Annotated in this window: 53 protein-coding genes, 1 pseudogene and 1 riboswitch (1 of these 55 running past the window's edge); of the genes and pseudogenes, 41 read left to right on the forward strand and 13 right to left on the reverse strand. The window is 44.5% G+C overall.

The features are described 5' to 3' along the window. The first annotated feature begins 335 nt into the window (after window positions 1-335). Complete coding sequence (locus tag HFD99_RS19865) at window positions 336-1,535, forward strand: MFS transporter (protein ID WP_031462903.1); 1,200 nt, start codon at window positions 336-338, stop codon at window positions 1,533-1,535. Window positions 1,536-1,621: 86 nt separating this feature from the next. Here HFD99_RS19865 and HFD99_RS19870 read toward each other — a convergent pair whose 3' ends face one another. Continuing rightward, on the reverse strand, window positions 1,622-2,065 hold the full coding sequence (locus HFD99_RS19870) for an Lrp/AsnC family transcriptional regulator (protein ID WP_017426192.1): 444 nt from the start codon (window positions 2,063-2,065) through the stop codon (window positions 1,622-1,624). A gap of 170 nt (window positions 2,066-2,235) precedes the next feature. Here HFD99_RS19870 and HFD99_RS19875 point away from each other — a divergent pair, with 170 nt between their 5' ends. From HFD99_RS19875 to HFD99_RS19895, 5 genes are all read left to right on the forward strand, one after another. Next, on the forward strand, window positions 2,236-3,402 hold the full coding sequence (locus tag HFD99_RS19875; protein WP_123796800.1) for a serine hydrolase domain-containing protein: 1,167 nt from the start codon (window positions 2,236-2,238) through the stop codon (window positions 3,400-3,402). A 234-nt stretch (window positions 3,403-3,636) separates the two neighbouring features. Beyond that, a complete protein-coding gene (locus tag HFD99_RS19880) occupies window positions 3,637-4,611 on the forward strand; it encodes a glycoside hydrolase family 43 protein (RefSeq protein ID WP_123796801.1) in 975 nt (324 codons plus the stop codon). Between the two features lie 217 nt (window positions 4,612-4,828). After that, on the forward strand, window positions 4,829-5,896 hold the full coding sequence (locus HFD99_RS19885) for a FecCD family ABC transporter permease (RefSeq protein ID WP_375761837.1): 1,068 nt from the start codon (window positions 4,829-4,831) through the stop codon (window positions 5,894-5,896). Beyond that, entirely contained in the window at window positions 5,896-6,921 is a 1,026-nt protein-coding gene (locus HFD99_RS19890; protein WP_123796803.1) for a FecCD family ABC transporter permease, read from the forward strand. Before HFD99_RS19885 ends, HFD99_RS19890 begins: the two co-directional genes overlap by 1 nt. A 127-nt stretch (window positions 6,922-7,048) precedes the next feature. Continuing rightward, entirely contained in the window at window positions 7,049-7,996 is a 948-nt protein-coding gene (locus HFD99_RS19895) for an ABC transporter substrate-binding protein (RefSeq protein WP_017426197.1), read from the forward strand. A 162-nt stretch (window positions 7,997-8,158) separates the two neighbouring features. On the opposite strand, the gene HFD99_RS19900 is transcribed toward HFD99_RS19895, so the two are convergent. After that, window positions 8,159-8,590 carry a hypothetical protein gene (locus HFD99_RS19900; RefSeq protein ID WP_017426198.1) on the reverse strand — a complete coding sequence of 144 codons (432 nt, stop codon included), beginning with the start codon at window positions 8,588-8,590 and terminating at the stop codon, window positions 8,159-8,161. A 195-nt stretch (window positions 8,591-8,785) separates the two neighbouring features. On the opposite strand from HFD99_RS19900, the gene HFD99_RS19905 reads away from it, so the two are divergent. From HFD99_RS19905 to HFD99_RS19915, 3 genes are all read left to right on the forward strand, one after another. Continuing rightward, window positions 8,786-9,085: a hypothetical protein gene (locus tag HFD99_RS19905; protein WP_025364061.1), complete on the forward strand. Its 300-nt coding sequence runs from the start codon at window positions 8,786-8,788 to the stop codon at window positions 9,083-9,085. A gap of 274 nt (window positions 9,086-9,359) precedes the next feature. Then, window positions 9,360-10,184 (forward strand): alpha/beta hydrolase, encoded by an 825-nt coding sequence (locus tag HFD99_RS19910; RefSeq protein WP_016819801.1) that lies wholly within the window; start codon window positions 9,360-9,362, stop codon window positions 10,182-10,184. Window positions 10,185-10,276: 92 nt separating this feature from the next. Next, window positions 10,277-11,068: a dioxygenase family protein gene (locus HFD99_RS19915; RefSeq protein ID WP_123796804.1), complete on the forward strand. Its 792-nt coding sequence runs from the start codon at window positions 10,277-10,279 to the stop codon at window positions 11,066-11,068. Window positions 11,069-11,140: 72 nt separating this feature from the next. Here HFD99_RS19915 and HFD99_RS19920 read toward each other — a convergent pair whose 3' ends face one another. Both HFD99_RS19920 and HFD99_RS19925 read right to left on the reverse strand, forming a co-directional pair. Next, complete coding sequence (locus tag HFD99_RS19920; protein ID WP_123796805.1) at window positions 11,141-12,064, reverse strand: hypothetical protein; 924 nt, start codon at window positions 12,062-12,064, stop codon at window positions 11,141-11,143. Between the two features lie 385 nt (window positions 12,065-12,449). Next, a complete protein-coding gene (locus tag HFD99_RS19925) occupies window positions 12,450-12,968 on the reverse strand; it encodes a DoxX family membrane protein (RefSeq protein WP_013369513.1) in 519 nt (172 codons plus the stop codon). 251 nt (window positions 12,969-13,219) lie between these two features. Between HFD99_RS19925 and HFD99_RS19930 the strand changes: the two genes are divergently transcribed. The 6 genes from HFD99_RS19930 to corA all read left to right on the forward strand — a co-directional run bounded on the left by HFD99_RS19930 (window position 13,220) and on the right by corA (window position 20,031). Beyond that, complete coding sequence (locus HFD99_RS19930) at window positions 13,220-14,314, forward strand: DUF3048 domain-containing protein (protein WP_123796806.1); 1,095 nt, start codon at window positions 13,220-13,222, stop codon at window positions 14,312-14,314. 188 nt (window positions 14,315-14,502) lie between these two features. Continuing rightward, window positions 14,503-15,117 (forward strand): DUF47 domain-containing protein, encoded by a 615-nt coding sequence (locus tag HFD99_RS19935; protein WP_007428879.1) that lies wholly within the window; start codon window positions 14,503-14,505, stop codon window positions 15,115-15,117. 14 nt (window positions 15,118-15,131) lie between these two features. Beyond that, window positions 15,132-16,121 (forward strand): inorganic phosphate transporter, encoded by a 990-nt coding sequence (locus HFD99_RS19940; RefSeq protein ID WP_016819805.1) that lies wholly within the window; start codon window positions 15,132-15,134, stop codon window positions 16,119-16,121. Between the two features lie 241 nt (window positions 16,122-16,362). Then, the gene (locus HFD99_RS19945) at window positions 16,363-17,811 is read left to right on the forward strand and encodes an amino acid ABC transporter substrate-binding protein/permease (protein WP_016819806.1); all 1,449 of its coding nucleotides are present in this window, start codon (window positions 16,363-16,365) and stop codon (window positions 17,809-17,811) included. Further along, window positions 17,804-18,532 carry an amino acid ABC transporter ATP-binding protein gene (locus HFD99_RS19950; protein ID WP_013369518.1) on the forward strand — a complete coding sequence of 243 codons (729 nt, stop codon included), beginning with the start codon at window positions 17,804-17,806 and terminating at the stop codon, window positions 18,530-18,532. The genes HFD99_RS19945 and HFD99_RS19950 overlap by 8 nt, the downstream gene beginning before the upstream one ends. Window positions 18,533-19,071: 539 nt before the next feature. Next, window positions 19,072-20,031, forward strand: coding sequence for a magnesium/cobalt transporter CorA (gene corA / locus HFD99_RS19955; RefSeq protein ID WP_025364065.1), 960 nt, complete (start codon window positions 19,072-19,074; stop codon window positions 20,029-20,031). A 6-nt stretch (window positions 20,032-20,037) separates the two neighbouring features. Here the strand turns inward: corA and HFD99_RS19960 are convergent, their stop codons facing one another. Beyond that, a complete protein-coding gene (locus tag HFD99_RS19960) occupies window positions 20,038-20,553 on the reverse strand; it encodes a hypothetical protein (protein WP_017426205.1) in 516 nt (171 codons plus the stop codon). Window positions 20,554-20,782: 229 nt separating this feature from the next. Between HFD99_RS19960 and HFD99_RS19965 the strand changes: the two genes are divergently transcribed. From HFD99_RS19965 to HFD99_RS20005, 9 genes and pseudogenes are all read left to right on the forward strand, one after another. Further along, window positions 20,783-21,073, forward strand: coding sequence for a YerC/YecD family TrpR-related protein (locus HFD99_RS19965; protein WP_007428885.1), 291 nt, complete (start codon window positions 20,783-20,785; stop codon window positions 21,071-21,073). After that, complete coding sequence (locus HFD99_RS19970) at window positions 21,073-21,861, forward strand: sirohydrochlorin chelatase (RefSeq protein ID WP_025364066.1); 789 nt, start codon at window positions 21,073-21,075, stop codon at window positions 21,859-21,861. Before HFD99_RS19965 ends, HFD99_RS19970 begins: the two co-directional genes overlap by 1 nt. Before the next feature lie 177 nt (window positions 21,862-22,038). After that, window positions 22,039-22,920 (forward strand): diacylglycerol kinase, encoded by an 882-nt coding sequence (locus HFD99_RS19975; RefSeq protein ID WP_019686192.1) that lies wholly within the window; start codon window positions 22,039-22,041, stop codon window positions 22,918-22,920. A gap of 223 nt (window positions 22,921-23,143) precedes the next feature. Further along, the gene (gene rlmD, locus HFD99_RS19980; protein WP_025364067.1) at window positions 23,144-24,901 is read left to right on the forward strand and encodes a 23S rRNA (uracil(1939)-C(5))-methyltransferase RlmD; all 1,758 of its coding nucleotides are present in this window, start codon (window positions 23,144-23,146) and stop codon (window positions 24,899-24,901) included. A 19-nt stretch (window positions 24,902-24,920) separates the two neighbouring features. Beyond that, window positions 24,921-25,025, forward strand: a pseudogene (locus tag HFD99_RS19985) (N-6 DNA methylase); the annotation flags it as partial. Between the two features lie 391 nt (window positions 25,026-25,416). After that, window positions 25,417-26,406: a tRNA dihydrouridine synthase gene (locus HFD99_RS19990; RefSeq protein WP_025364069.1), complete on the forward strand. Its 990-nt coding sequence runs from the start codon at window positions 25,417-25,419 to the stop codon at window positions 26,404-26,406. A 54-nt stretch (window positions 26,407-26,460) separates the two neighbouring features. Further along, window positions 26,461-27,030, forward strand: a complete 570-nt coding sequence (locus HFD99_RS19995) for an SF0329 family protein (RefSeq protein WP_090888486.1) — start codon at window positions 26,461-26,463, stop codon at window positions 27,028-27,030. 357 nt (window positions 27,031-27,387) lie between these two features. Then, window positions 27,388-27,975, forward strand: coding sequence for a TetR/AcrR family transcriptional regulator (locus tag HFD99_RS20000; protein WP_225164844.1), 588 nt, complete (start codon window positions 27,388-27,390; stop codon window positions 27,973-27,975). Window positions 27,976-28,110: 135 nt separating this feature from the next. Then, window positions 28,111-29,433: a metal-dependent hydrolase family protein gene (locus HFD99_RS20005; protein ID WP_123796808.1), complete on the forward strand. Its 1,323-nt coding sequence runs from the start codon at window positions 28,111-28,113 to the stop codon at window positions 29,431-29,433. Between the two features lie 2 nt (window positions 29,434-29,435). Here the strand turns inward: HFD99_RS20005 and HFD99_RS20010 are convergent, their stop codons facing one another. Beyond that, window positions 29,436-30,377: a helix-turn-helix domain-containing protein gene (locus HFD99_RS20010; RefSeq protein ID WP_044787171.1), complete on the reverse strand. Its 942-nt coding sequence runs from the start codon at window positions 30,375-30,377 to the stop codon at window positions 29,436-29,438. 349 nt (window positions 30,378-30,726) lie between these two features. Here HFD99_RS20010 and HFD99_RS20015 point away from each other — a divergent pair, with 349 nt between their 5' ends. From HFD99_RS20015 to HFD99_RS20025, 3 genes are all read left to right on the forward strand, one after another. Continuing rightward, complete coding sequence (locus HFD99_RS20015; protein WP_123796809.1) at window positions 30,727-31,746, forward strand: glycoside hydrolase family 88/105 protein; 1,020 nt, start codon at window positions 30,727-30,729, stop codon at window positions 31,744-31,746. A 12-nt stretch (window positions 31,747-31,758) separates the two neighbouring features. Then, entirely contained in the window at window positions 31,759-33,933 is a 2,175-nt protein-coding gene (gene gnpA / locus HFD99_RS20020) for a 1,3-beta-galactosyl-N-acetylhexosamine phosphorylase (RefSeq protein WP_123796810.1), read from the forward strand. Window positions 33,934-34,084: 151 nt separating this feature from the next. Continuing rightward, window positions 34,085-34,456, forward strand: a complete 372-nt coding sequence (locus HFD99_RS20025) for a hypothetical protein (protein ID WP_225164894.1) — start codon at window positions 34,085-34,087, stop codon at window positions 34,454-34,456. A 90-nt stretch (window positions 34,457-34,546) separates the two neighbouring features. On the opposite strand, the gene HFD99_RS20030 is transcribed toward HFD99_RS20025, so the two are convergent. After that, a complete protein-coding gene (locus tag HFD99_RS20030) occupies window positions 34,547-35,485 on the reverse strand; it encodes a helix-turn-helix transcriptional regulator (protein ID WP_123796811.1) in 939 nt (312 codons plus the stop codon). Window positions 35,486-35,609: 124 nt separating this feature from the next. Here HFD99_RS20030 and HFD99_RS20035 point away from each other — a divergent pair, with 124 nt between their 5' ends. Together HFD99_RS20035 and HFD99_RS20040 are read left to right on the forward strand one after the other, a co-directional pair. Then, entirely contained in the window at window positions 35,610-36,056 is a 447-nt protein-coding gene (locus HFD99_RS20035; RefSeq protein ID WP_019686211.1) for a VOC family protein, read from the forward strand. A gap of 113 nt (window positions 36,057-36,169) precedes the next feature. Beyond that, on the forward strand, window positions 36,170-37,648 hold the full coding sequence (locus tag HFD99_RS20040) for a protein adenylyltransferase SelO (RefSeq protein ID WP_123796812.1): 1,479 nt from the start codon (window positions 36,170-36,172) through the stop codon (window positions 37,646-37,648). Window positions 37,649-37,757: 109 nt separating this feature from the next. Here the strand turns inward: HFD99_RS20040 and HFD99_RS20045 are convergent, their stop codons facing one another. Then, window positions 37,758-38,522, reverse strand: coding sequence for an SDR family oxidoreductase (locus HFD99_RS20045; RefSeq protein WP_123796813.1), 765 nt, complete (start codon window positions 38,520-38,522; stop codon window positions 37,758-37,760). A gap of 487 nt (window positions 38,523-39,009) precedes the next feature. Between HFD99_RS20045 and HFD99_RS20050 the strand changes: the two genes are divergently transcribed. Continuing rightward, on the forward strand, window positions 39,010-40,392 hold the full coding sequence (locus HFD99_RS20050) for an amino acid permease (protein WP_019686214.1): 1,383 nt from the start codon (window positions 39,010-39,012) through the stop codon (window positions 40,390-40,392). Between the two features lie 215 nt (window positions 40,393-40,607). Here the strand turns inward: HFD99_RS20050 and HFD99_RS20055 are convergent, their stop codons facing one another. Beyond that, a complete protein-coding gene (locus HFD99_RS20055) occupies window positions 40,608-41,648 on the reverse strand; it encodes an NAD(P)-dependent alcohol dehydrogenase (protein ID WP_123796814.1) in 1,041 nt (346 codons plus the stop codon). A gap of 260 nt (window positions 41,649-41,908) precedes the next feature. On the opposite strand from HFD99_RS20055, the gene HFD99_RS20060 reads away from it, so the two are divergent. The 3 genes from HFD99_RS20060 (at window position 41,909) to HFD99_RS20070 (ending at window position 46,437) form a co-directional block, all read left to right on the forward strand. Further along, window positions 41,909-42,325, forward strand: coding sequence for a MerR family transcriptional regulator (locus HFD99_RS20060; RefSeq protein WP_031462928.1), 417 nt, complete (start codon window positions 41,909-41,911; stop codon window positions 42,323-42,325). Between the two features lie 116 nt (window positions 42,326-42,441). Then, on the forward strand, window positions 42,442-43,149 hold the full coding sequence (locus tag HFD99_RS20065) for a hypothetical protein (protein WP_123796815.1): 708 nt from the start codon (window positions 42,442-42,444) through the stop codon (window positions 43,147-43,149). Between the two features lie 420 nt (window positions 43,150-43,569). Then, the gene (locus HFD99_RS20070) at window positions 43,570-46,437 is read left to right on the forward strand and encodes an S-layer homology domain-containing protein (RefSeq protein ID WP_123796816.1); all 2,868 of its coding nucleotides are present in this window, start codon (window positions 43,570-43,572) and stop codon (window positions 46,435-46,437) included. 113 nt (window positions 46,438-46,550) lie between these two features. Here HFD99_RS20070 and HFD99_RS20075 read toward each other — a convergent pair whose 3' ends face one another. Beyond that, on the reverse strand, window positions 46,551-47,225 hold the full coding sequence (locus HFD99_RS20075; protein WP_016819845.1) for an NAD(P)H-dependent oxidoreductase: 675 nt from the start codon (window positions 47,223-47,225) through the stop codon (window positions 46,551-46,553). Window positions 47,226-47,367: 142 nt separating this feature from the next. Between HFD99_RS20075 and HFD99_RS20080 the strand changes: the two genes are divergently transcribed. After that, window positions 47,368-47,748, forward strand: a complete 381-nt coding sequence (locus tag HFD99_RS20080; RefSeq protein ID WP_017426240.1) for a winged helix-turn-helix transcriptional regulator — start codon at window positions 47,368-47,370, stop codon at window positions 47,746-47,748. 204 nt (window positions 47,749-47,952) lie between these two features. Continuing rightward, window positions 47,953-48,945: an ABC transporter substrate-binding protein gene (locus HFD99_RS20085; protein ID WP_025364090.1), complete on the forward strand. Its 993-nt coding sequence runs from the start codon at window positions 47,953-47,955 to the stop codon at window positions 48,943-48,945. Between the two features lie 118 nt (window positions 48,946-49,063). Here HFD99_RS20085 and HFD99_RS20090 read toward each other — a convergent pair whose 3' ends face one another. From HFD99_RS20090 to HFD99_RS20100, 3 genes are all read right to left on the reverse strand, one after another. Next, window positions 49,064-50,566 carry a stalk domain-containing protein gene (locus HFD99_RS20090; RefSeq protein ID WP_045244179.1) on the reverse strand — a complete coding sequence of 501 codons (1,503 nt, stop codon included), beginning with the start codon at window positions 50,564-50,566 and terminating at the stop codon, window positions 49,064-49,066. Window positions 50,567-50,785: 219 nt separating this feature from the next. Then, window positions 50,786-51,424 (reverse strand): cyclodeaminase/cyclohydrolase family protein, encoded by a 639-nt coding sequence (locus HFD99_RS20095; protein ID WP_045244178.1) that lies wholly within the window; start codon window positions 51,422-51,424, stop codon window positions 50,786-50,788. Beyond that, window positions 51,421-52,287, reverse strand: a complete 867-nt coding sequence (locus HFD99_RS20100) for a bifunctional 5,10-methylenetetrahydrofolate dehydrogenase/5,10-methenyltetrahydrofolate cyclohydrolase (RefSeq protein WP_031462934.1) — start codon at window positions 52,285-52,287, stop codon at window positions 51,421-51,423. Before HFD99_RS20100 ends, HFD99_RS20095 begins: the two co-directional genes overlap by 4 nt. A gap of 113 nt (window positions 52,288-52,400) precedes the next feature. Beyond that, window positions 52,401-52,484: riboswitch (ZMP/ZTP riboswitch) on the reverse strand. Window positions 52,485-52,696: 212 nt separating this feature from the next. Between HFD99_RS20100 and HFD99_RS20105 the strand changes: the two genes are divergently transcribed. The 6 genes from HFD99_RS20105 to HFD99_RS20130 form a co-directional block, all read left to right on the forward strand. Further along, window positions 52,697-53,758, forward strand: coding sequence for a fatty acid desaturase (locus HFD99_RS20105; protein WP_123796817.1), 1,062 nt, complete (start codon window positions 52,697-52,699; stop codon window positions 53,756-53,758). A 60-nt stretch (window positions 53,759-53,818) separates the two neighbouring features. After that, a complete protein-coding gene (locus HFD99_RS20110) occupies window positions 53,819-54,952 on the forward strand; it encodes a sensor histidine kinase (RefSeq protein ID WP_123796818.1) in 1,134 nt (377 codons plus the stop codon). Further along, complete coding sequence (locus tag HFD99_RS20115; protein WP_123796819.1) at window positions 54,949-55,548, forward strand: response regulator transcription factor; 600 nt, start codon at window positions 54,949-54,951, stop codon at window positions 55,546-55,548. Before HFD99_RS20110 ends, HFD99_RS20115 begins: the two co-directional genes overlap by 4 nt. Before the next feature lie 169 nt (window positions 55,549-55,717). Then, window positions 55,718-56,338, forward strand: coding sequence for a deoxynucleoside kinase (locus HFD99_RS20120; RefSeq protein WP_016819853.1), 621 nt, complete (start codon window positions 55,718-55,720; stop codon window positions 56,336-56,338). Beyond that, window positions 56,338-56,979: a deoxynucleoside kinase gene (locus tag HFD99_RS20125; RefSeq protein ID WP_017426248.1), complete on the forward strand. Its 642-nt coding sequence runs from the start codon at window positions 56,338-56,340 to the stop codon at window positions 56,977-56,979. The genes HFD99_RS20120 and HFD99_RS20125 overlap by 1 nt, the downstream gene beginning before the upstream one ends. Before the next feature lie 191 nt (window positions 56,980-57,170). Further along, window positions 57,171-57,671: the 5' portion of a Gfo/Idh/MocA family protein gene (locus tag HFD99_RS20130; protein WP_123796971.1), read on the forward strand. The gene runs 501 nt beyond the window's last position; only the first 501 of its 1,002 coding nucleotides appear in the window; its start codon is at window positions 57,171-57,173; its stop codon lies off the right edge, out of view.

The raw sequence follows: 57,671 nt of genomic DNA on the forward strand, positions 1-57,671 counted from the left end.
CTTAATCCTCTATGCAAATGAAAAAAGGATCAACCAGAAAGAACTGGTTGATCTCATAATACGAACGGGCAGGATAGCTGGTTCGCGAAAAATAATAATGACTACTGTTAGGCGCAATAAGGTAGCGCCTATTTTTAATCTAGGGTAAGGAAAACTACTGTATTACATTTTTGCTTTTAAAATCATGGAATTTTCGTGAAAATAAAAGTATTTTCCTCTTAATTCACTTCATCCCCCTTTAATCATCCATGTAAAAAAGTGTTTTATTTATATAAGCTTATACGGAAGCGAAAGCTTTTTTAAGCGGCAAAAAATAAATAAAGGAGATTTTTTTCGTGAACTTAAACACTGCTCTTATAAGAAAAGGCGGTGCAAATGTGTCGTCTTCCAAACGTCTCCCGTGGGTCGGGTTGCTGGCTTTAGCCATGGCGGGATTCATCTGCATTCTTACGGAAAGCCTGCCTGCTGGATTACTGCCGCAAATTGCACAGGATCTAGGGGTCACAGAAGCTCTTGCCGGACAATTGGTTACTCTCTATGCGGTTGGATCTCTTCTAGCCGCCATTCCTTTGACAACGGCTACCCGTGGGTGGAGGCGCCGACCGCTTCTGCTGCTGTGCATCATCGGCTTTCTTGTATTTAACACCATCACCGCGTTATCTTCCGTTTATGTGCTGACGCTTGTCGCGCGTTTCTTCGCAGGTATCTCAGCAGGTGTTCTGTGGGGGATGACGGCCGGTTATGCGCGGCGCATGGTGCCTGATTCGCTGAAAGGAAGAGCGATGGCCGTAGCCATGGTCGGCACCCCGCTGGCATTGGCGCTGGGCGTTCCGCTTGGTACTTTTTTCGGAACATATACTGGGTGGCGTCTCATTTTCGGAGCTGTATCATTACTGACTGCAGCCCTTATTGGCTGGGTGCTCTGGAAGGTGCCGGATTATGCAGGTGAGCCTGCCGGTGATCAACTCCCTTTTCACAAGGTTTTCCTGATTCCCGGTGTACGGACGATTCTGTTTGTCGTTTTGGCATGGGTACTAGCTCATAATATTTTGTACACTTATATTGCACCGTATCTTGCGGAAACCGCGTTTGCTCAGCGAGTGGATTTGGTTCTTCTTATTTTCGGAATTACCTCGGTAGTCGGCATTTGGGTGATAGGCATGCTGATTGACCGTTTTCTAAGAATGCTGGTTTTAATCAGCATCACAGGATTTGCTGTGGCTTCTGCAGCCTTAGGAATAGGAATAAATCAACCTGAAATCATCATTCTTGGTGTTACGGCGTGGGGGCTTACGTTTGGAGGGGCAGCCACTTTACTACAAACAGCAATAGCACAAGCTGGGGGAAAAAGCGCAGATATAGCCCAATCGATGCTGGTTACTGCATGGAATGTGGCAATCGGCGGAGGAGGCATTATCGGCGGGCTTCTTCTCGAACTGCTTGGAGCCGGATTTCTTCCGGGCTCATTAATCATCCTGCTGCTTCCCTCTTTGCTTGCAGTTTGGCTAGCTAAAAAGCATGGCTTTCCTTCCTAAAGAAATCCATGAGTATGTGTAACATAAGCAAAAAAATGAATCCGCTGCATGGCGGATTCATTTTTTTGGGATTAGAGAATTACATCTTATGCAAGCAAATTCGTTTCTCCAATGAAATTTTTATAAGCGATCGGTGAAGACATTACGATCAGAGTCGTATAGGTTCCGTATTGATCGCACCGGTTTTCAAACTCTTCCAGCTCCTGGGTTGTTTCCGTAAGGACCTTCAATAAATAATTATGCTCTCCGCTTATCCGGTAACATTCCGTTACCTCCGGTGATGAACGACAAAAATCAAGGAAAGGATAGCAATTCCGGGTCCGAACAAGCATATAGGCTGTGCATTGCTTACCCACTTTTTGCGAAGAAATGACGGTTCGGTATTCCTCGATAACCCCCTTTTCTTCCATGCGTTTTACACGTTCCGTTACGGCTGGCTGAGACAGTCCCACCAGCTTTCCTAAATCTGTCATTGATAATCTCGCCTGGTTCTGCAAATGGAGCAGGATGTTTTTATCGATTTCGTCCAAAAAAATCGACTCCTTTGTTTTAAAAGTTATTTCTTTCAAATACCTTTAGAATCATCGAAAATTTCTTTATTTAACTTGTTTGTTTTATGCAAGACGGAAGAAATTATTTATATAATAAACACACTTGCTATAAATAATCAAGTAAATTACAGCAGGAGAGGATGAGAAGCATGAGAAAAATAGATCTGGAATTGCTGCATAAAAGCGTCAATGAGGTAATTGACCACACACTTGAGGAAAAAAGGATTGTGGGTACCGTTGTCCAAATTGCATTAGGCGGAAACCTTGTTTACAACAAACCTGCTGGTTGGGCCGACCGTGAGCAGAAACGACCGATGCAGGAGAATGCTTTGTTTAGATATGCTTCGGTAACCAAGCCGATCGTGTCAACGGCAGCCTTAGTATTAATTTCGCAAGGGAGATTGCAGTTAAACGATCTGGTTGAAAAATGGTTGCCCGCCTTTCGTCCCAAACTGCCAAACGGAAAATATGCCTCCATGACCGTTCACCATCTGATGACCCATACCGCCGGCTTAACCTACCGTTTCTTCCAAGAAGAAAAGGGAACTTATGAGCTTGCTGGGGTATCGGACGGCATGGATCTGGCGGGAATTACACTTGAAGAGAATCTGCAAAGACTCGCTTCTGTCCCACTTCTATATGAGCCGGGGAAAATGTGGAGGTATTCCATAGCAACAGACGTGCTCGGACAGGTCATCGAAAAGGTAACTAGAATGCCGCTAAGTGAAGCTGTACGGTTGCTTGTAACTCATCCGCTTTCCATGATGGACACGGATTTCAAGGCCGTGGACACGGACAGATTGACCACGGCTTACGCAGACAGCGCTGGAGAGCCCCGGCGCTTGCAGGATTTTGATACCGTTCCTTTCGTGGAGGGGACGGCAGGATTCCTCCTTTCACCTAACAGATTTACCGATAAGACAGCTTATCCTTCCGGAGGAGCCGGCATGATTGGCAGCGCAGGAGACTTTCTTAAACTGCTGGAAGCTTTGCGGCAGGGAGGAAATCCGATTCTGCCTCAGGCTCTTGTCGCAGAAATGACAACCAATCAAATTGGTAACCTTGTGATGCCCTATTGGCCGGGGAGAGGCTTTGGACTTGGTTTCACGCTGCTTAAAGACCCAGCGGATGCCAATACACCGGAATCGCCGGGAACGTGGCGGATGGGCGGTACCTATGGTCACTCCTGGTTTGTTGATCCGAGTGAGGAGCTTAGTGTTGTGGCGTTCACCAATACAGCACTTGAAGGAATGTCAGGCAGGTTTACAACGGAGCTGTGCGAATCTGTCTACAAGGGTATTCGAGGAGTTAAGTAAAGAGTAAAAACGTTATCTTGAACAAATATTCGGAATCAACAATTCCAGTCTAAAACTATATTTTCTTCATACAGTTATGCGTAGTTTATGAATTTCTTTTTATTTGAAATAAAGCGTTTACAAAATTGAAGTTGATAGGTTAATATATGTGTAACTTCATAAGTATAAACACTAACGTAATAGACGTATCACCAGATTTCTCATTATAAGATACTTATTCGGAGGTGCGAAAGAATGTTGAAAGCATGGAAAAAATCAGTACAGGGTAAATTCGCCCGAACAGCGTTTGCTGCCGTAACTTCGGCTGCTTTGTTGCTGTCCGTGGTGCCGTCCACATCGGCCGAGCATTGGGCGTTAACAGGCGATGTGGCAGTACATGATCCGTCCATCACGAAGGAAGGCAATGCATGGTATATTTTCTCCACAGGACAGGGAATACAGGTCCAAAGATCAGATGACGGCCGTAATTTTTACAGATTGCCGCAAATATTCTTGTCGCCGCCATCATGGTGGAAATCGTATGTACCTAAACAAACCCCAAATGATGTGTGGGCACCGGATGCTCAAAAGTACAATGGACGTGTGTGGGTGTACTATTCCATTTCTACTTTTGGGTCGCGTACTTCGGCCATTGGCTTGACTTCAGCAACGAGCATTGGCGCAGGAAGCTGGAGAGATGATGGACTGGTGCTGCGTACAACGGATTCTGACGATTATAATGCGATTGACCCGAATCTGGTCATTGACGCTTCCGGTAACCCGTGGCTTTCCTTCGGTTCATGGAATACGGGCTTGAAAGTGACTCGACTGGATAAAAATACGATGAAGCCTACGGGTCAGATTTATTCTATTGCTAGACGTACAGCTGGTGGTTTGGAAGCACCGCATGTTACATACCGCAACGGCTATTATTATCTGTTTGCTTCCATTGATAACTGCTGCAAAGGCGTAAATAGTAATTACAAAATCGTTTATGGTCGCTCCACCAGTATTACCGGGCCGTATGTGGACAAGAGCGGAAAAAACATGATGGACGGCGGTGGAACGATATTGGATGCGGGGAATGATCGCTGGAAGGGACCGGGCGGACAATCTGTCTATAACAACAGTGTGATTGCGCGTCATGCCTATGATGCCACCGATGGAGGAAATCCAAAGCTGCTGATTAGTGATTTGAAATGGGATTCAGCAGGCTGGCCTACGTATTAAATAGCGGATTACTTGAAATCATTCACAGCGATCTCACATAGGTATATCTAAAAACTGTTCCTCCTAATGGGGGAACAGTTTTTGGCTTGCAATGTCATAGAAACATGCTATTATGTATCAAGTTGATAATCATTATCATTGACGTTATCGTAATGAGAGCCATGGTGGCTTTCAGGTATGGAGGGAGTGACCTCACCGAATGCAGTCTAAAGACAGCATGGACAAACATACAGCTTCGACAGAGAGGACCGCACCTGAAGTAGCCTCTGTAGCCCGTCCGGTGCTCCGAGCGGGTAGGATTCGGCAGGCGTTGTTGTTTACAGCTTCTGCTGTATTGTTGGCCTTGGCCCTATTCGCTGCCATTTCTTTTGGAGCCAAAGACCTGACCGTAAGCACGGTGTGGTCGGCAGTATTTCACTATGATCGTTCGCTGATGACACACAGGATCATTCATGAGCTGCGATTGCCGCGTGTACTCGGTGCAGCTATCATTGGGGCTGCCCTGGCGGTTGCAGGCTCCCTGATACAAGGCATTACACGCAATCCGTTGGGGGATACAGGTGTGTTGGGCATTAACGCAGGAGCGATGTTTGTAGTTGCAGTGAGTTTTGCTTTTTTCCCCGATCTACCTTATGGGACGTTAATTATATTGTCGTTCCTGGGGGCACTGATGAGTACCTTACTGGTATTCGGGCTGGGAGCATCCGCGCCGGGAGGACTGACACCCATGAGACTAACGGTGTCTGGAGCTGTGACAGCAGCCTTGTTAGGTTCCATGACTTCGGGAATTGCGATTTATTTTGATCTAAGTCAGGATCTAGCCTTCTGGTATGCGGGTGGTGTTGCCGGAATCAAATGGTCGCAGCTTAAGATTCTTGCGCCGATTTTGCTTATTGTGATCGCTTGGTCTATGGGGCTCGCACGCTCCATTTCATTGATTTCAATGGGCGATGAGGTAGCATTGAACCTGGGACTAAATCTCAGGCGTATCCGGCTGTTGGGGTTGCTGACTGTGGTGGTCCTGGCTGGGCTATCCGTATCGGCTGCCGGGGCCATCGGCTTTGTAGGCTTGGTCGTTCCACATATTGCTCGCAAGCTGATCGGTGTGGATTATCGCCAGATCGTACCATTGTCTGCAATATTGGGAGCCGTGCTGCTAGTGCTGGCTGATTTGGGAGCGAGAATGGTGAATCCACCGGAGGAGCTAGCTATTGGAATTATGGTGTCTTTTATCGGAGTACCTTTTTTCCTCTTTCTCGCTCGTAAGGAAAGGAGGGAATTATAGTGAGTCGCTCTCTAGGGACAGGGGATACAAGAACGATCAAGGCTTGGCTCGTTTGCTTCGTATTGGTGGGAATCAGCTTTGCTGTTCTTGTGCTGGGTTTGAATACCGGAACGATTCGTATTCCACCGCTACGCGTGCTAGATACACTGTTTGGCGGCGGGAGCGGACGTGATCATATGGTCCTGTTTGAATACCGTCTGCCGCGGATTGTTGTAACAGTGCTGGCTGGAGCGGGACTAGGTGCAGCCGGGGCAGTCATGCAGGGCTTATCGCGAAACGCACTCGCAGATCCGGGAGTGCTGGGCCTTCATGCGGGGGCTGCGTTGGGCCTGGTGATGTATGTTAGCTTTTTTCGCGATCTGGAAGGATCAGTAGCCTTGTTCATTCCCTTGTTTACCTTTGCAGGAGGTGTCGTTGCGGCGGTACTGATTGTTATGTTGTCCTATAGTGGCAGCAGAGGAATCGTGCCTGTGCGATTGATTCTGTCCGGTATCGGTGTAGCCTCAGGGCTCAGCGCCATAACGCTGTATTGGTCGTTGCGGCTGGATGAGGATACGTACGCATTTACCGCACGTTGGTTGGCTGGCAGCGTATGGGGACGGGACTGGATACATGCAGTGGCTTTACTACCGTGGATTGTCATTGTATTGCCCTATGTTCTATCTCAGACACGTAGCCTGAATAATCTGTCGCTGGGTGATGAGACCGCAGCTGGAATTGGTACAAGTGTGAAGCGCCAGCGCTTGATATTGCTTGGCGCAGCAGTCGCTCTTTCGAGCGCCAGCGTATCCATGGCCGGAGGCATCGGTTTTATTGGGCTGATTGCGCCTCATCTGGCTCGCCGTCTGGTTGGACCGATGTATCAGCATTTGCTGCCAGTAGCCGCTTTGGTCGGGGTCGTTATTCTGGTCACAGCAGATACGATTGGTCGTTCGGTATTTCAGCCGAATGCGATTCCAGCAGGTGTAGTGGTTGCTGTGGTAGGAGCTCCGTATTTTTTATTCTTGTTGTCCCGAACCAAATGACAATAGGATTAGGTTACATATGAAATCTAAAGCTGCACATGATGCAGCGTGCGGAACAACAACGAAGTAGAAGTTTTGACGATTTACATTATAAAATAGAGCTTCTATAGTATAGGAGAGAATATTCATGAGAAAAAATAGATTTGAGGGTTCAGGGCTTAAACGTTCATGGGTAGCCCTGTCTCTTGTGGCATGCATGATCATGCTGTCCGCTTGTGGACAAGCAGCAGACAAACAGGCTAGCGATACGAAAGCGGACGATAGTGCCCAAACCACCATTAGTGCGGATTCGCGTATTGCCTCAATGTCTATTCATTTGACGAATAATCTGCTGGCATTGGGCATTACTCCAGCAGGTTCAGTTATTGGTGGAGATGTGAAGGATTTTCTGCCCCATGTAAAAGATCGTCTTCAAAATACTCGTAAGCTGGGAGTTGTCACAGACCCTGATATGGAAGCGGTACTGGAGCTTCAACCTGATCATATCTTCCTCGACAAAAAATATTCGGGAACTGATGTGGCCAAGTTTGAAAAAATTGCACCAACCGAGGTTTTTGATTTGGATGAAGGTACATGGAAAGATCAATTGAAAAAAATAGCTGCTATGGTTAAACATGAAGCACAGGCAGACACTTTTCTAAAAGATTATGATACACAGAGGGAACGGGTCAAAAAGCTCATTCATTCCAAAATCGGAGACGGGACTGTCATGGCTGTACGTGTCACAGCGAAAGAAGTTCGTGTCATGGGGATGAAGCGTCCAGTAGGACCGTTATTGTATCAGGACTTAGGCTTGAAGCCAGCCAAAGGTGTGGAAAAGATCAACAAGGCCTACCAGGTTGTATCCCAAGAGGTTTTGCCGGATTATAATGCCGATGCCATCCTGGTTATTATTAGTAAAGGTACGGATGCGCAAAAGGTATACAAGCAGCTGGAGGGGAATACAGTATGGCAAGGACTTAAGGCTGTGAAGCAAGGTCATGTCTACATGCTGGACGGACAGCCTTGGCTGGACTATTCCGCGATGGGGCACAAAATTGCATTGGATAATGCAGAACAACTATTTTCCAAATAAATGCTAAAGTACAGCAAGCCGTATTTCCCATGCATCTTCTTGCAGGTGGGGATACGGTTTTTCTGACGATCCCAAGCTTCAAGTGAGATAGCTGATTGCAAATAAAAAGGAGCTGCTACGATTCCGTTATGAGGCAGCTCCAGCACTGTGAGAATTGCGAGGTTATGAATGTTTTTTACGCAAAAAAATCGGTTTGAGTCCAATAAAGCCAATAGCCGCAAACACTAAATTCATCCATGGTGAGATTTTGAATACCGGCAGCACACTGCGCAGCGCAAGTCCGGCGACAAGAATGACAACAACCAGTACTACATACATCAAGATGGATTTAAAATTCATTTGGGGCTTCACGGGAGCATGGTCTGGTTGTTGTGTCTCCTCGCCTTCTTCAGGACGATCCATGAAATTCATCAGTGCTTCAACCAGCAGAATGGCACCTGCGGCGATGATGATGAGGGTGGAAAGGCTAATTTTTTCAAAAGGTTTGATATCCCCGCCTGTAAATGTGATAAACCAACCGATAATCGCCTGTGTCAAGAAAAACATGGACAAGGCAACCCATGCAATAAGCGTATAATTTTTTGCTTTATTCATTGCTTCCTCCTGCTTTATGATCGTATTCCAAACTGATGGAATCGCCATTTTGTAACAAAGACAGTATACGTGAGGAAACGCCGGATGGCAAAAGGCTTATCCATTATGTATATTACCGCCGCATTCTCCTCAAACTGGATACAGGGTGAGCGCATGGAGCAACCTGAATATAAAACGTTGAGAGGATGTGGCATCATGGAACTGGAGAACCAGGCAGATTATTCGGTCCAAAAACGACTGACAGGTGCTCCGAACGGGAACAGTGGGGGAGCCTTGCTTGCAAACGTGAGTCACCGGAGCGTTCAAGGGACATCTCCAACGTACCGTATATTGGACGATACTGAATTGGCTGAGGACACAGAATTTGCAGGTGAACTGGGTGAACAGAGCTACCGCAGCCTGTGGCATGAGGATCAAAATAACGGCGCCTCTTGTAAACTGGAGTGGGAGGGACGAGTCGAAACCCACCAAATGTTCAGGCACAGCTACGAATAGCAAGTCGTCTACTTTAATGTAGAGATTGCACTCTAATAAGCGAGTAGTATGGCGTTCTCCGACAAGCATTGGGGAGCGCCATTTCTTTACTTCCATATCGGTATGAACTGACAGGTTGACAAGGAAGCAGGGCGATGATAGACTGACTTTACTATAAAACTTATTAAACTTATCGGAATTAAAGTGAATGAATATTCTGGATGGATATTCCACGTTACTATATGAGCTTGAATGATGAAATGCTGTAATGAAGCTTGAAACAGGGGGAATCAGGATGGAACGGCAAATTGGAATTCGTTTTGAAAATGAGGAACTGGCCGCTACAATTCATTATCCAAACCGTACAAATGAGGGAGAGCGTCAAAGACGTGTTCCACTCGTTGTTATTTGCCACGGTTTTGTGGGCAATCGAATCGGAGTCGATCGATTATTTGTCAAGACTGCGCGTGAACTGGCTGAAGGGGGGTATTTTGTACTGCGCTTTGATTTTGCCGGTTGTGGAGAAAGCACTGGTGAATACGGCAAGCAGGGGCTCGAATCCATGATCAATCAGACACGCACCGTGTTGGATTACGCCGTGAATTGCGCGGACATTGACCCGACTAAGGTGACGCTGATCGGTCACAGTTTGGGGGGCGCAGTTGCCCTTCTCACAGCTGTTCGGGACAAGAGAGTACAGAACCTGGTCCTTTGGTCAGCTGTCGGCTATCCGTTCAACGACATTGTCAAAATTACGGAGCGAAGCGTATACGACGAATCTGTTAAAACCGGTCATGCAGACTACCTGGGCTATAAGTTCACACCAGCTTATTTTGAGTCATTAGCTCAATTCCAACCGTTCCAGGAGGCCGTTAAATTTAACGGTGATGTGCTCGTTATTCATGGCACCTCGGATGATATCATTCCTGTGGATTATGCGTTTCTGTTTCAAAAGGTATTCTGGATGCGACCAGAAGGACGCTGTGATAAGGAAATTATTTTTCAGGGAGATCACACTTTCTCATCAGGTAAAGAGCGGCAACAGCTGATTGACCGCACACTGGAATGGCTGGATGAACAAGAAAATATTCAACGGGATTGGCAGCACTGGATGATCTGATTTCAGGGTGTAACGGTTTGTATTGGAAATTGTGCCTCCGCCGGAGTAAAATGAAAGAGTAACACTATACTGGCGTGTGGAGGTTGGCAGCGATGACATTACCCTCAATTTTTGTTGCGCATGGTTCACCGACACTGGCTGTAGAAAATAACGCATATACCAGTTTTCTTGCAAAGCTGGGCGCGAGCCTGCCCCGACCCAAAGGAATTGTCATTTTTTCCGCGCATTGGGATAGCCCCGATCAATGTATCGGCGCGGATGATCAGCATGCAGCGTTGCACGATTTCTACGGCTTTCCTGAAGAAATGTACACTCTTGATTACCCTGCACCAGGCGATCCAAAGCTGTATGAGGAGATAGGGCATCTGTTCAGTCAGCATAACCTGTTCCACCAGCCGGTTCGGAACCGGGGACTGGATCATGGAGCATGGGTGGTTTTGCGGCATATATATCCTGATGCGGACATACCGGTCGTACCCTTATCCATTGATTCACGGCGCGATCCTCAGGAGCAATACGAGATTGGACGGATGCTGGCGCCACTGCGTGATCAAGGGATTTTGATCCTCGGTAGTGGAGGCTTGGTCCACAACTTGCGGACACTCAAGCAGACGAGTGAGCCAGCCGATTGGGCCGTTCAATATGATGACTGGATCGCACAGCAGCTTCAAGACTGGAATTTGCGTCATCTGTTCCAATATGACAAGAAGGCTCCGTATGCCAAGCAGGCGGTTCCTTCGTATGGAATAGAGCATTTTTCACCATTGTTTTACGTGATGGGAGCTGCGGATCGTGATCGCTCCGCGCGTAAGCTATTTCAGTCGTATGTCCTTGGCTCATTGAGTCTCAATTGTTGGGCTTTTGGTCAAGAAAGTGATCTGTAAATGTAAGAAAAAGAACTTCCGAAACCACATGGTGTGTGGGGTTGGAAGTTCTTTTGGTCTGTTCCTCTTTGATTAATTAGCAGGCACGTTCTTTTTTAGCCAGGCGGATACTTGCGTAGTTCGCTTATCTTCATTTTGATCTAGTAGTGTCATAAATGCCTTTAGCTTTTGAATGTAGGGACTCTTCGAATCCCTGTTGCGCTGAACGACGAGCTGATATCCTTTTTTGGCATTGGGGCGAATCTTGTTGGTGTCATCATCGAATAATGGTGTATTGTTCGTACCATAAAAAGTATAGAAGAAATAGAGATCATGTAATGATTTGACTGCTTGTGTACGATTGGAATGTGGATATTGGGTTATAAACGACTCTTGCGCCAGCACTCTTCCGGCTAACTGTTGATAACCGATGTGTAATGCTGCATCCTTGGTAGCCGGCTGTCCAGATTCCGTCGCCATGATGTCAATATAGTCTCGGATATCTGCGGTAATGTTATTTCCGAATACTTTATATTTCTCATAATTGATGACTGGGTAAAACATGCCTTCTGCGGTTTCAAGTTTGTAGCCGGCATCTCTTGATTGAGTGAGTAGCTTTTTCAGCTTTGTATCACTTGTCCGGCTCATTACATTAGTGAACGAATCACCAGGTTTATAGACTTGATTAATCTTAGTTTGAATAGAGATCGGATATAAGGCCTGTGCATATGAATCCAATTGCTGTTTTTGTGCATTTTCCAAGTGTAGCACTAGGATGGTAGCTTGAGAGGCCGGAATGGATTGGATATGCTTTTGTAAATAAGTGAATGCCTGAGGTAACTTGCCTGGTTGGCGTAGTAGCTGCTCGAAGGTTTTCGAAATATGTTGCACACCTTCTGCTTGAGATATTGTAGTAGATGTCGCTGCTTTGGCTGATGTCGTAGATCCCAATCCGATCGTCTGTACTGTGAAAGTTACTGCTGCGAGCATGAGGTAGGCTTTGGTGATTTTTTTCATGATATAACCCTCCATTGCGTTCTTTGATGTAACTGTAGTGTACAGGGTAAATGTATCGTGAACATTCCATGTTGTATCCAACTTGTAAACGTTTGTGGGGGAAGATGAATCCGAAAAAGGAGTCTCCAAGTCAGAGTGGACTTGAGGACTCCTTTGTTCATTTAAATAGAGGAGGGGCAGCATGGTCACACATACAAGCAGCATAGCTGCACAAAAACACCGAAGAGAAGGAGCATAGCTGCAAAAAAACACCAAAGAGAAGCAGCATAGCTGCAAAAAACACCAAAGAGAAGGAGCATAGCTGCAAAAAACACCAAAGAGAAGCAGCATAGCTGCACAAAAAAACAACCATTAGCCAGAGGATAACGGTTGTTTTTTTGGATAGTTAAGCTATTTTTCGATTGGGGTCCGTTTGATAAGTATCTTTATTTTTACCAAACAGTCCACGCAGGAAGGGCAGTACCCAACGGTCAAAGCCGATTCTTCCGGCATTTGCACCAGCAACGATAAGGAAGATTTCAACCAGCAGGTAGATTGCATTGGTGCTTACTGTGCCCGAGAACAGGAACGAGAAGTTCATAACCATAGCCATCAAAGTAGCCAGTGTAGTCAATGTACCAAGCAGTAGGCCAACCCCGACCAAGAACTCACCCAATGGGATCAGGACGTTGAACAAACCGACATTCGGCAGAGCAAAGGCTTCAAGGAACGATCCCCACCAGCCTTGTACAGCGGGATGATCTCCACCTGTTTTAGCAATGGCCCCCGAGATAAATCCACCTGCATCGAATCCGCCAGTCAGCTTTTCAAGTCCGTGGGTCATCCATTCATAACCTAGATAAACCCGTACTACAGTCAGCAGCCACATTGCTACTTTGTTCTCACGTAACCAGTTGTTAAACATTTAAACCACTCCTCTTTCTTAATCTATAATGATGGGTTGTATTTCATTTTGTTTGGGATGATCATCTTTGCTACACCTTTATTGTATTAGGTTCAGTTACAGTTATTTGTGATAAAAATCACAAAGTCTAAATATTTTTTTAAATTTTAATGTCTTCAGATAAGTATTCTATAGAGAGGTAATGCCTCAATCAAGACAAAAACAGGAAATAAAGCTTATAATGAGAAAAATAACTATGTGGAGGGATGAACTTGTCCGGGCCCATGTCTCAACGAAATCATTGGCTGCGTGTGATGACCTCAGCTCTGTTATGCATGACAATGATGTCTTGTTCTGCTTTGTCCAATACGGGTGAATCTGAATCCGTTCCCAAACCAACCCAGCAAGAAACAGAGAAAAAGGTGCTTGAACCACCTAAGGAGCCATCTGTTCCGGCATTTACAGCTCCGCTTACCGGGCTTCCGGTGGAGCAGCCTGTTATAGAGCGGCCGCTGGCTGTCATGATTAACAATGCTCCGGCTGCGCGTCCACAGGCGGGGCTTAGCCAGGCAGACATGGTATATGAAGTTCTTGCAGAAGGCGGAATTACCCGTTTGGTAGCTTTTTTCCAAAGTCATGGTGGTGATGTGAAGATCGGTCCGGTCCGAAGCATCCGACCGTATTTGATTGAACTGGGCGAAACCTATGGTGCGTTGCCGATACATGCAGGGGGAAGTACAGATGCCTATGCGATTTTACAGCAGCAGCGGAAGGAGCATCTGGACGAGATTTCAAATGGAGGGGCTTACTTCTGGCGAAGCAAAGACCGTCGTCCTCCACATAATTTATACACAGATGTGAGCAGACTGCGTAAAGGAAGCGATAGCAAAGGGTATGCCAAGCAGACGGAGGTTCCAGTATATCGTTATCTTAAAACTGGCGAAACTCCAGTTATGGTGGACGAGAGTGCCGCCTCTTTGCACATCCGATTTTTGTTAAAAAGCTATCGCGTATCTTATACCTATGATCCAGCTGATCAACGATATAAGCGTTTTGTGAACGAAAAGTCACATCTAGATCAAAATAATAATCAACAGCTCTCAGCGGCCAATGTGATTGTGATGAGCACGAGGCATCGAACATTGGATGATGTAGGTAGACTAAGTGTTGAGCTGGACGGTAGCGGAGAAGCCATGGTGTTTCAACAAGGAAAGCTAATACGTGCTGAATGGCAGCATATATCTGGCGATGCGATTCGGTTTATGAAAAATGGGGTTGAAATCCCGTTAACGCCAGGTACATCCTATATACATGTGGTACCTGCAGATACTTCACTAGCCGAACATGTAACAATAGAAGCAAATTAGAAAACGTAATACTCCTTTTTAGGGAAAAATTGTCGGATAATGACCTTCCATGTCGGGCATTGTATACGTATATCTAGAAATTTGCTTTTACAAACATTACAAAAACATTGATGAGTGTGATAAGATAGCAAAGGTTGTCTATTGCAGTCGAAACAGGTTGCGGATATTTTCGTAAAGGGGTAATCGTTATGAGATTGAAGAAAAAGGATATATTCTTCGAGACGTTGGAAAATATGGCAGATACGATCGTGCAAGCAGCCGATTATTTTGCCCAACATACTTCAAATCTTCAAGATGTGACTTTGTTTACCAATGAGATGAAGAAGTATGAAAATAAGTGTGATGATTACACACACACGATTATTACTGAGTTGAACAAGACCTTCATTACGCCGCTCGAACGCGACGACATCATGGAACTGACAACGACCATGGATGATGTGCTGGACGGTCTTGAAGCGACAGCCTCTCGTTTTTATATGTACAACATTACAGAGCCGGACGAGTATATTGTGCAGTTCGCTGATATTTTGCGTCAATCAGCTTACGAAATTCAAAAGGCTGTACATTTGCTTTCACAGAAAAAATTGCTGGCTATTCGTGAATACACCATTCGCCTGAATGATTTGGAAAATCAGGGGGATGAATTACTGCGTATTTGCATCAAAAACCTGTTTGCAACTGTAACTGATCCTATTGAGCTGATTAAACGCAAAGAATTGTACGAACGCCTTGAAACGACAACGGATTCATGCGAGGATGTTGCAAATATGCTGGAATCCATCATTATGCGTAACTCGTAAGGGAGTCCTTTTACATGGATACAAGTTTACTGGTACTAGGTATTGTTATTTTTCTTGCTCTGGCATTTGATTTTATTAATGGATTTCATGATACGGCGAACGCAATTGCTACTTCGGTCTCGACCCGTGCATTGACGCCGCGACGTGCGATTATTATGGCTGCGGTTATGAACTTTCTCGGAGCGATCTTGTTTACCGGGGTTGCCAAGACCATTGGTGGAAGTGTCGCTGATCCAACCAAGCTTACGAACGGAATTGATATCGTCATTGCGACGTTGATCGCCGCTATTATCTGGAATCTCTTGACTTGGTGGTTCGGTATTCCTTCATCCTCTTCCCATGCATTGATTGGTGCGTTGGCCGGAGCGGTGTATGTAGGTGCAGGACAGGATAAATTAAATTGGAGCGGCTTTATCGGGATTGTTGAGGGTCTTATTTTCTCCCCGTTGATTGCTTTTGTTGTCGGTTACATTGTGATGATGATTTTGAAATACATCTTTGCTTATCGCAGTCCGCATACGGTGAACAAGGGTTTCCGTACCATGCAGGTGATTACGGCAGCTATTCAGTCGTTTACGCATGGTACGAATGATGCTCAGAAGGCGATGGGGATTATCACGTTCGCACTCGTCTCGGCAGGGTATCAAGACCATTTGGAAGTACCTATGTGGGTGAAAATTTCAGCTGCAACAGCCATGGCGCTTGGTACGTCTATTGGGGGCTGGAAGATCATCAAGACGATGGGAACTAAGATTTTTAAAATTGACCCAATCAATGGATTTGCAGCCGACGTTTCGGGGGCTTCCGTTATATTCACAGCTACTTTGCTTCATTTGCCAGTAAGTACCACTCATGCTATTACTTCGGCGATTCTGGGTGTAGGGTCTGCGAAGCGTTTTAGTGCGGTTCGCTGGTCACTAGCTGGCCGTATTGTAATAACCTGGGTAATAACGATTCCAATTTCTGCGCTATTGTCAGGTTTGATATTCAAAATTCTTTTCTAGTTTTCTTCATGGTTTCTAGAAAAAGAACATACAATATAGGATACACAATAAGCTTCCGTCCGCTTTTTGCGGCAGGGGCTTATTGGCATTCTCGGGCAAAAATGCATCTCTAAAGTTTACACATCCAGATAGTTCCATGAGATGTTTTTTAAAAAATACCTGACATCAAAGTAGTCAATTTTTAATAACTCCTGTAGAATAAACAGAAAACTTTGAACCGTTCAACTGACTGGAGGATCTTATGCAAAAACCAAGAAAACTAATAGCACTCATGATTTGTTTGTTTTCTGTGGTTGCCCTGGCCGGTAATTTCGGTGTAGTGGCCCACGCAGAAAATAAAACAAAGTATGATATCGGCACGGATACAACGTTCGCGCCTTTTGAGTTTGAAGATGTAAATGGTAAATTTGTCGGAATTGATATGGATTTACTGGCAGCTATTGCTAAGGACCAGAATTTTGAGTATACCGTTAAGCCACTTGGCTTTAACGCGGCAGTGCAGGCCCTTGAAACGAATCAAGTGGATGGTGTCATTGCCGGGATGAGTATTACAGATGAACGCAAGCAAAAATTTGATTTTTCTGAGCCCTATTTCGACTCAGGTGTTGTCATGGCGGTCCGTAAGGATAATGATACGATTAAACGCTATGAGGACTTGAAAGGACAGCGTGTCGCTGTCAAAACAGGAACACAAGGCTACACATTCGCGGAATCCATTAAGGCAAAATATGGATTTACTACCGTTCCGTTCGACGATTCTTCTCAAATGTATGATGAAGTTAAAACAGGTAACTCGGTTGCCTGCTTTGATGATTATCCGGTACTGGCATACGGTGTGACTCAGAATAATGGTCTTAAGCTGGTGACTGATAAGGAAAAAGGTGGCTCTTACGGTTTCGCTGTCAACCAAGGCAAAAATGCGGAGCTGCTAGAAAAATTCAATGCAGGGCTTGTGAATCTTCGTAACAGCGGGGAATATGACAAAATTATGTCCAAATACCTGGGAGAATCCGGCAAAGGTGTGGCTCCTGTAGAACGCAGCCGCTGGGAACTCATTTCCGCTTCGCTGCCTGCGTTGATTAAAGGGATGGGAAATACGCTGTTGTACACCCTGGTATCCTTGCTCGTAGCCTTTTTGCTGGGACTGGTGTTTGGCTTTATGAAAGTGAGCCATAACAAGGTGTTCCGCGGTATTGCAACTGTTTTCGTTGATGTATTCCGTGGTATTCCACTGATCGTACTTGCATTCTTTATTTACTTCGGTATCCCACAGGCACTCGATTTTAAAATGCCGCTTTTTGTCGCGGCGGTGTTGACGTTATCCCTAAACGCTGGTGCTTATGTGACCGAAATTATCCGCGGGGGTATTCAGTCCATTGATCCGGGACAAATGGAAGCAGCTCGTTCGCTTGGTTTGCCATACCGGACAGCCATGCTGAAAATCATTTTGCCACAAGCTGTGAAAATCATGATCCCGTCGTTTATCAATCAGTTGGTTATTACGTTGAAGGATACGTCGATTTTGTCGGTTATCGGTCTGGTTGAATTGACCCAATCGGGCAAAATCATTATTGCACGGACGTTCCAATCCTTTGATATTTGGCTGGTCGTTGCGGTGATGTATCTTATCGTCATTACAGTCCTGACCAAAATTTCCAACCGTCTTGAAGGGAGAGTTCGCCGTGGGTAAGATTATCGTTAAAAACCTGAAAAAAAGCTATGGCAGTAACCAGGTGCTAAAAGGCATTGACATGCAAGTACGGGAAGGCGAAGTTGTATGCGTCATTGGACCTTCGGGTTCAGGGAAAAGTACGTTTTTACGTTGTATGAATATGCTGGAGGAAATTACAGCTGGTGAGGTCATCGTCGATGATTACAAATTGGGTGACAAAAACGTGGACATTAACAAGGTCCGTGAAAATATAGGGATGGTGTTTCAGCATTTCAATCTGTTCCCGCATATGACGGTGCTCAAGAACATTATGTTCGCGCCGACTGAGCTGGGCAAACAGACGAAGACAGAGGCACGTGAGACAGCTATGAAGTTGCTGGATCGCGTAGGTTTGGCCGATAAGGCAGATGCATTGCCAGGACAGCTTTCCGGCGGCCAGAAGCAGCGTGTGGCGATTGCACGTGCGCTTGCAATGAACCCAGACATTATGCTGTTCGACGAGCCAACCTCGGCGCTTGATCCTGAAATGGTGGGCGAAGTGCTCGGCGTAATGAAAGATCTGGCTCGCGAAGGCATGACGATGATGATCGTAACGCATGAGATGGGCTTTGCGCGTGAAGTAAGTGACCGTGTCGTATTTATGGACGGTGGTTACATCGTGGAAGAAGGAACACCGCAAGAGGTATTTGGTAATCCGAAAAACGAGCGGACCATTAGTTTCTTGGAGAAAGTATTGTAAGTGGGACAGGGTTTGCCGGGAGTGCAGGCGAAGACATAGGAGACCGCTCCGCGTTCCATTTGATCTTCCGATCGCTGTTGCCCCTGAATTTTTTTGGATTGTATGACACATGAAAAGGCTAGAATTCAGGGGCAAAGGCGAGCGCTTCGCTTCTCCAGATTCAAATGGACCACTACGCTACTGCCCGCTGAATCTGCTCCTTTGTCGCAAAACCTGCGCCACTTTTAAATAGGTGGGGATAGGCAGAGGGAATTGGCGCAGCGCTTTGCTTGTTGCGCCGAGGGGGATATAGCGAGTAAGCATCATTCGATTTGAATGGTGGAACCGGGCATCCCACAACTGTATAAGAAATGAAAAAAGATTTAAGGGGTAACGAATGAATTATTTTAAGGATATCTTCGGGAGCGTGCTGGTCCGGAGATATCCTTTTCTTCATTAGAGCATATGAAACCTAGAACTTGAGATTTGTATAATGTGGAATGGCTTATATAAAATATAAATAACACATAAGACGGCAGTATATGCGAGGGGGACGTACGGTGATACGTACATTGACTATAGGGCACGATCATCAGGTGACGGTGGGACAACCGTTAGAGCAGATTGTCATGGAAGATTACATATGGATCTGGGCTGACTTTAACGAGCCTACAGATCAAGAGTCAGAGCTGCTGACGAGTTATTTTCATTTTCACCCGCTGGCTGTAGAGGATTGTATGCATGTTCTGCAACGTCCCAAGTTGGATTATTACGAGAATGTACAGTTTCTGGTGGTACATGCGCTTGATGTAGATACATTAGAGGCGGAAGAGGTAGATATGTTTATTAGCAGCCGTTTTTTGGTTACATATCACCATCATGAACTAGAGGAGCTGGATCAGGCTTGGGAGCGGATTGTCGAGCATGCGAACGAACGTAAAATATGGTCTCGCGGACCGCTGGCTGCAGCTTATACGGTGATGGACAAGCTGGTAGACAACTATTTTCCAAGCCTTTTCATCATTGAGGATGAATTAGCCGAACTGGAAGGTTTGGGCGCACACGAATCGGTAGAGGAATTAATGAAGCAGGTATTTGACCTGCGTGGCAGGTTGCTCAAGCTGCGCCGTACGATCGTACCGATGCGTGATCTGATGTACCGAGTTTTGAATTCGCAGCATGTGCAGGGTCAAGGGGATCATATGGCTTATTTTACGGATATCTATGATCATTTATTGAAGCTGACGGACATGCTGGAGGCCGACCGCGAGATGACAGCCGACCTGAGAGACAGTTACATATCGCTTAATTCCAATCGCATGAATTCAATTATGAAGACGCTGACCGTAATTACGACCGTTTTTATGCCCTTGACGCTGATTGCAGGAATTTATGGTATGAATTTTTCGAATATGCCCGAGTTGGGCTGGAAATATGGATATTTTGGCGTACTGTTCTTTATGTTCTTATTGAGTGTTGCGATGGTGGTGTGGTTTATGCGCCGAGGTTGGTTTAAATAAAATAGCCTACTTTCTTGTGCGTTTGCGCGGACGTCTGCGCGGGGTTGTGGTACTTTTGCGCTGTGTCTTTTTCCGGCGTCGGCGTGGTGGGGTATATTCATCCAGTTCCTCAGTAATTGGTGTTGTCGTTTTTTTGCTTGCGTTTTTGTTGAATGCTGGGAGCGAGCCCATAATCAGTTTTGCCATCGGAGCAAATTGCTGCACGCTAGACATGATCTTTTGTACCTTGCCGACCGTAGCAACAATCCCGTCAATACCGCCCATACGGTCAATAATACCTTTAATATCGTTGAGATTACCAAGATTGCCAAGACCGCCAAGCAGGCCTCCTTTGGCTGGGGCGGGGTCTGGCGTGACCACGGCGGCATCTGTTATGCTCGCTGGTGCCTCATAAGGCACCACGGCGGAGGAATCGACTTGCGGAACCTCGCTGTAGGGATCGAGTCCAGGGTAAGGAGTTGAACTATACGGATCGGAAATGGAACGCGTTTGCGCCCTCCGATGATAGTAATGTCCAGGCATGAGATCACATTCCTTTGCAGATTGATACTCTACTGTATGTTACAAACGCACAGTGGGTTTAGGCACGTGTCCTGAAATGAGGTATAAAAGCGGATTTGGGCATTCGTACAGGAAGTTTCTGTAGTCATGTAATGTTGTTCTGTAATGCGTGAAACCGTTAATGCTTGAAAAACTAACTATTTGTCGAGTACAATGAGGAGAGATTGTAACCTTTGGGAGATGATAATCTATGCAGCTTAAAAAGCTTAATGATAAAAGTATTGATCAATTGTTCGAAGCTATTTTAACTCTTAAAAATTTGGAAGAGTGCTATGTATTTTTTGATGATCTGTGCACAATTAATGAAATTCAATCCCTCTCCCAACGTCTGGAGGTTGCCCGTATGCTTGGCAAAGGCAGCACATATAATCAGATTGAAGCTGAGACAGGCGCCAGTACAGCCACCATTTCACGTGTGAAACGTTGTCTGAACTATGGGAATGACGGGTATAAAATGACTTTGGAACGTCTGGGCCGCTAATGCAGAGCCCTGGGATACTAGTCATCAGCCATGGCTCTAGAGAGCCATATTGGGTGGAACAGGTGGATCAGGCAGTTGCAAAGCTTCAATTGCTGGAAGAAATGCCGATAGAGGTTTCATTTTTGGAAACGGTTAAAGGAAGATTGATTCAAAATGGGATTGACCGTCTGGAAGCCTTGGGGGTAACAGATTTACTGGTTATTCCTTTGTTTGTGTCGTCAGGCAGTACGCATATAGATGAAATTAGCTATGCGCTGGGAGTCAAAGCTGCGCCAGACAAAGAAACAGATTTGGAACCCTTTCGATTGAAGGCACGTGTGCATTTTGGTAGTCCATTGGATGATGGCGAAGATGTTGCCCGCATGGTGTGGGACAAGGTTCGCTCGTTGTCAGTCGATCCTGCGCGCGAGGTCATTTTACTCGTAGGACACGGGAGCGCGCACAACGGCTTTCTTCAGCGCTGGGAGCAAGGGATTTCCTCGTTGGCCCGTACGGTGCAAAACGTGAGTGGTATCATCACGGATTACGCTTTGCTAAATCCTGAGGGTGTGCATGACAAGGCAGCGTATTGGAATCAGGAGCGGGGTCATGATGTTATTGTGGCACCGCTGTTTTTGAGTTCGGGTTATTTTACAAGTCATATGATTCCCAAACGCTTACAGGGACTCGAATACCGTTATTCAGGAGATCCTTTATTGCCGCATCCTTTGCTTACAAGCTGGATGGACAGACAAGTTTGTGAACTGTTACAGAGTATGCAGAAACAAGCAAGGACTGACAATAGATAAGATGGTCTGAATTCGGTGATAGTGTTTCTAACCTGAAATTCCCTTATTTGGATAGTGACTGGCTTCTTTTATTGTAAAAGAGGTCTTTTTCCAGTATGATGATATTTTGTACAGACTGAATGTGATGAACTGCGATGTGAATATAAATATCATTAAATATACGGGTGGCGTAACGGAATGAAAAGAGCTAGATTAATCTATAACCCGACCTCTGGGCGTGAGGAAATGAAACGTCGCCTTGCGGATGTCTTGCAGCGCCTGGATGAAGGTGGTATTGAGGCCTCTTGCCATGCAACTACAGGAGAAGGGGACGCAACGCGTGCCGCAACAGAGGCCGTTGAGCGTGGCTATGATATGATTATTGCCGCTGGTGGCGATGGTACATTGTATGAGGTCATTAACGGGATGGCTGAACGGGAAAACCGCCCGCCTCTGGGTGTGTTTCCTCTGGGAACGACGAATGATTTTGCCAGAGCACTGGGCATTCCCAAGCACTGGGAGGATTATTGTGACCTTGTTATTCGTCAAAATCCGAAGCCACTGGATATCGGAAAAGCCAATGACCGCTACTTTATCAACATCGCAGGCGGCGGAACTTTAACCGAGCTTACGTATGAAGTTCCAAGCAAGCTCAAAACGATGATTGGCCAATTGGCGTATTATTTTAAAGGTATGGAGAAAATGGTCAGCCTTGCTCCACAGGAGCTGATCATCAAGGCAACGGGTCAGGAAGTGATCCACGACGAATTTATGCTTTTCCTGATCGCGAATACAAATTCGGTGGGCGGGTTTGAAAAGCTTGCTCCTGGGGCGACAATAGATGATGGACTGCTCGATGTCATCGCTGTGCGCAAATGCAATTTGGCGGAAATGATCCGCTTGGTTACACTTGCGCTGCGCGGAGAGCACTTGCAGGACAAAAAAATCGTTTATTTCAGAACAGATTACATGGAAGTGACCTCACCTGGCTATGTCCAGCTTAATCTGGATGGCGAATTAGGAGGCACACTGCCAGCGACCTTCCGAAATCTTCCGCATCATTTGAATGTTTTTCGGTAAGGAAATGAACGGGAATGAATTGGTTCCCAGTTGGTTGAGCAGTGCGATATACAGAACGCAGAGTAGATAATTGTTTATGTAGGGAACATATCGGTCCTTGCCGTTCTCCGTGGGGAGTAACGGCATTTTCGAGTTGATGTTTAAACATCGTCTAGATGACGATTTGAATGATGTGGCTGAATGAAGATAAGCATGAAAAGAAGAACAGAAAGAAGTGACCATCATGACGAATAACCGTAGCGGACGTGGAAAAAGCCGCCGGAATACAGCAACAGCAACTCCAGTTCAAGGAAAGCAGCACCACAAGACCATACAGGCGAAAAAAGAGAGAGAACTGGAACAGTCACGAGTTGGAGCTGGGAATAGAATGCTTCGGGCTGGAACCGAAAGCAAAAGTGGAAATATGGATAATTCGGATCGAAAAATGCGGGGGGATGAACGGAAATCTCGTCCATTTTCCGATGATGAACGGAGTAACGATAGACGGAATCAGGAAGCTTCCAATCGTAGCAGGTCTAATGCAGAGCGTAGCGATCTGCCTGTGCAAAAGAATGATGAGGCCGTGATAGACATCATCGGCATGAACCATGATGGCGAGGGCGTAGGGCGTGTCGAGGGTTTTACGCTGTTCGTTCCGGGGGCGTTACCGGGTGAAAAGGTACGGGTCAAGGTGCTGAAAACAAAAAAGCAATATGGCTATGCCAAGCTTCTGGATATCGCGCAATCTAGCCCTGACCGGATTGCAGCTCCGTGCGCCATCTATGATCAATGTGGCGGTTGTCAGATCCAGCATATGAGCTATGAAGCGCAGCTCAGCTGGAAGCGACAACATGTAGTGGATGTGCTGGAACGTATCGGAAAGCTGAGTGTGGCTACGGAGTCCAGTGAGCATATTGCAGAGGTTTTGGCTGACTCTGCGGATGGAAGTGCAGACCACATGTCGCGTGTACAAGGCGTAGTCGTGCATCCTACACTCGGTATGAGTGAGCCTTGGCGGTATCGCAACAAAGCCCAGGTGCCGATTGGTGTCACCGAAGGTGGGCTTGTCGGCGGCTTCTACGCACGCGGCAGCCATCGCATCGTGGATATGAACACTTGTCTCATTCAAGACGAGCGCAATGACGAAGTTGTCGCACGTGTGAAAGAGATTGGCCGAATGCTGGGCATCAGTGCATATAATGAAGAAACCGGACGCGGGCTGTTACGCCATGTCGTTGTGAAGACCGCTTTTCGCACAGGTGAAATGATGCTGGTCCTCGTCACAAATGGGCGAGATATTCCGCACGCAGATGCGTGGATCGGCAGTATTCGTGAGCACATCCCACACGTGGCAAGCATATGCCAGAACGTGAACACGAAGCGAACGAACGTTATTTTTGGCGACGAGACTCGTGTACTGTGGGGTCGTGACGTGATCTACGACTACATTGGAAACGTACAGTTTGCGATTTCCCCAAGATCCTTTTATCAGGTGAATCCCGTACAAACGGAAGTGCTGTATAGCAAAACCGTCGAATATGCCGGGCTCACAGGCAAAGAAACGGTGATTGATGCCTATTGCGGCATCGGTACGATTTCTCTGTTCCTCGCTCAGCATGCCGACCAGGTGTATGGGGTGGAGATCGTCAAAGAAGCCATCGACGATGCACGAAGTAATGCGCTATTGAACGAAATGCGTAATGTGAAGTTTGAGGTAGGCGCATCCGAAGATGTCATTCCTGCTTGGAAAGAACAAGGCATCACCGCCGACGTTATCGTCGTCGATCCACCCCGCAAGGGCTGCGATCCACGCCTGCTCGACACCATTCTGGAGATGAAGCCAGAACGCGTGGTGTATGTATCCTGTAACCCAAGCACACTGGCGCGGGATTTAAGGATATTGGAGGACGGCGGGTATAAAACAGTGGAAGTACAGCCTGTAGATATGTTCCCGCATACAGTGCATGTGGAGAGTGTTGCGCTGTTGGTCAGAAAAGACTAATTGTTGAGGTGCATTGGCGTTTGAAAAAGGTGAAAATCAAAACAAACTTACTGATAAAAACATCAATAAGATTATCGAAACGTACCGAAATCGTGTAGATGTTGATAAATATGCTCATGTGGCATGCAGCTGAAAATTTTGGGTATTCATGTGTAGAAATTGACGAAAAGGGTCAAGGATATTATTCCTCGGCTCTTTTTTTAAGCCATTCGCTTGGGAACGGCATAGGCTGGGGAAAGTTATGCCGTGCAGTTTTCTATGAACTGTGGCGCAGTACGTTTATAGAAGATGACAAGGAGGGGCGGCGCTCTTCCTTTTTTTGTGAGCTTTTGGGGAGTATGCTCCTCTATTGAGTATGATATACTCATTTAGATGTCTATGCTTAACATATACTGCCGTTTGAACTACGTTGCTTAAACATGTGATATGTGAAGAAGAAGCAAGGACATGAGCAGGTTAGCTTTATCATTTTGGGACCACAGATTTGTCCTGGTATTTATAGAGGAGTTTTTGATATGACGAATAATTTTTGGCGTGATTTGCCGCGACCTTTTTTTATACTGGCACCGATGGAAGATGTGACGGATGTTGTGTTTCGCCATGTCGTAAGTGAAGCAGCCAGACCGGATGTGTTTTTTACGGAGTTTGCGAATACAGAGAGTTATTGTCACCCGGAGGGGAACAAAAGTGTACGCGGGCGTTTGACTTTTACAGAGGATGAACAGCCCATGGTGGCCCATATCTGGGGAGATAAGCCGGAATATTTCCGTGAAATGAGCATCGGTATGGCGAAAGAAGGCTTCAAAGGCATCGATATTAATATGGGTTGCCCTGTAGCGAATGTAGCCGAGAATGGGAAGGGAAGCGGCCTGATCTGCCGTCCCGAAATCGCAGCGGATATCATTCAGGCCGCCAAAGCCGGGGGACTGCCCGTCAGTGTGAAAACAAGGCTTGGTTTCACTGCCGTAGACGAATGGCGCGACTGGTTGACCCATATTTTGAAACAAGACATTGTGAATTTGTCCATTCATCTGCGGACAAGAGAGGAAATGAGCAAAGTAGACGCCCACTGGGAGCTGATTCCGGAGATTAAGAAACTTCGTGATGAGGTGGCACCAGATACACTGCTGACCATTAACGGAGATATTCCGGACCGTCAGACCGGCTTGAAGCTCGCTGAGCAATATGGAGTGGATGGCATTATGATTGGGCGTGGTATTTTCCAGAATCCATTTGCGTTTGAGAAGGAGCCGAAGGAACACAGCAGTGAGGGATTGCTTGGACTGCTGCGGCTTCATCTAGATCTCCATGATCATTATTCAGCGCAGGAGCCACGTTCGTTCAGCCCTCTCGCTCGCTTCTTCAAAATATATGTCCGTGGATTCCGAGGGGCAAGTGAACTCAGAAACAGCTTAATGAACGCCAAATCAACAAGTGAAGTGCGTACATTGCTTGATGAGTTTGGAAGCAAGGATCATGATGAGGTAGAGGAACGTGGAATTTAAATTGCCAAGTTGGAGGACGGGCTGTTAGTAGGCATTGAAAACATAGGAGGATATATGTCCTGGAGTAAATTGAAGCAACAACTGGAGAGCTTCCTCTCTCCTGCTTTAGACGGAAGGGTCGAATACCGAGCTACCAGTTACCGTTATTTATCTGATAAGTCTGGAATTTGTTATATAACTGTAGATAAGAAGAACATACTCAATATGAATGATATCACTAGTCCAATCAAATGGTATCAGACGGAGTTGGAAATCAAGAATGATCCAGATATCCAAGTTCCTATCAGCAATGAGGAAATTGAAGCGGTCAGAAAAGATACTAATGGGAACGTTCCGGAGGATCGTCTACAAGTAATTGCAAGAGGTAGAAAAATATCAGAACATGCAAAGGAGCTTTTGTCAGCACAGGCCTCATTAAGCAAGTCTAATTTTAATGTTGTAGCTAATAACTTTTTAACTACTTCTATAGAGGACAGCTTAGAGAGTAATGATATCTTATTGAATATTCTAGCTTTAGTGGACAGACGAGTAGGGAAAAAGCGAATTTTAAACATGACCGAGAAGATGAAGTTAAAGCATCCGATTGTTCAGTATTTTTATGAGTTACGGCATAGTACGTTATGAAAATAAATAACTTTTATTGATGGAGGCCCATCGTGTCAGGGTTGTTCTCACTGAAGATATGAATATAGGATGTGAAAGAAATTTGGGAAAGGTTGAGTGGAGAACGGGGCAAACCGGCTTCTACCATGACTTTTCCCTGTTTTTTTGTCTCGGCTATATTCTAGAATTCCCTGCTTGGTAGCATAAGTCTATCTATACAGGTGCGGCCATACAACGGAATTATTACCTATCGTAAATGTCAAAGTTTCTGTTATCTTCCTCCGGTTTGACAAATCAAAACCACCGAACTACACTAAAAATGAATGAATTATTCATTATTGAATGAGGGTGCTCATCATACAGGCCAAAAAAGATGAAGTGAAAAAGGAAATTGAATCAGCCGCTTTAAAGGTGTTTTTTCGAAAAGGCTTTGTAGATGCCAAAATGAGCGATATTGCGGATGAGATACAAATTTCTGTCGGAAATATTTATACTTATTTTAAGAATAAAAAGGAGTTATTTTATTCGGTTGTTCCGCCATCTTTAGTGGATTATTTGAAGAATGTGTTAGTGGAAAGCATTCATATCGATAACCAGACTTTTTTTGGAGAAACCCATAACGAAAAAAAATCGGCGATTGTTCAGGAGCAAATCAACCTATTAACTCAATATAGCATGCAGATTGTCATTATTTTTGAAAAAAGTAAAGGGACAATCTACAGCAATGCAAAAAAAGAACTAATTGATCTGATGATCGAAACCAAGAAGCCCTATTTGAAAAATACTTATAAAAGATATGAAATCGAAACTGATGAAAATATGATTTTGCTCAGTATCATTGCCAATAGTGTTATCAATATGATTTTGGATTTGTTAAAGAGGGATATGAGCGCTGATCGCCGGAAACGGATTTTTGAGGCGCTTAACCTGTACAGACTGCATGGACTAGAAGGCTTGAATGAATAATGTCTACACGTAGGGAAATATTCTCGGGACAGTCTATCATTTTTTTGACATCAAGATAGTCCCTATTTTTTTTGTTTCAAAAATGAATGGGTAATTCATTATTAAACACCATGAGCGCAACAGGAGGGAGAAACGATGGGGACAGGTTATGCACTTAAGAACTGCAATGTGATTTATGGAGATACGAAAAAAGACGTTGAAAAAATGATGACGATTTTAATTCATGAAGACGGGCTGATTCAGGAAATCGGGAAGGCAAACAATTTGGCTATTCCCAGCCATTATCAAACGATTGATTTATCGGGGAAATATGTGATGCCTGGTCTCATCAACGCGCACGTCCATCTATTCGCAGATGGAAAGCCGTTTACGCTGTCTGTAAGCGAAGGGCTGCTGAATTTTGCATTCCATCATATTTTGGATACGAGACTAGGGCGAAGTGTGTTAAAAAAACGGGTGAAGAAAAATGCTCTGACGGCACTACATTCCGGTGTAACCACGATGCGCAGCGTCGGTGAATTTTTTTACACTGATGCACAGCTCCGAAATGAAATTAATGCAAACCAGTTTGTCGGTCCCAACCTTTTGGCGTCCGGGTATTTCCTGAGCGTAACGGGCGGTCATGGGGCACCTTATTTGGCCTTGACTGGCGATTCGCCATGGGAAGCGAGAAGAAATGTAAGAATTAATGTGAAAAACGGAGTAGACCTAATTAAAATATGCGTGACTGGCGGGGTTACCGATGCCACCATGGTCGGCGAAGCGGGCCGCTTGCAAATGACGGAGGAAGAAGTAGCCGCCGTCTGCGAGGAAGCCCATAAAAATGGCATGCGTGTAGCAGCCCATGTGGAAAGTACCGAAGGCGTAAGAATCGGGCTAAAGGGCGGGGTGGATACCATTGAACATGGTGCGGAGAAGGATGAGGAGATCATAAGACTGTACCAAAACAATCCTAGAGCATTAAAGGGCTATACCGCCTTAATTCCTACTTTGCAGGCTGGGTATCCCATTGCAAAATTGGACACAAGCCTAACGAAGGTGAATGAAACGGTTAAGGAAAATTCGCGGCTTGTGTACGACTCCATGCTAAAGGGGCTGCGTCAGGCTGTAGAACATGAGATCAAAATTGGGATTGGAACGGATGCCGCAATGTCTTACGTCACTCACTATGATATGTGGCGGGAACTAGACCACTATATGAGACAAACGAAACTGAATGCGGGTCAGGTCATCGAACGGGCAACAAAGTCTAATGCGGAAATCCTAGGCATTGATCACCTTACAGGGAGCATTGATATCGGAAAACAGGCGGATTTAATCGTGCTGGAGCACAATCCTTTGGATAACATAAAAGCTTTGTCGAATGTAGCTATGGTTATGGTGAGGGGCAATCTTATACCAACACCATCAGTGACCCGAATTCAGGAAGTGGACGAGCTGCTTGATTCAGTTTGGTAAAATTAAACCCATCCCGTAAACTCCAGTATAGACGCTTTGGCCGATTGTGCTTCGGATTGCGCCCCTTTACGCCATTCTTTGGGGGGCTCTCCCATAAGCCTGGAGAAGCATCGGTTGAAGCTGGAAATGGAGCGATAACCGACTTGCTCGGAGATTGAAAGAATGGAGTCTTCTGTGCTTTTTAACTGCTTGCAGGCCTCTTCGATTCGGGTGCTGTTTAGGAAATCGAGAGGCGACGTTCCCATAATCTCATGAAATTTTCTGCGGAAATGGGTTGTACTTAAATGGCATAGATCAGCCAAAAAATCTATGGTAACGGGCTTCATGTAATGTTTAGTGATGTACTCCAAAGCCGGAGAAATGACAAATTCGCTTTTCAAGCTATGCTCTGTTTCTTGATTTGCCATTGGTTCATTCCTAGAATGAATTCTAAGCAGCTCTATATAAAGGGATAGCAATAAGCCGTAGGCGCTTTCCTGGTAGTAAGGGTTCTGTTGTTGTAATTCCTCTACGACCGAAGTCGCAAGTGTATACACCTTGGGATGCTGCTCCTTGTTTAATATACAGTTCGTTCCCTTCATCACCCACAAATTGGGCTCAAAGTTTCTGTAAGCGCTTTTAAAAGAATGTTGGAAAAGGTCCTCTGGCGAAAAAAAGATATAAGACCAAAGGCTGGCTGTATTTGGCGAACTGTACGTGGTGTGAGGAAGATACCTGGGAATGAAAGTTACATCCCCGGCTTTGAAGGGGACAGTTTCTCCTTTGATCTCCATGAAACCGCCATCCGAATAGCAAATACCAATCTCCAAATGGTTATGAAAATGGAGATGCTCACTTTTAATATCTGAAATCTTCCAACGTTCACCACTTAATAGCAACACAGGAAAGTTGATGGGCAAGCTGTAGTGTCGGTATTCTATAATGGGCTTCTTTTTTCTGGGCATATTCGATACTCCCATAACTTGGATTTGAGTGGATTATAGGTAAACGCTATGTCAGGTTTAGCCAGCAGATATACATCAGGATTTTGGAAAATTCGATTCCAATCGCTGCAAGGTGCAATATATAGACGAACTAGACCATGTCGATCTATATATTGTTTATTGGAAGTCGCTTATTGGATTTTTGCAAAATTCTCACATAAATGATTGAAATTGCGCAGTTTTGTTGCGAATGTGCTTAGATTGAGACTATTTTACTGCGTACAATGGAATAAGTAAAGCGTTTCCAAAACAGTGACGAACCGCTCTCAAGCGCCTTTGGGGGCGTGTGCACTAAGAGAGGGGAATAACAATGCTTCAATTAACTTATGACAAGGAAGAGATACTAAGAGTTATTGATAAAGTCGTCAGAAAAACCATGGCGATGGATTTAACATGGGATTGGCCCTGCGGTGTGGCTTATTATGGTGTATCCAGAGCCTATACCCAAACAGGAAATAAAGATTATTTAAATATGCTTGTCCAGTGGGCAGATGAATACATCGAGCTTGGTCTGCCGCACTGGACGGTAAACACATGTGCCATGGGTCATATGCTGATCACATTGTATGAAGAAACAGGGGACCAGAAATATTGGGATATTGTGATGAGCAAGGTGGATTACATCCAAAATAATGCTCTCCGGTTCGGAGATCGTGTTCTGCAGCATACAGTATCCGTTGCTAATGATTTTCCAGAACAGGCATGGGCAGATACGTTGTTTATGGCGGCATTTTTTCTGCTTCGAGTAGGAACCAAATTAAAGGACGAGAAAATGATCCAGGATGCCTTAAATCAATATTACTGGCATATCAAATACCTGCAAGACCCTAGCAGTGGTCTCTGGTACCATGGCTACAACAATGTCAAACAGGATCATATGTCCGGATTTTTCTGGGGAAGAGCGAATGCTTGGGGAGCATATACCATGTCGCAAGTCAAAATTCATTTGAAAGACTGGTATTTGTATCCGCCGTGTATGGACGTGGAATGTTCCCTTCGGGATCAACTGGCGGCATTGAAAGGTGTCCAAACAGAGAACGGCTTATGGCGGACGGTACTGGATGACGAGGAGTCCTATGAAGAAGTATCTGCATCTTGCGGTATCGCGGCGGCCATGATTAATAACGGCAATCCGCTGCATACCAAATACGTGCAAAAGGCACTGAAGGGCATCTTGAACCATATTAGCGAAGACGGACGGGTACTGGGTGTATCGGGCGGCACAGCGGTTATGAAAGATCGGGAAGGGTATCGCAATATTCCTAAAGACTGGATTCAGGGCTGGGGACAAGGCTTGGCGTTGGCTTTTCTATCCGATATGTTGAATTAGGAGGGATTGAAGTTGTCTAAACAAACAACGGGGGCCTTTACACTACCGGGGGAATCTGGTTACGAGGCGCTGACCCTAAAATTAGCTGAACGATGGGGCGCCGATGTCATCCGTGACAGTGACGGCACGCAATTGTCCGATGAGATTATAAACGCTGGATACGGCATTTATTCTACAATCTGTATCATCAGAGATCATAACGAGTGGGCGTCCCGCAATCTGGATAAGCTGCAGCAGTGTTTTTTAATTACGAATCCGAAGGTAGCTGTACAGGATTATGTATCCATCTATCTGATGGAGGATTTTTTTGCAGAACAATTCAAAGTGAATGATTCCAAAGAGGCGCTTAACTACTGGCAGGTTTTTGACAGAACGACCGGGGAAGAAGTTCCAAGAGAACAATGGAATTATGAAAGGGAATCCGGAAATGTGGTCATTACCGGAATTGCTCCTTGGCATAAATACACGGTAAGCTTCATGGTCTACCGGATCTGGGAAGAGATTTCCATGTACAATCACACCACGAACCATTGGGACAAAGAGCATTTGATGCAGATTGATCCTATCTATACAGAAACGCAACAGTATCTGCTGGATTGGATGGAAGATTGGTGTCTTCATCATAAGGAAACCACGGTTGTCCGGTTTACCTCCTTATTTTATAACTTCGCCTGGATTTGGGGCAGCAATGAGCGCAATCGCCATCTGTTCTCTGATTGGGGGTCATACGATTTTACGGTAAGCTCAAGAGCGCTGGATCTATTTGCCAAGAGATATGGGTATTCGATGACTGCCGAGGATTTTGTGAATGGTGGAAAGTATCGCGTCACACATATCCCGACTGAGCAGCGTAAGCTGGACTGGATGGCATTTATCAATGATTTTGTAATCGAATTTGGCAAGAAATTAATTGATATCGTGCATCAGCACGGCAAGCTGGCCTATGTGTTTTATGATGACAGTTGGGTTGGCATGGAGCCTTATAATGAACGTTTTCAAGAGTTTGGATTTGACGGATTGATCAAATGTGTGTTCTCAGGTTATGAGGCGAGGCTGTGTTCAGGTGTAAAAGTGAATACGCATGAGATTCGGCTGCATCCCTACTTATTTCCGGTTGGCTTAGGCGGGCTTCCTACCTTTATGGAAGGGGGCGACCCCACGCTGGATGCCAAAAAGTATTGGATTAATATCCGGCGCGCCCTGTTGAGGGAGCCTATTGACCGGATTGGACTGGGTGGATATTTGCATCTTGTAGAGCCTTACCCGGATTTTTGTGATTACATCGAAAAGATTGCCAACGAGTTCAGAGAAATCAAAGAACTGCATCATGAAGGCAAACCCTATCACATGAAGACGAAGGTAGCTATTCTGCACAGCTGGGGAAAATTGAGATCGTGGACCTTGTCTGGTCATTTCCACGAAACATATATGCATGATTTGATTCATATCAATGAGGCTTTATCCGGATTGCCGGTTGAAGTTCAGTTCATTGATTTTGACGATATCCGTCAGGGAATACTACAGGATTGTGATGTAGTGATTAATGCGGGCTCTGCTGGTACAGCATGGAGTGGCGGAAAGTACTGGGATGACAACAAATGTGTAGACTTACTGACTCAATGGGTTTATGAGGGCGGCACCTTTATTGGCATCAATCAGCCTTCGGCGGTTGAAGGTCATGACAGCTTTTTCAGAATGGCACATGTCCTCGGTCTGGATGAGGATACAGGCTCCAGAGTAGCTCATGGAAGATGGACATATGAGGTTAGGGATGAGCATGGTTTGGTGCCTGAAGGGGCAAGTATAACGCCGAAGAATAGGATTTATCTTACGGATGGGGCAGCTGCGATAGCGGGTGAAATGAATGGAATGGTAACGCTATCCACTCATGCCTTCGGTAAAGGAAAGGGAATTTACCTTCCTTCCTTCGAATTCAGCTGGGAAAATACAAGATTGCTGCTGAATATAATCCGCTTTGCGGGCAATGAGCTCAATGAAACGAAGTATATTACGGATAACTTATATACAGAGTGTGCTTATTATCCAGAAAGTAAAATGTTGGTTGTTATTAACAATAGCGATCAACTGCAAAAAACAACGATTGAAACGGACTATGGCAAACAAACCATGGAGTTAGAACCATATGACACCATGATCACCCATATCGGCTTAACAAAATCGGTATAGGACATAAGAAGTAGCGGTATCAAGCCCTCCTTTATTTTAAGGAAGGGCTTTTTGTTTCAGCACCTCCAGAAAATCCAGCCAATTTACCGGGGATTTTGTCCATTCAAAAGCATTTAGTCCTTCATTAACTATAAGTATAACAATGAAGGAGATGATTTCTTTGCGAAAGGCAACTTTAGTGAAAATTAGAAAAGCAGAAGCAAAATTGGGGAAAAAACTGAAAAAAAGAAGCCATGTGGTTATGAATGTTAAAAAAGCCATTCGTGTAACTCAACTTGGAGATGGGTTTGCACGCTTCACTTTCGCTCCGGTCACTATTTCTCCTAATAGCTTTAGAAGCACTACGATTAACGGTAACGACTACAATCTGATTAGCGGTTCATGGATTTTCTCGGGAAATCAGCAAGGGTTTCTGCTCGATAACTATTCTGCGGCGGAAGACAGATGGTTCTTTACTGCATGGAATCCAACTGGAACCACAAGAACGGTATCTTATGCTGTTATCGCCAAACGGAAGCCATAATACCAATGTCATCGTTAGCAGGGAAAAGGAGCTTGAGGCTTCTTTTCCCTGCTAAATGTAGAGAGCATTTTGAACAAACCTTCGATGATCTTATAATTTTTGATAATGGTTTAAGAGGTGCTCAACTCTTTCTTTAATAATCTGTTTTAAAGATTCAGGCTTCACGCATCGTACATAATGACCATATCTCATAAAGTAATTAGCGATAAACTCTTCTTCTCCAGGATTATAAAATCCTTTTATGACTGTTTTATGACCCTGTTCTATTTTCATAGAAGGATAATGTTCTTTATAAAAGATATCCTTGGCTTGTTCTACAATTTCTACTTCAAAATCAATGCTCTTCTCTGATTGATACATTTCTAATGAACGAATAAGGAGTTCATCTATAGAAAAGTGAGAATTGATTTCCTCTTCTTCTATTGAGGTGATTCGATCACATCTGAAAACCCTATATTTGTTCGTATTTAACTCTATTCCAGTAGCGTACCATTGGCCAAACTTAGCGGAAATCTTGAAAAATTGAACATGATAACTTTTGTTCTGGTTATTTTTTGAATATTGAATCTTACAGTACGTCTCATTAAGAACGCTGGTTAGAATTTTATCTAAATAACGACTAACATGATTATGCTGATATATTTCAAATTGTAGAACCTTTTTCATTTTATGAATCTGGTTTATTTGTATTTTAGAAAGACAGTGTTCAAACTTTTCATTGAGTTTATTAACACTTAAATGAAACGGTGTAGATTGATAAGCTTCTAAGGTCAACATTGCAAAGTATAGAGCATACACTTCATCCATCGTAAAAATAATAGGGGATAACAGTCTATTTTTTAAGATACCATATCGTCCATGTCGGCCATGTTCCGAATAAATAGGCATACCTAATTGTTCTAATGAACTAATATCACGTAAGGCTGTACTTTTTGAAATGTGGTATTTATCCATGAGATCATTTAAATTAAAGTACTCTCGACTGTTTAAGTATCTAATCATGTCATTTAATCTTTCGGGTTTCTTCATACATAAATCTCCTTATAAAAGGTGTCATGTTTTGATACCTTTACAAATGATAATGGATTCAAGGTGATATATCAAATCTATAAGATATCTACCTAAAAGCATGATAAAAAAGGAGATTGAACCCATGAGTACAACACTGGAAGTAGCTATTTTCTTATCCATGAACGGAAAAGCAAAGGAAGCCATAGCTTTTTACAAAAAACATTTTAACGCAGAGGAACGATTTCTTGTTACTTATCAGGACATGGCCAAACGTGACAGCTCAATACAGCTTACTGATGAAAATAAAGATTATATTTCTCATTCTGTCTTATTGATCGGAAGAACAAAGGTTATGATAGCAGAAGAACCAATGAATCCCAATGAGGAATATACCGTAGGGAATAACATTTCATTATGTATTCAAAGTGCTGACAGAGAAGAAATTGAACATTTTTATCATAGTCTCATAACAGATGAGCGAGTGAAAATCATTGTACCTTTATCTGGTAATGTGTTTAGCCAAGCCTACGGTATTGTAGAAGACCCGTTCGGTATCCAAATACAATTCATGTATGATCATCGATTATAATAAAAAAAGCAGGCTGAAAGGTACAACAGCATGGTGAAAAGTGGATAATAAATGGATAGAAGTAAAAACTAAAATGGGCAAATCCAAGATACCACAGCAGAAAAGGAGACACTATGACGGAGAAAAAAGAAATAGCTGATAAAATAGGGTGGAACTTCGACAACAGTTATTCTCGTCTGCCGGAATCCATGTTTACGAAGCTCAATCCCAATCCTGTTCGCTCACCAAAGCTGATCATTTTAAATCATCCTTTGGCAGTCTCACTGGGTTTGAACAAAAATGCGCTGCAAAGAGATGATGTTGTAGCGATATTGGCCGGCAATCAGGTTCCCGAAGGTGCTACACCTCTTGCACAAGCTTACGCAGGGCATCAATTTGGGCATTTTAACATGCTAGGAGACGGCCGTGCTCTACTGCTCGGCGAACAGATCACTCCCTCGGGCAAACGGGTTGATATTCAGCTCAAGGGCTCAGGCAGAACGCCGTACTCCCGTCGTGGTGATGGCCGTGCGGCACTTGGGCCGATGCTCCGCGAATACATCATCAGCGAAGCGATGCATGCGCTAGGTATCGCTACCACCCGCAGCTTGGCGGTGGTAATCACGGGTGAGGCGATCGTCCGGGAAACAGAGCAGCCCGGTGCCATTCTGACTCGTGTGGCTGCCAGTCATCTTCGCGTCGGCACCTTTCAATATGTCTCAGCATGGGGCACGTCCCAAGATCTGCGGACTCTGGCTGATTACACATTGGAACGACACTATCCGGAAGTTGCCAATGACGAAAACCGTTACCTTTCACTGCTTCAGGAAGTGATTAAGCGTCAGGCGAAGCTGATCGCTCAATGGCAGCTGGTGGGTTTTATTCACGGAGTGATGAATACCGACAATATGACCCTTAGCGGAGAAACCATTGATTATGGTCCTTGCGCCTTTATGGATACCTATAATCCTGAGACGGTGTTCAGTTCCATCGACATGCAGGGCCGCTATGCTTATATCAATCAGCCGCATATCGCTGCGTGGAATCTCGCGAGACTGGCAGAGACTCTCTTGCCGCTACTGCATGACAACAGAGAGCAGGCTGTCAAAATGGCCGAGGATGCAATTTCAGATTTTGCAAACATGTTTCGCCATCATTGGCTTGCGGGAATGAGGGCCAAATTGGGGATCTTTAACGAAGAGCCGCAGGATGAGTCCCTTATTGAGGATCTTCTTAAAATCATGCAGAAGCATCGCGCGGACTACACCAATACCTTCCGTGCCCTAACTTTAAACAAGCTGGAGGATGCGGTTTTGTTCAGCACGGCGGATTTTACCCAGTGGCACGAGCAGTGGCAGGCGAGGCTGGACAGACAGCAGGAATCCGAAGCCTCCTCGTATCAGCTGATGCGCAGCAGCAATCCCGCAATTATCCCGCGCAACCATCGGGTAGAAGAAGCACTGGAGGCTGCGGTGGAACGAGAAGATTACCGAGTGATGGAGCAGCTTCTTGAAGTTCTTTCGAACCCTTATGCTTATTCTACCGAACAGGAAATTTACTCTACATTGCCTGAGGAATCCACTTGTCCTTACCGAACATTTTGCGGTACCTGATCTGTAGTAGTCATGTTGAACAATTGGCTGATAACGTATTTCATGCGTTGGTGGAGAAGAACGACTCTCTCTCACCAACGCATTTTGTTTTTATTTTGAATCTGTTCATTTACAGATGAGATCCACCACTTGCATCAATCAATTGACCCGTTATCCAACGGCTATCCGTTGAGGCAAGAAAGGCAGCTATATCTGCAACATCTTCAGGCTCTCCCCAACGTTTAAAGGTCGAAAGGCCAGCGGCAAATTTCTGCCCGTCAGGATCTTGTAAGGTTCCGCTATTCATCTCTGTATTGATAATGCCTGGTTGGATGGCGTTGACGGTAATATGGCGGCTCCCAAGTTGATGAGCCAAAACGTGCGTTAGTGTGTCGATGGCCCCCTTTGACATGCTATATGCGAAAACACTAGGGGAGGCCACGCGTGTAACAAACGATGAGAGATTAATAATGCGGCCTCCATCTTTTAGACGCGGCAAAGCTTGCTGGGTAACAAAAAGAGGTGCTTTGACATTCATGTTCATGACTTCGTCAAAAGATTCTTCTGTTGTCTCTTCCAGAGGGACAATTTGACCTATTCCAGCGTTATTGACGAGAATATCAAACCGATTATCGCCTGTACATTCCCGAAGCGCTTCATCCAATTTCGCATATAAATCATGAATGCTGTTCAGGGCACTGAAGTCAGCACCAATCGTAAATGCAGCCCCTCCAAGTTGCTCAATTTGATGAACCACCTCATCTGCTTCTTTATGCCTTTTTCCGTAGTGTACTGCGACAATGGCCCCCTCCCGAGCCAGACGTAATGCAATGCCACGACCGATTCCTCGACTTGCACCAGTTACTAAAGCTATTTGACCTTTTAACTTACTCATGTCTTCATCTCCTTGTTTGGAATTCATGCATAGTTATATCACAAGGGTATGTTTGAAATGTTGCTCTTTCATTCGGAGCTTATGTTTTACACTGTATGGATATAGGCTTTAAACAAGCTTAATATCGTGATATTTATCATTGAAAAAACACGTATCTTCAACGCTCTAATGCATTACATTGAATTGACCAATGTTCAGTAAAATGAATCTCCTTCCTTTCCATTTCATGTCTAAAAATGTCTGCTAATTAGCAGTTGTATTTAGACGTTTTTTGTCATACAATGCATCTAATGCTACGGACTCGGTCTTAGAAACAGTAAGGTTTGGACGGCAAATAGGACGTGGTTGACTTTGTATATTTATGAATCGTGGAGCTACTGTGTAGTCGTTCGATCAACCACGTCAGTCTGAAAATTAATAATGTTTGGGGGCAGTTTTCCGGATCATTAGCATTTGATGACGAACATATACGAAGGGGAGCGTTCTTTTGGAATCGAAACAATTAACGAGAGGGCTGAAGCCACGACACGTTGAGTTGATTGCGCTTGGAGGCACGATTGGCGTTGGCTTGTTTATGGGATCGGCAAGTACGATAAAATGGGCAGGTCCTTCGGTGCTGTTGGCTTATCTCTTAGCTGGGATTATTATGTTTTTTGTCATGCGGATCATGGGGGAAATGCTGATTCTTGAACCGGTGACGGGCTCATTTGCTACCTTTGCCCATAAATACATCAGCCCTTTGGCCGGTTTCTTGACCGCTTGGAGCTATTGGTTCTTATGGGTTACTGTAGGAATGGCGGAGGTCACTGCGATTGGGGTATATGTGGGCTACTGGTTCCCGGATATCCCGCAATGGTTGCCGGCTTTGGCAGGTGTAATTATTATTGCGCTGGCCAATTTAGCGGCTGTGAAATTCTATGGAGAATTTGAGTTTTGGTTTGCGATGATTAAGATTATCGCTATTATCTTCATGCTAGTAGTTGGTACGGGGATGATCTTCTTTGGCCTCGGTAACGGCGGACAACCGATAGGTCTATCCAATCTAGTCAGCCATGGTGGTTTTTTTGCAGGAGGGTTAAAAGGGTTCCTATTTGCACTATGTATTGTAACGGCGGCTTACCAGGGGATTGAGATGGTAGGCATTACAGCGGGTGAAGCAGAAAATCCGAAAATGACCCTGCGAAAAGCTATTAAAAACATCATCTGGCGTATTCTGATTTTTTACGTAGGAGCAATCTTTGTCATTGTTACGATTTATCCTTGGAACCAAATTGGCGAGATTGGCAGCCCGTTTGTTCTGACTTTTGCCAAAGTAGGAATTGTAGCTGCTGCGGGTATTATTAACTTTGTTGTACTTACAGCTGCGATGTCAGGTTGCAACAGTGGTATTTATAGTGCGGGCAGAATGTTATATACATTGGCTAAGAACGGACAAGCTCCTAAGTTCTTCGGGAAGGTTTCCGCAAGCGGTGTCCCTAGAAATAGTATAATAACGACCATTTCCTTGCTACTGGTAGGCGTGTTATTTAACTACCTAATGCCTGATTCCAAACTGTTTTTGTACATTTACAGCGCCAGTGTTCTCCCGGGTATGGTACCGTGGTTTGCATTAGCCATCAGTCAATTTAAATTCCGGAAAAAGTGGAAAAACGAAATGGAAGATCATAATTTTAAGTCTCGTTTTTTCCCGATCAGTAATTACATCACCATTATCTTTTTGTTGCTCGTAATCGTTGGAATGTGGTTTAATCCGGATACACGCTTGTCGTTGATTGTCGGGGCAACATTCATGGCGATCGTCGTTGTTGGATATTTTGTCTTTGGCATAGGAAAGCGGCAGAGAATTGAAGAATTAGAGAAACACGAATAGGCTGCTCAAGATGTAGTATTTGCCGAGTGTAATTCAGATGTCCTGAGTTGCACTCGGCTTTTCTTTTTATATGAAGAGGAATAGAGCAATGGAAAGGCTGTGAGTGAGCTACAGAAGGGTGTGATCATTGCAAAATAAAGCGAAGGTATCCCCAAGCTATACTTGGAGACACCTTCAAATTAAAACTGCTTTTACAACTTATTGATTTACCTAGCTTACATTGTGCTAATGTCAATCACGAATCTGTACTTCACATCAGATGCTAATACTCGTTTGTAAGCTTCGTCAATCTGGTCAGCTGATACCACTTCAATTTTAGGAACAATATTGTGTTTCGCACAGAAATCCAGCATTTCCTGTGTCTCGCGGATACCTCCTATCATTGATCCTGCAAATGAACGGCGATGTCCGATAAGGGACATCACATTGAGTGACATCGGCTCCCCGGGGGCACCGACGTTCACCAAAGTTCCGTCAAGAGTGAGTAGTGCAAAATAAGCGTTCAGATTGATGTTGGCACTTACCGTATTAATAATCAAGTCAAAGCGTCCAGCCAGTTTTTCAAATGTTTCTGGCTCGCTTGTGGCATAATAGTGATCCGCGCCAAATTGCAAGCCATCTTCTTTTTTCTTTAATGTTTGTGATAGAACGGTTACCTCAGCACCCATAGCATGTGCGATCTTGATAGCCATATGGCCAAGGCCTCCCATACCCACAACTGCCACTTTCTTATCTGGGCCAGCTCCCCAGTGGTTTAACGGCGAATAAGTCGTAATACCTGCACAAAGTAATGGAGCAGCCACGTCAAGCTCAATATTATCTGGAATTCTTACTACAAAATCCTCAGTTACGACAATGTGGGTAGAATACCCGCCTTGTGTAGGCTCGCCGTATTTGTCAACACCAGCGTAGGTAGGGACATTTCCTTTAAGGCAGTATTGTTCCTCTCCTTTACGACAGTTCTCGCATTCGCCACAGGAATCAACCATACAGCCAACTCCTACCCGGTCACCAACTGTGTACTTTGTAACTTCAGCTCCTACATCCGTAACAATCCCTGCAATTTCATGTCCAGGTACAAGAGGGTAGTTCACGGGTCCCCATTCGCCGTGAGCAGTGTGGATGTCAGAATGGCATATGCCAGCATATTTAATTTCAATCAATACATCATGTGAATCAAGATCCCGTCGTTTAATTTCAGCCGCTCGAAACGGTTTGTCTGGGCCGTCGACAGCTCGTGCTTTAGCAGTAATCATAAATAGCCTCCTAATTACTTATATTTTTCAAGAGAAAGTAATTGTATTGAATACAAAGTGAAAACTAAGTGAAGTCGATTGAAGTTTTCCTCTTGCAGATCAATGTTAATCCTTATAGTTAACTCTAAGTCAAGCAACTACCTATATTCCTTTTAAAAAATTATGCTAGGAGACTTTGACACTCAACCAATAGCTTGATAGAATCCCTTTATACCTAGAGTTAACTCGAAGTCTATATCATTAAGGATAGGAGATACATGATGAAGACATATTCGATCAGCGAAGTTGCTAAAGAATTGAATCTTACAGCATATGCCTTGCGTTACTACGACAAGGAGGGACTTATGCCTTTTGTAGAACGGACATCTAGCGGAACAAGATTATTTAAAGAATCCGATATTGACGCTTTAAAAATAATTGAATGTCTAAAATCCACCGGAATGCCGATCAAAGAAATTAAAAATTTCATTGATTGGTGTTCTGGGGGAGATTCCACACTACAACAAAGATATGACATGTTTATCGAACGAAAAGCGACTGTAGAAGCACAAATGGAGGAACTAAAAAAAACAATGGAGGTTATTGAACATAAATGCTTATATTACAAAACTGCATTGGATGCCGGAACGGAAAATATTCATAAAAACAATAATATAGGGAGTCACATGACTAACTAACAGAAAAGACATAATTTATCCACACTTCCTTCTAATATTTAACTGTTAGTAGAATTATTGAAAAGCTATAATTCTAATGATGATTTGAGTGTACATGAAGAAAAGAGGTTGTGGGTATGATGTTAAAAAAATGGCCAGTAGTATTCATGCTAGGTATTATCATGCTGGTATCTGTAGGCTGGAACAGTGGAATATCTTATGCAAAATATTATTACGAATACACTTGGGATCAGTACAAGGGGACTGAAATCAAGACCTACAGGCTGACACCAGTAGCTGGTAGAGCCGGATCTATGGATCAGGAAAAGGCCCTTGCTGCTATTGGCAAAACTCCAAATGTGTATGGAAAGTTCAGTGGCTATCGAACAGATAAAACAACTGAATTTGCAACCAAAAGTGTAACGGATGAGGTTTATCATTATGCGATTGTTGATTTTAATATCGATAAGGAGCCAGCAATTGTAGAATACGTGAATCCAAAAGGCGGAATTCCTCATACATGGAACGGAACTGATGAGATTCGAATTTTTATGAGAGGATCTGAGGCTGCTTCTTTGGCTGAGCTGTTTTATGAGGGAACTCCAAGTGAAGGACGCTATCATTTTAATGCTAACGATGTCTACTTAGTTACATTCTGGTCCAGCACAGCACAATCAATCACGGGAATGTCTGCTGAAGCACTAGTTGAGGAAGGCCCCTCTACGCTTATAAATCGAGAGTGGGTAAGTCAAATAAAAGACAAAGATCCTGCTGCTTATCCGCAAAACGGAACTCTAAAGGGCTACTTTTATATTTATAAGGGTTCTGAGTTGAAAAAGGATTAACGAACAGCCAGGACTTAATAAGTGTATCTTACACAAAAAATGAGATAACATTTTGTATTCTCCAAGCGAATGCGGATACAAGATGTTATCTCTTCTTTTTTTGTGAACATGATTAAAATGATAGGCCCAAAAGGTGATAAGTATTTAATTGCCAATGAAAACCATTGTTTAGTGATAGGGAATTAAGGCTTAAAAAATATGGTGAAAGAGCAGGATAGCAGATTGCTCAAACCACTTTTTTTGCTGGCTTTATTCAATCCTAGGGAGATTATTCCGATAATTCAAGTATATACAGTTTGGTGTTAACAGTAATGAAAAACCGTTTGAAAACAAAAGAGGATGATTTTCAAAATTGATATGAAGGTACAGGTGAAAGTGGCCCAGTGCTATCTCGTAAAGGAGGTGTAATGATCTCAAATAATGAATTATGAAAAAAAGTTAAAACAAATTAGGCATTACATGGCTGGTTTACTGGCTGTCTGGTTGTTCTGTATACATAGTGCGCCTGTTTTTGCGGACAGAGCCTTTAACGATATCGAACATTCCTATGCAGCTGATGCGATTGAGGCCATGGCTGCTCAAGGTTATGTTACGGGTTATCAGGATGGGAGCTTTCGACCTTTACATTTTATCTCGCGTCAGGAATGGGCAAGCATTTTCGCTAAAACCTTAAAGCGAACATCGAATAACAGAGGCGTAACTTCTTTTCGGGATGTGTCACCATGGGCTTTACCTTATGTACAGGCCTTGCAGGAAGAAAGCATTACGAAAGGGATTAGTGATCAATTATTCGGTGCCAAGCACAATATGACTCGTCAGGATATGGCCGTTTGGTATGCCCGGTATTTTGGTGTTACTGATGATACCCGATCTGCTGGTATATCCAGTTTTGTGGATCAACCTAATATATCAAATTATGCACAAACGAGCGTATGGCTGATGGAACGGTTGGAACTTATTGAGGGGGATACAAATCATTATTTCCACCCTAAAGAGTCTGTGAGTCGGCAGGATGCCACGCTGGTTGCTTATCGGATATGGTTAGGCGGTGACGTTCTGAAAGAACGTGCCAAGCGTTTGCTGGAGTCATTAGGAAATGGAGCTGCAACGATGCCTCAGGCGACCAGCCAACAAGAATCGCAGAAGATCGAGGCCGATTTGACACCGGAAATTAGGCAACAACCTGTGAATTCGGAAATTGAGGAGCCTAAAAGGCATCGCCCAAGGCCTGATTCACCAGTATCTCCGGTGACACCACCGGAGCCGAAACCGGAACCGCCAATCACACCACCGGTGCCTAATCCCAAACCACCAATAATTCCGGTTGACCCATCGGTGATTCCACCGGACCACTCTTCGGATTTTTTGGTCGATGAAGTCGTAATCAAGGCGCAGGAGCTAGTAAATCAACCGGAAACGTACCCTTCGTATCAGCTATCCTTTCAGCTATACAATGAAGGACGACCAGTAAGCATTCCTGCTGCCAGTGTCACAAATGTTACGTACACATTTAGTGATGGGTTAGGTGTTTTTGATGTACAAGGGAAAATCACACATCCCGAGAAAATACCAGCTGTAGACAGCTTCATTCCGGTAGAAATGAAGGTCACCATTGCCAAACCTTATCGGGTTCTTACAGCTCAGACCAAGCTGATCGTAAAAGGGAAGACTCCGCCAGCAGAACCACCGAACGTAATCAGGTCTGTATACTTGGCCACGTATACCATTTCAGAGGCGGCAGCTTTAGATCCGGCTGCTTGGAAAATGTCCTACGTATTTCGTAATGCTAAAGGAGAGATTATAGCTCCTGAAATGCTGCCATCAGACTTGATACTTCGGATAAAGGATTCCAGAGGAATATTTGAAGAGGATGGAAAGATTGCCAACCTGCATTTGATTCCAGCAGTGAACTCGGTCATTCCATTAATGATCACGGTTGAGTCACCATCCCAAGGGATTCTCTTCACATCCGATGCGGAATTAACAGTAGAACCCGGGGAACGCAAAAAACAATACTTTGCTGTCTCCATCATGCTGCAGGGAAGCGTAACTACCGTTGACCAAATTAAGCAATCTCGTCAATTGCTGATGGATCACTTTGGTCCCAACATCAAAGTGACATGGGCAATGGAAAACGGATTTGTTTTTGTAGAAGCGAATCGGCCGCAGCTTAAACAGGTTCTGGATTACGTCGATCAGTATGGAGATGAAGTTGGGATTCTGGCCGGGTATCCGAATAAGCTATACGAGTTACCTATTTGGGAAACCCGGATGGACGAGTGGCTGTATATGTACCGTTACAATGCATTCAATGAGCTGCACCAATCCGGTACAATGGGATCACCATCCGTGTTTGAAAGCATGGATACAGACCAATATCGGAAGTATCTGCCGAAATCATTGACCAGCTTTACGGTGAATCCCGAACAGACTCAATGGCTTAAGGATCACTATAGAATTACATCGGCGATGGGATGGTCGGCTACACAATATAATGTCAACGGTATGTATGGTGAGGGCTCACCTTTGATGCCTTACTGGTCCCATAAGGACAATCCGATTGTTCCCGCACAAGGAATTGCTGATAATAGCGGTACCGTATTCATGAACTCGGTTACGATTGATCCGATTGGGTCACGCTATACGAAAGATTCCTCACGCTGGACTCTTCATCCGGGTGATCCCTATGTGACGGAGACGGATGCGGCACCACAACTGTATATAGTACAGCAATATTTGGATAATCCTTATCAACGTATAAATACGGTAAACTACTTGTCTATTATTTTGGACATCAACGCACTTGCCAACACCCATAACATGGGTCCAATATGGGAGAACTTTGTGAATCATTTCCCGCTTGATCGCAAGGTCGAGATTGTGGGTGTTGACGGGCTGAAACAGATTTATGAATCGGTAGCAGGAGCTAATAATGATCATACTGAGTTTACGCTCATGTTTAGAGGTTCAGGAATAAAGACGGCTATGGATTCCAATAATTCACCGGCAAATCTGCGCTATTTGTGGACTGAAAATGCCTCACAGCGGATTATTTTATCCAAAGAGGATGGAGATGCGGCATGGTCCATTATTGACTTTACCGATTATACCTCAAAACCGGTTCCGAAGCTGGCTTACAGCCCGGAAAATAGTCACACGGACGTAAGCTATGTCACTGGAAGGAACTTCAAGCTATGTCCAACGGCTCCTTTAACAGTAGATGAAATTCAGCGTGTGAAAACTCGTTTGAAGGAAATCTATTTCGTGGAAGAAGTGAATTATCAGTAGGCGTTATGAAGTGACAACACTTTTAGGAACTATAGTTTTATGTAAAGAGGGCGTCCCAAGCCATGGAAATGGCTTGAGAGCGCCCTTTGCCTTTAATAAGGATATTCCGCGCTTTATACCCACTCCACAATCTGATCTACAGGTCGCCGAGTTTTGTCGCGCGGCTCGTTCAGGCGGTATCCAAAAGCCACCATACAAGAAATACCGAAATGCTCGGCATCCATAATGCCTTCTTCGGAGAGGATGCGTTCAATTTCTTGTTTATTAAAACCTTCTATAGGGCAGGAATCAATGCCGATTTGAGCTGCGGCAGTCATCATATTGCCCAGTGCGATATAGGTTTGTCGGCATGCCCACTCGAACATAGCTCTTTCATTTTCCTCAAGCGCAAAATCTGATTTTAGGAAGGCGTCATATACCTTCTCTTTGCCTTGCATCACTTCAGCAGGTAATTGCTGCACGTTTACCATCATATTCTTGATATAATCGGATGAAGCTACCATATCTTTAGGCAATCTGGAGAGAATAAGTACGAAATGGCTTGCTGTTGGCAACTGTTTTGTGGCCCCCCAGGAATAGGGCAACAGCTTCTCACGCATATCTTTACTTTGGACGACAACAAATTTCCAGGGTTCAAAGCCAAACGAGCTTGGGGATAAACGACCGGTTTCAAGAATAAACTCAAAATCGGAATCGCTAATTTTCTTATGACTATCAAATTCTTTTGTAGCATGTCTGAACTTGTATGCAGCCAAGATTTGATCTTTAGTGGTTGTTAAGGTTTCCATTGTGATTCCACTCCTTATGGTTGTGATTGAAATTGACGCTTACTAAGTGCATGACTAATATTAGAATATACATGACCATTTTTGAAGTACGCACATTAATGTGCTGTAGTATATAAAATGATACCAAGGAGGAGAAGGGCCAATGCGCAATCGGAAAGGCGGTTTTGGTGAATGTACCGCTGGGAATGATCAGGCGTGTCCTGTTGAGTACACGTTGGATGTGATTGGGGGCAAGTGGAAAGGGATTATTTTATACCATCTCATGTATGGGACTAAGCGATTTAGTGATTTTCGGCGGATCTGCCCGGGAATTACCCAGCGTATGCTGACACTCCAATTGCGCGAGCTGGAAGAGGACGGTGTCGTTCATCGTGAAGTCTACCAGCAGGTTCCGCCTAAGGTTGAATACTCTCTCACCGAGTTTGGAGAAACACTCATCCCGATTATTAATCTGATGAAGGATTGGGGAGAAGAATATAAAACAAAACAGCGATCACCGGAAAGCAGCCCTTCAGCAACCTAGCTCCAATTTGTAGGTTTAAGAAGCAGCCGCATCCAAAAGACCTGACCATCATTTTGGCAGGTCTTTTTATTTTAAAAATGAAATAATGAAAAGTTCGCTTTGCAGTTGACAGCAAGGATGACGCTTGATATATTTCTTACGATATTGATAATCATTATCATGATGGTATAAGGCTATTACCATATTACATAGGGGGCTAATAGGTTGAGGAAAAAATCGATATTTATGCTGGCTACTTTGATGCTTGTATTGGCTGTATTTGTCAGCGCATGCGGCGGAAATAACACTGAAGGTAATACCGCTTCAACTTCAGGAGATAAGCAAGAATCGGCTTCTACTGGAGAGACGAGAAGCTTTAAAACGGTTAAAGGGGATATTGAGATTCCCGCTAAGCCACAGCGTATTGTAACGGATTTTTACGGCGGAGAACTGCTGTCTGTTGGTGCTAACGTGGTGGGGGTGGAGCCGACTGCGTTTCAAAATCCTTTTCTGACTGATTTGCTAAAGGAAAAAGGAACCAAAGAGGTGGGTGATCCTACCAATTTGGAGAAGACGCTGGAACTCAAACCCGATCTGATCGTGGTTATGAAGGATACGAATTATGAAGCTTTGTCTAAAATTGCACCTACCCTGTATATTCCGTACGGCACCACGACTAATATCTATGATACGGTCAAGCTGTTCGGCGATATCACTGGGGAAAAGGAGAAGGCTGAGCAATTTATTGCCGCCTTTGATAAAAAGGCTGCTGAAGGCCGCGCTCGTCTGAAAGGTGTTATTGACGAAAAGGCAACTTTCGGGTTGTATGAGTTGACGGACAAAAACGCACTTTGGATCTTTGGAGACAATGCAGGACGAGGCGGACAAGCCGTATACAATGCGCTCAAACTGAACATGCCGAAGAAGACAGCTAATTCCAAGGAACAAACTGTACAGCTTTCAATGGAGATACTGCCGCAGTATGACGCAGATTACATGTTCCTGACAACCTATGATCCAGACAAAAAGGGAACCGCGCTTAAGCAACTGAAATCGTCCGCTGTGTGGGGCAATCTGCCTGCGGTGAAGAATAATAGAGTGTTCTTTAATGATTTTGATACGTACTATCGCTATGATCCGATCGCTATTACCGGACAGATTGATATGATTGTGGATATGCTGGTTGAAAGAGAGAAAGAAAATAAAGCTAAAAAATAGGTGAATTTTGTGTTGTAACGAAATGTCGAAGGCAGATAGGAAGTTGCATACTACACGCAGTATATAGCAATAAAAGACCAGTCCAACATAAATCATGTTTGGACTGGTCTTTTATATATTATTTCGTCGTAATTACGATAGTATCTTCTTTTTGTAGCCAATCTACCTTGGCTCCCAGTGTCTCGCTGATGAGCCTCAGTGGAAGATAACCAATACCGTTCACCATGAAGGGCGGATTAGTGAGTTCTACAGATTTACCGTTCACTTTTGTTTGGCTGGTTTTAAAATTAATTTCTAGAGAGACGGGATGGTCTCCCGCCTTGGACTGATTCATTTTCGCTATTTTGCTGTTGAAATCATAAGTGATGTCGGCCCCCAGTTGGTTAAAAACAGAACGCAAGGGAATAAACGCCTGCCCATTGCGGGTAATCACACCGTTGCTTAGAGGGACAGGTGTACTGTTGAGACGGACGAGAATCGGCTTTTGTACAGGAACTGGCGTATTATAAAGAAATTCATAATCGCCTATGCCGAGTTGCGCGTGTTTGTTAACACCCCAGCCCCACAGTGCGTCGTTTGCCTTTTGCATGATGACGTGCCGTGGGCCTGCCTTGATGCTTTGAATATTTTGAGCAAGTAATGTAAAAGGGACATTGGAGGATAATTTTTCGCCATCTAGAGATGCAACATATACATTACCAGCAGTGGTTAGAGCAAGAAGGGAGCGCTCAACGAAAAAGGCGTCTTTAACGTCCTTTACTCCTGTTAGCAGTACAGGGATATTAGTGTTGTGATAGGTCGTATTGTCTAAGGCACCTGTAACTGTAGCCCCCCAGAACCATAGCCGACCTTGCTGATCAATGGCGAGATTGGAATACCTATTAGCCTTGATTGTCTTGATGCCCGATAAGGCTTGAATTTGTGATACGGCTAGCGTTTCGGACGGAGCTGCATTTTTATCAAATTCTTTGGGCCACGTCCACACGGTACCATCCTTTTTTAAGGCTATATTTTTAGCAATTGCCTTAATGTCTTTTAATGGTGAAATAGGTTCGAAGCCCTGTAAGGCTGTTGTGTTTTTCCATACACTGCCGTCTTTCTTAAGAAATATCCAGCGTTCCTCATAATCCGGTCTTTCTTCATAGTAACTGACTATATCGGCAACCTCGTCGATGCCAGACAGAATTTGAAAAGGACTAAAGGTATTTTTATCTTCGAGTTGATCAGCGAGAAATATGCTGCCTTCGTTGGTCAGAGCGAGTACATGATCATTCAAACTACTTACAGCAGCGAGGTTCTGTAGTCCTTCCAGAGGAACAAACTTCACAGATTCAGAAATGTTGTTTCTAGGCACATACCAAGCAGAGTGGTCTTGCAAGGTAAATAGCAGATCACCTTCGTTGATGATATTAGAGAATGTTTTTATTACGTTTGGCTTACCCTCTACACGAGTCGGTACGGATTGATTATAGCCCCACAGCCACAAGCTTCCATCGGATTGGATCAGACTTCCGGAATCATAGGAGCGAATATGCGATGTAGAATCATTTCCGGCCGCCCACACCCTGGGACTGATCAGTAATAACGTAATTATACTGAGTAATAGACCACGTCTTTTCATACGATTTTCCTCATTTCTTGATCAATGTGTATAAGAGAAAAAGTAATCTTAAAGAATATCCCTAATCCATAGACGAAGAAAGTATAGAAAAGTTTTCCAAATATAATGAATTGCAATAAAATAACCTCCAAACCCAACGAATAGAGATGGATTTGGAGGTTATTTCTGTTAGCAAGTAGGTAGAATATATGGGTTAGCACAGCTAGTGCGTAGTATGAGCTAACTACTTGCGATTCGACTGCGTACGGTCAACAAGGTTTGCTCTTTAATTTGTCCGATTTCACGGAGGAGTGTGGCTGTTTTGGCTTCGTAGGATTGTTTGACATCCAAGTCTTTTAGCGAGGCAAGGTTAATATCAATGGTGAGCAGGGCGGATTGAGCGGCTGCTTCAAACAAAATCGCACCGATGCCCAGATCAGAGATCACATTTTTATTGGATATTTCCACAATATTGTAGGCTTGTGATAGTCCGTCCCGGCATACTTCCAGCAGGCGCATAGGTACTTCAATGGCAGCAATCACAGCTGTTTGTAAGGAATGGGTACGATAGCGCTTTTCTTCGTCTGTTTCTTTGGGCAAACGCAGCGCGGTCATGTACTGTTCAAAGGATTGGATGTCTGCGGCCATCAGTTCCTCACAATGCGTAGACAATCTTTCCATACTGCTAATGACTTGCACCATTTGTTCACTGAATTGCGTGTATTTTCCTCCTTGTGAAAGGTTGGCGGTCATGGAGGTCATCGCTGCGCCTAGTGCCGCAGCCAGCGCGGATACACTTCCTCCACCAGGGGTAGGCGCTGCACTTGCAGCTTCTTTCAGAAAATGTCCGATGGACTGGTTCCACGACAGTTCACTCATGAATAAACCACCTCTCTGGAGTAATGTTGCAGATGTATCGCTTTGAGCAAGTTTTTGTACAAAATTGCGGTCGTTAAGGTGCCTACACCGCCGGGAACGGGAGAAATGGCATGTACCTTTTCTACAACGTCCTGAGCAGCGTCCCCCACAATTTTACCCTCCAGCGTCTCATTAATTCCTGCATCCACGAGAATCAGACCTGGATGAACCATATCCTGCGTAATCACATCAGGACATCCGACTGCGACGAAGGCAATGTCTGCATGGCTCAGATGCTCTGCAATATCACGCGTACCTGCATGACAGGCGGTGACGGTGGCATTTTCTCTTTGCAGCATGTGGAAAAGGGGAAGTCCCACCGTCTGTCCGATGCCGACGAGCGTGACATTTTTGCCTGCCAAGGAGTGGCCGTAATGCTTGAGCAGTTCAATACAGGCTTGAGGTGTAGCGGGGTATAGCCCTGCGTCACCCGTAACGGTAGCCAGCTTGTTATCAGGCGTAATTCCATCAATATCCTTGTAGGGGGCGATGGATTGTTTAATAACGGAGGCAGAAAGATGTTGCGGAAGCGGGAGTTCCAGCATAATGCCATGTACATGGGATGCATCATTTAGGGTACCGATCACGTGCAGAAGTTCGGCTTCGCTTACATGACGATTAAAAGTATGGAGATGAAATGAGATGCCCAGCTTCTCTGCTATTTTTTGCTTGGTCCGTGCATAGTATGCAGATGCCGGATCACCCTCTATCAACAGGGTTGCCAGATGGGGACGGTGTCCTTGCTGTTTCATTTGCTCTACTTGGGAACGGATCGTTGCATACACTTGCTCAGCTGCTTCTTTGGATTTCATGATAATAGCCATAGTCCGAGCCTCCTCTGAATTTATCGCATAATGGAATCAACAGGGTGTCATGGTCTTCGAAAACGAAAAAAAGTATTTGCACAAGGTCGTCAAGACAGACGAATCCTCTGCAAATACTTCTCCCAGGCGAACGGTACGCTTGATTGTATGCTCCCTCGTGGTTCATTCCACTGACTTCGCCAGTCACATACAGCGTTATATATCTTATATTTTAACAAAATAACAGCAGAAAAGAAACCCGTGAACATTTGCCAAACAGGTTTGGTTAGTTGTCTATATGACAAATGTCATATGCCTGAACTGACGTTTATGACTACAGCAGATACAGCGGTCTCTTTATACTGAGCTTAGATCAACATGTACGCCTGACAGGATTAAGGTATGGGCTGCATTTTAAAGGAGGATCATAATGGGTATGACACAACTCCCGTTAGCTCAATTGAAAAAAAATATGGCTCCCTACGAGAAAATAAACACGAAATCCAGCGTTCTGCAACTGTTCAATACCTTGGGACCGCTGATCCTATTGTGGTATGCCGCTTATCTTAGCCTAGCGGTTTCTTACTGGCTGACGCTTCCCATTACCATTATTGCGGCAGGGTTTGTGGTACGGACGTTTATTATTTTTCACGATTGTGGTCATCAATCTTTTTTCAAAAGTCGCAAGCTGAACGATATGGTGGGAACGATTACAGGTATTATTACGCTCTGCCCTTATCACCAATGGAAAAATAGTCACGCGATCCACCATGCAACCAGCAGTAATCTGGATAAAAGAGGCACAGGTGATATGTGGGTGCTCACAGTAGAAGAGTACACAGCAGCTTCCACATGGACACGGTTGGCCTATCGTATATATCGAAATCCTTGGGTTATGTTCGGCCTAGGTCCAATCTATACTTTTTTGATTTCCTATCGGTTTAATGTCAAGACAGCCAAACGTAAGGAAAAGATAAACACTTATGTGACGAATATATCCATTGTTGCATTGTATGCACTGTTGTGCTGGGCTATTGGTTGGCAGGCATTCCTTCTGGTACAGACGCCTATCTTTTTTGTCTCTGGTATGTTGGGAATCTGGCTGTTCTATGTGCAACACCAGTTTGAGGATTCGTATTTTGAGCATGATGAAGAGTGGAGTTATATTAATGCGGCCGTCGAGGGCAGTTCTTACTACAAGCTTCCTAAAGTATTGCAATGGATTACAGGTAATATTGGTTTTCATCATGTTCACCACTTGAGCCCGAAAGTACCAAATTACAATTTGGAGAAAGCGCATGAAGCGACACCGTTGCTGCAAAAGGCGACCACGATTACGGTGAGTAGCAGTCTGGAATCTTTGAAGTTCCGACTATGGGATGAAAGTACCAAGACCTTTCTGACCTTTAAACAAGTAAAGCCGCTGCTTAGCAAACGTGTTGGCACTTCAAAGCCAATCCCTACGCCTGTTGTAGGCACGGAACGAAAATAACGTTGTACGGAAATTGGTATGATAAAATAAGGGGTATCTAAAGTAGAAAAGGGTGGCAGGATGCAAAAGTGGTATCAGATTTTCCAAAGAAATACGGGACTTAGCCCTTATGTGTGGGTTGTCTTTTATATCTTGCCCTTTTATTATTTTAGCTCTTCATCTACAAGTCATATTATTCTGGGAACTGCTATTATTTTGGTGTTTTTTGCTTGTTATGTACTGGCTTTTGTCTCTCAAGGCTGGCTCATATACTTTTGGACCAGTGTGCAGATTGCTATATCGATTACGATGACGCTGCTATTTAGCTATATGTACTTTTCCATATTTATCGCTTATCTGATTGGTAATATGAAAAGTAAGGCTGCATTTACGACGCTGTATATTATTTTAATGGTGATTACGATTGGATTAATTAATTACGGGTTTGTTTCACAGAATCCCGTTTTTATTAAGCAGATTCCTTTTATCCTGCTCAATCTGATTGGTGTGATTCTCCTGCCGATTACGAACTTTAATCGCAACAAAAGTGATCGGCTTCAGGTCCAATTGGAGGATGCCAATAAAAAAATATCGGAATTGATTAAGTTGGAGGAACGGCAAAGAATCGCGCGTGACCTGCACGATACCTTGGGTCAGAAGCTGTCACTCATTGGACTGAAGAGCGATTTGGCGGGCAAGCTGCTGGACCAGTACCCGGAACGGGCTCATGCCGAAATTAACGATGTTCGTCTTACGGCGAGAAGTGCGTTAAAAGAAGTACGAGAAATGGTTACTCAAATGCGCGGCATGAGACTAGAGGATGAACTGCTGCGTATTCGGCAAATTTTAAAGGCTGCTCACATCGAGCTGACCTTGGAGGGCGACCCGAAGCTGGAGCATACGTCATTAATGAATGAAAATGTGCTGAGTATGTGTATGAAGGAAGCTGTAACCAATGTAGTTAAACACAGTGGAGCTACCACTTGTTCCATTACCATTGAGCCGTCTCGTAAGGAATTGACCCTGCGGATTCAGGATAATGGAGTCGGCATTACTGGAGAATATGGGGCTCTTCGGGGAAATGGTCTGCAAGGCATGAAGGAAAGGCTCGAATTCGTGAACGGATGTATGGAACTGCGTTCAGATCAGGGAACGACCCTGGTCATTAAAGTGCCTAACATCACTGAAAAGCCGAATGAGGAGGTGGGGCCATGATTCGAATCGTCATCGCAGAAGACCAGCGTATGCTGCTGGGTGCTCTAGCCTCCCTGTTGGACTTGGAAGAAGACATGAAAGTAGTCGGAAAAGCAAGCAACGGGGAAGAAGCTATAGAACTGGTGAAGCTGCATCAGCCAGACATATGCATTATGGACATCGAAATGCCGATCAAGAGCGGATTGGATGCGGCAGAGGAACTCAAAGGCTTGAATTGCAAGGTGCTTATTTTAACAACGTTTGCTCGCCCCGGGTATTTTGAACGAGCGATTAAGGCGGGCACACACGGTTATTTACTCAAGGATAGTCCCAGTGAAGAACTGGCTTCCTCCATTCGCAGTATTATGGCAGGTCGGCGTATTTACGCTCCAGAACTGGTTGATGATGCTTACGCCGAGGCCAACCCGCTGACTGAGCGTGAAAAGACCGTTTTGGCGCTTATTGCTGACGGAAAGAACACCAAAGAAATTGCTGGTGAACTGTATTTAACAACAGGGACAGTGCGGAATTATATTTCAGTCATTCTCGATAAGCTGGGTGTCAGCAATCGGATTGAGGCCGTTACACGTTTTAATGAAAAAGGTTGGTTTAAATGAGAGACAGACAAAAATATTAAGCAGGACAGGGACGCTATGAATCCAAACATAGCTGCTCTGTTTTTTTGTTTTATCCATAGATTTGCTATGCCTCTAGCGTACTTCCTTGTGATACAATAGGATAGTTGTCCACAGGATGGACCCGGAGTACAAGGAGGAGCAGAACCGCATGAAACAAGCCCCGTTTATAGCCGTTGAAGGGCCGATTGGAGCCGGCAAGACGACGTTGGCTTCGATGCTTTCAACCGAGCTACATTTGCCGATGATCAAAGAGATTGTCGAGGAAAACCCGTTTCTCGATAAATTCTATCAAAATATAGATGAGTGGAGCTTTCAGCTGGAAATGTTCTTTCTCTGCAATCGATATAAGCAGCTAGAGGATACTGGCCTGCAATATATCGAGAAAGCTCAGCCTGTGATTTCAGATTACCATATCTATAAAAATCTGATTTTTGCTGAACGTACACTTAAAGGTGTAAAACTCGAAAAATATCGCCAAATCTATCATTTGCTCACCGATGATATGCCTAAGCCGGACATTATCGTTTATATTAGAGCAGATTTAGATACGTTGCTGAGCAGAATCCGTAAGCGCGGACGCTCCTTTGAACAGGAGATGGACCCTGCCTATCTGGAGCAATTGATTACGGATTATGATAAAGGCATTCAGTTTCTCGCCGAACAGTCACCTGCCCCGCGTATATTGACCGTGAACGGGAATGAAATTGATTTTGTAGAAAACCAGGCACAATTTGAACAAATTGTTTCCGATGTAAAGGAGCTTATATAGTGAATAATTACAACATTCCTGCAAATGCCCTGATTACGGTAGCGGGTACGGTAGGTGTAGGTAAATCCACGTTAACAGGTGCTTTGGCCAGTCGTCTTGGTTTTAAAACCTCGTTAGAGCAAGTCGATCATAATCCGTATCTGGAGAAGTTTTATCACGACTTCGAACGATGGAGCTTTCATCTGCAAATCTATTTTCTCGCGGAACGCTTCAAGGAGCAAAAGAACATTTTCTTGTCTGGTGGAGGTTTTGTGCAGGATCGTTCCATTTATGAGGATACAGGCATTTTTGCGAAAATGCATGCTGATCAGGGAACAATGAACCCTACCGATTACGAAACATATACTAGCCTGTTTGAGGCGATGGTCATGACCCCGTTCTTTCCGCACCCTGATGTGCTGATCTATCTGGAAGGCAGCTTGCCCTCCATACTGAGTCGGATCGAAGAACGCGGCCGCGAAATGGAGATTCAGACCGAGCGATCCTATTGGGAGCAAATGCATCGCAGATATTCCAATTGGATCAACGAATTTGATGCTTGTCCTGTACTGCGTCTAAACATTGATGAGTACGATGTACACGACCCTGCCTCCATGGATGCCATTTTGACAGAAGTGGGCAAGGTAATCTCCACAAAGTAGAGATATAACCCCAAAAAGCATACAAGGACTGTGGTACAATCAGTATAAATTAAGCTGATAGACCGCAGTCTTTTTTAATATGTGGAAGTATGAGGGATGACAGGCAGTATAGTGGACAAGTCTTGGCTGGAATGCGAGAATAGGAACATATATTAATTGTAATGACTCACGGGAAAGGATGGGATACTGTGATGCGTTTTGGTATCGTTGGAACGAACTGGATAACGGAAAGATTTATTCAAGCTGCGATAGAGACAGACGAATTTTCCCTGACCGCGGTGTACTCACGAACAGAGGAGAAAGGCCAATCCTTTGCTGATAAATATAGCAGCCAGCCGGAGGTTTTTACAGATCTGGCGCAAATGGCTGCAAGTGATCAGGTGGATGCCGTATATATTGCCAGTCCTAATTCCTTACATGCAGAGCAAGCGATCTTATGTATGAACCATGGAAAGCATGTGCTGTGTGAGAAGCCTTTTGCTTCTAATGCAGCAGAGGTGCAGAGCATGATCGAAGCCGCGCGCAACAACGATGTTCTGTTGATGGAGGCAGTTAAATCCACGCTTATGCCCAACTTTAAAATTATAAAGGATCATATGTATAAAATCGGCCGGGTTCGGCGTTATTTTGCAAGCTACTGTCAATACTCTTCACGCTTTGATGCTTTTAAGCAGGGTAAGGTGCTGAATGCC

Origin of the sequence: Paenibacillus sp. EKM301P, from assembly GCF_011800295.1 — a bacterium.
GTDB classification, from domain to species: domain Bacteria; phylum Bacillota; class Bacilli; order Paenibacillales; family Paenibacillaceae; genus Paenibacillus; species Paenibacillus polymyxa.

Bases quoted from the DNA above. Each gene is read 5' to 3' on its own strand.
- HFD99_RS19875 (WP_123796800.1), top strand. From the start codon at position 2,236: ATGAGAAAAATAGATCTGGAATTGCTGCATAAAAGCGTCAATGAGGTA.
- HFD99_RS19880 (WP_123796801.1), top strand. From the start codon at position 3,637: ATGTTGAAAGCATGGAAAAAATCAGTACAGGGTAAATTCGCCCGAACA.
- HFD99_RS19885 (WP_375761837.1), top strand. From the start codon at position 4,829: ATGGACAAACATACAGCTTCGACAGAGAGGACCGCACCTGAAGTAGCC.
- HFD99_RS19895 (WP_017426197.1), top strand. From the start codon at position 7,049: ATGAGAAAAAATAGATTTGAGGGTTCAGGGCTTAAACGTTCATGGGTA.
- HFD99_RS19900 (WP_017426198.1), bottom strand. From the start codon at position 8,590: ATGAATAAAGCAAAAAATTATACGCTTATTGCATGGGTTGCCTTGTCC.
- HFD99_RS19905 (WP_025364061.1), top strand. From the start codon at position 8,786: ATGGAACTGGAGAACCAGGCAGATTATTCGGTCCAAAAACGACTGACA.
- HFD99_RS19910 (WP_016819801.1), top strand. From the start codon at position 9,360: ATGGAACGGCAAATTGGAATTCGTTTTGAAAATGAGGAACTGGCCGCT.
- HFD99_RS19915 (WP_123796804.1), top strand. From the start codon at position 10,277: ATGACATTACCCTCAATTTTTGTTGCGCATGGTTCACCGACACTGGCT.
- HFD99_RS19920 (WP_123796805.1), bottom strand. From the start codon at position 12,064: ATGAAAAAAATCACCAAAGCCTACCTCATGCTCGCAGCAGTAACTTTC.
- HFD99_RS19925 (WP_013369513.1), bottom strand. From the start codon at position 12,968: ATGTTTAACAACTGGTTACGTGAGAACAAAGTAGCAATGTGGCTGCTG.
- HFD99_RS19935 (WP_007428879.1), top strand. From the start codon at position 14,503: ATGAGATTGAAGAAAAAGGATATATTCTTCGAGACGTTGGAAAATATG.
- HFD99_RS19940 (WP_016819805.1), top strand. From the start codon at position 15,132: ATGGATACAAGTTTACTGGTACTAGGTATTGTTATTTTTCTTGCTCTG.
- HFD99_RS19945 (WP_016819806.1), top strand. From the start codon at position 16,363: ATGCAAAAACCAAGAAAACTAATAGCACTCATGATTTGTTTGTTTTCT.
- HFD99_RS19960 (WP_017426205.1), bottom strand. From the start codon at position 20,553: ATGCCTGGACATTACTATCATCGGAGGGCGCAAACGCGTTCCATTTCC.
- HFD99_RS19965 (WP_007428885.1), top strand. From the start codon at position 20,783: ATGCAGCTTAAAAAGCTTAATGATAAAAGTATTGATCAATTGTTCGAA.
- HFD99_RS19970 (WP_025364066.1), top strand. From the start codon at position 21,073: ATGCAGAGCCCTGGGATACTAGTCATCAGCCATGGCTCTAGAGAGCCA.
- HFD99_RS19975 (WP_019686192.1), top strand. From the start codon at position 22,039: ATGAAAAGAGCTAGATTAATCTATAACCCGACCTCTGGGCGTGAGGAA.
- rlmD (WP_025364067.1), top strand. From the start codon at position 23,144: ATGACGAATAACCGTAGCGGACGTGGAAAAAGCCGCCGGAATACAGCA.
- HFD99_RS19990 (WP_025364069.1), top strand. From the start codon at position 25,417: ATGACGAATAATTTTTGGCGTGATTTGCCGCGACCTTTTTTTATACTG.
- HFD99_RS19995 (WP_090888486.1), top strand. From the start codon at position 26,461: ATGTCCTGGAGTAAATTGAAGCAACAACTGGAGAGCTTCCTCTCTCCT.
- HFD99_RS20005 (WP_123796808.1), top strand. From the start codon at position 28,111: ATGGGGACAGGTTATGCACTTAAGAACTGCAATGTGATTTATGGAGAT.
- HFD99_RS20010 (WP_044787171.1), bottom strand. From the start codon at position 30,377: ATGCCCAGAAAAAAGAAGCCCATTATAGAATACCGACACTACAGCTTG.
- HFD99_RS20015 (WP_123796809.1), top strand. From the start codon at position 30,727: ATGCTTCAATTAACTTATGACAAGGAAGAGATACTAAGAGTTATTGAT.
- HFD99_RS20025 (WP_225164894.1), top strand. From the start codon at position 34,085: ATGATTTCTTTGCGAAAGGCAACTTTAGTGAAAATTAGAAAAGCAGAA.
- HFD99_RS20030 (WP_123796811.1), bottom strand. From the start codon at position 35,485: ATGAAGAAACCCGAAAGATTAAATGACATGATTAGATACTTAAACAGT.
- HFD99_RS20035 (WP_019686211.1), top strand. From the start codon at position 35,610: ATGAGTACAACACTGGAAGTAGCTATTTTCTTATCCATGAACGGAAAA.
- HFD99_RS20040 (WP_123796812.1), top strand. From the start codon at position 36,170: ATGACGGAGAAAAAAGAAATAGCTGATAAAATAGGGTGGAACTTCGAC.
- HFD99_RS20045 (WP_123796813.1), bottom strand. From the start codon at position 38,522: ATGAGTAAGTTAAAAGGTCAAATAGCTTTAGTAACTGGTGCAAGTCGA.
- HFD99_RS20055 (WP_123796814.1), bottom strand. From the start codon at position 41,648: ATGATTACTGCTAAAGCACGAGCTGTCGACGGCCCAGACAAACCGTTT.
- HFD99_RS20060 (WP_031462928.1), top strand. From the start codon at position 41,909: ATGAAGACATATTCGATCAGCGAAGTTGCTAAAGAATTGAATCTTACA.
- HFD99_RS20065 (WP_123796815.1), top strand. From the start codon at position 42,442: ATGATGTTAAAAAAATGGCCAGTAGTATTCATGCTAGGTATTATCATG.
- HFD99_RS20070 (WP_123796816.1), top strand. From the start codon at position 43,570: ATGAATTATGAAAAAAAGTTAAAACAAATTAGGCATTACATGGCTGGT.
- HFD99_RS20075 (WP_016819845.1), bottom strand. From the start codon at position 47,225: ATGGAAACCTTAACAACCACTAAAGATCAAATCTTGGCTGCATACAAG.
- HFD99_RS20080 (WP_017426240.1), top strand. From the start codon at position 47,368: ATGCGCAATCGGAAAGGCGGTTTTGGTGAATGTACCGCTGGGAATGAT.
- HFD99_RS20090 (WP_045244179.1), bottom strand. From the start codon at position 50,566: ATGAAAAGACGTGGTCTATTACTCAGTATAATTACGTTATTACTGATC.
- HFD99_RS20095 (WP_045244178.1), bottom strand. From the start codon at position 51,424: ATGAGTGAACTGTCGTGGAACCAGTCCATCGGACATTTTCTGAAAGAA.
- HFD99_RS20100 (WP_031462934.1), bottom strand. From the start codon at position 52,287: ATGGCTATTATCATGAAATCCAAAGAAGCAGCTGAGCAAGTGTATGCA.
- HFD99_RS20105 (WP_123796817.1), top strand. From the start codon at position 52,697: ATGGGTATGACACAACTCCCGTTAGCTCAATTGAAAAAAAATATGGCT.
- HFD99_RS20110 (WP_123796818.1), top strand. From the start codon at position 53,819: ATGCAAAAGTGGTATCAGATTTTCCAAAGAAATACGGGACTTAGCCCT.
- HFD99_RS20115 (WP_123796819.1), top strand. From the start codon at position 54,949: ATGATTCGAATCGTCATCGCAGAAGACCAGCGTATGCTGCTGGGTGCT.
- HFD99_RS20120 (WP_016819853.1), top strand. From the start codon at position 55,718: ATGAAACAAGCCCCGTTTATAGCCGTTGAAGGGCCGATTGGAGCCGGC.